Genomic DNA, 57671 nt, shown 5'->3' on the forward strand with positions numbered 1-57671 from the left:
GGGCAAGCGCCAGCAGCCAGTCAGGGTATTGCTCTGCGTCGATACTGATAAAACGAACCTGGCGTTGCGCGTGCCACAGCAGCAGCTCATTCACCCCAGGTGCGCGTTCAGTAAAAGGCCCAACAAGGGTATCTCCACGCAGAAATCGCTTTCGCGGCGCGATGCCGGTAATGGCCCCGGAGGGGCAGACGAACAGGCAGTCACCGCATTCAATACAGCGATTTTCATCAACCGAGACGCCGGTTTCCGTAAAAGAAAAAGCCTGCGCTGGACAAACGTCCGCGCAGGCGCAGCAGGAAGCGTGGCGAAAACGGCGACGGACGCACGCATGCGTCACGTCCATCGCCGGGGCAAACGTCAATCTGCCCATCAGCCAATACTGAAGAAAACGAAGCGCAGCATCAGCTCACCCACAATCAGCAAGGCGCTGCCCAGCAGCAGCGTGCCGCGCGCCGCTTTCAGGCCGCCCGCAGCAAAGCAGAGCATACCTGCAACGGACACGCACCAGCTCAGCAGATGTACCGCGCGCAGCTGTTCGAGCATCCGTAGCGGTGCGTGAGGGAACGTCACCACGGTATTGTCCATGGCAGTGATGTCTGCCAGCCAGACGGGCTGCATCACCAGACGCACAAGCACCACCAGCGTGATAATGACAACCGCCGCACGCAGGGTAGTCTGGGAACGCATCCCAATTGCCATGCAGGCTGAACCGATGATACCCACCGAGCCGATAAACAGTACCAGCGTGTTAATGTGCTGCCAGGTCACCACGGACGCGTGCATGTAGATCTGTGCCATGCAGAACACGTCCACCAGCCCGACAAGACCCGCCACGGCCAAAAGCAGCTTCCAGCCTGGCTTATTGGAAAACATCAGCAGCACGGCGAGGCCAAGCGCCGCCAGGTAAAGGCTGGCGAAGATAATCTCGCGGCTCAGCCACGAACTGGAAACGTGGCGTAGCGCGTTCAGGGCGTTGAGCGGATAGCCCATATGCAGCGCTGAGGCGAGCAGCCCCAGGCTCGCCAGCACAAACGCCCCAGCGGCAGGCAGCAGCGCGCTACGCGGTGTAGTATGCGCTCCCCCGAACGCCAGCCAGAGCGTCACGCCAACCGATCCCTGCAGGAACAGCGTAAAAATCAGCAGCGGTAACTCATGCATGACGTTTCCCCTCTTTTTCTGCGCCCTGATGCGCTTTGATCACCAGGTTCGGTTTTGTAATCGAGGAATCAGGCAAGCCCTTCACATCGCATACCGCACCGTATTTCGCCCGAAGTTCATCAATAGGCCCAAATTTGATCGCCTCAAGCGGACAGGTTGCCACGCAGACGGGCTGCTCGCCCTTCGCCTGCAGATCCACGCAAAAATCGCATTTGGACATCTGCCCGGTCTGCTCGTTGAGCTGTGGCGCGCCGTAAGGGCAAGACCACGCGCAGTAGCCACAGCCAACGCACTTGTCCGTATCGACGCGCACGATGCCGTCGCCCGGACGCTTGTGCATTGCGGTGGTCGGGCAGTTTTTGGTGCAGATTGGGTCCGCACAGTGGTTACAGGAAATAGAGAGCGTGTAGGCAAAAACGTTGTTGCTAACGCCGCCCTGCCCGGTTGGGATGAAATTCCCGCCGTTGACTTCGTATACGCGACGGAAACGACGTCCGACCTCAAGGTTGTTTTTGTCTTTGCACGCCACCTGGCATGCCTTGCAGCCCGAGCAGCGGGAAGAGTCAATATAGAAACCCAGCTGTTTATCGCTCACCGGCGCGTAGTGTTTAAACTGACTCATGCTTTAGCTACCTCCACCAGCATGGTTTGATGGGAATTCCCTTTCGCAAGCGCGGTAATACGGGCAGAGCTGAGCACGTTCGCGCAGCCGCCTTTATCTACACCCTGTTCGTCCGGCTGCCACCAGGCGCCTGCCTGCATGGCAACCACGCCCGGAATGATGCGCGGCGTGACCTCAGCCGGAATTTCACAAATGCCGCGCGCGTTATGAATGCGCACGGTATCCCCCTGGGAAATGCCGCGCTTTTGCGCGTCCTGCGGGTTGATCCACAGCTTTTGCTGCTGCGCCTCAATCAGCCACGGGTTAGCGTACTGGGTTGAGTTAGCACGGTTTTTCCCTTTCCAGGTGATCAGCTGCAGCGGGAAGGTTTTCGCCAGTTCGTCCTCCGGCCCTTCGTGGGCGGGCACGTAGTGCGACAGCGCCGGAATCTCCGGATGGTGCATGTCGTACAGACGCTTCGAGAAGATCTCAATTTTCCCGGACGGCGTCGGGAACGGATGATTTTGCGGATCGCGAATATTGTCTTCAAAAGCGACGAACGGCGCGCTTTTGAAAAGATGCTGGCGCGTCTTTTGTAGCGTCGCGAAGTCCGGCAGGTTTTCATCTGGCATGGAGAGCCGCGTCTGCTCCCAGATGTGCTCAATCCACGCCTTTTCGTCACGGCCCTGGCTGAATGCAGGTTCGACGCCAAGCTTAGCAGCAACTTCCCGCAGCCAGTCGTAGTCTGAACGGCGTTCGAATTCAGGTTCAATCAGCTTTTCCGACAGGATCAGATAGCTTGCCGTGCCCCAGGTTTCGCCAATATTCCAGCGTTCCATAAAGCTGGTTTCCGGCAGGAGAAGATCGGCGTATCGGGCGCTCGGCGTCATAAACAGATCGCTTGCGACGATAAACTCGATTTTCGACTCGTCTTCCAGCACGCGCGTCGCCTGATGCAGATCCGGGTTCTGGTTAGCCAGATAATTTCCCGCCAGCGAGAAGAGGATGCGGATATTGCTATCCAGCTTCTCTGCATCCTTCAGGCCGTCTTTCGCCGTTACCTTAGAAGCATCATCGGCGGCCTGCACCCAGTTCATCACCGATATTTTGGCTTTTACCGGGTTATCCGGCATCTCCGGCCCAGTAGCAAATTTACGATTAGCGCAGCCACCATAGCCTGCCGCCCAGCCGCCCTTGACCCCAACGTTACCCGTCAGCGTTGCCAGTAACGTCGAGCCGCGCGCGGTGCGCTCGCCGCAGTTATGGCGCTGCGGTCCCCAGCCCTGGATCAGCGCGGCGGGTTTGGTGGTTGCGTAGTCGCGCGCCAGCTGACGAATGGTCTGCGCAGGCACGTGGGTGATTTTCTCTGCCCACTCGGGCGTTTTCGCCACGCCATCTTTTGCGCCGCTCAGGTAAGCCATCAGGGATTCATTGGCCGGAACGCCTTCCGGCATGGATGCTTCGTCAAAGCCCAGGGTATAGCGCTGAATGAAGTCGCGATCGTGCAGGTTCTCCGTGACGATCGTGTACATCATAGCGTCCATCAGGGCGTTGTCTGTTGTGGGAAGCAGCGGGATCCACTGGTCAGCCAGGGAGGAAACCGTATCGGAATAGCGCGGATCGACAACGATAAAGCGCGTGCCGTTTTGCTTCATCTTCTGATAGAAGTAGTTGCTGTGACCAAAGATCGTTTCCGTCGGGTTATGTCCCCAGAGAATGACCAGTTTGGTATCCAGCAGCGTGTCCAGAGAGCTGCCGCTGGCGGCGGTGCCGTAGGTATACGGCGTGGCTGCCGCCGTGTTGCCCATACTGACCGAGTGATAGCTTTCAAGATAGCCGCCGGTTAAGTTGAGCAGACGACGAACCATTTTATCGCCGGAAAACGTTCCGCCGGATACCGCAGTGCCCACATGCACATAGCGTGAGGCAGCGCCGTATTTTTGTGTAATCTTTTTTAATTGATTCGCAATAAGCGTGGTGGCTTCATCCCAGGTAATACGCTCGAATTTTCCTTCGCCACGTTTACCCACGCGTTTCATTGGATATTTAAGCCGATCGGGATGATAAACAAATTTCCGATAAGCGCGGCCACGAACGCAGGCGCGCATTATCGGCATCTCCGGATCTAACGCATTGTCCGGGCGGGTAGAAATTCGGGTTACAACGCCCTCACTAACGTGAGCACGAATATCACACTTCCCGCCACAGTCAAACGTGCTACAGGTCTGCACGACTTTTTCTTCAGGCGTCACGTCTGCTGCCACCGTGCTCTGTGCCCGTGCTTTGCTGGTTGTCACCACAAACGGGAGTGCGGCCAGAGCCGATCCTGCCTGAATAAAATGCCGCCGGGACAGGGCAGGAATAAGACCCTCTTCCTGATTTTTATTCTCTTTCATTGCTCGTTCCTACAAATAAAAACGCATTCTCGTTTTTTTTCAGGAACGCATATTGATAATTATCAAGCTAACTCTTCAGAGGTAATACTTAACGGTCTAATTCAAAATTGACCGTCGCCGTTTGGCCTGATTTATCCATTACCAGTAATTGATATTCACCCGGTAAATATAATTTTAATGAATAATTATAATTCCGCCCCGCTAAAGGCTCTCCATTTAAAAACCACCAGCGCTCCCCTTCCCCTCCTGTTGAAATAACAGAAAGCGTGACATTACCTTCACCGGGAAGTCGCTTAATAACAGCCCCCTCTCTGATACCCGAAATCATAAGCGGCGCTACATTGTTATTGTCCAGAGGCGGACAGTCAGTTGATCGGGCAGGGAGACGCGCAGCCCTTTTTTCAGCAGCGGGCAACCAAGGCTCCAGCGGCAGCGGCCAGACGTCCAGGACTTTCTCTGTAGCATCGGGGCAATCTGCGGCCACACGTTTGCCCTTTTTATCCACCCAGACCGGGAAACGAATGCCGCGAATACCTTCCTGCTCCGGCAGCAGCAGCGTGGGTGGTTCACTCCCTTCCAGCAGCCAGGTCGAAAGACGACGCCGACAGTTTTCACTGCCTTCCGGCAGCGACTGGCCGCCCGGCCAGCAGATCACGCCCCGCCCGACGCTCTCCGGACGCGGATCGCGCGGCAGACGGGCTTCGTCTACCGTTGAGCGCGACTGAAGCAGGTTATTGACCTGGTTTAATAGCGGCACTGCACTGGCGAAACCAAACTGCCCCGCCACTGGCGTGCCGTCCGGTCGTCCGGTCCAGATGCCTATCACGTAGCGGGCATTCAGACCGATGGCCCAGGCATCACGGTAGCCGTAGCTGGTGCCGGTTTTCCATGCCAGCGGGGCGATTTGCGGTAGCGCACTGTCCGGCAGCGGCTGCGCTTCATTCGCCAGAATACGGCGAATAATCCACGCCGAGCCTGGCGATAACAGCGGGCGTTCAGTTAGCGGGTCGCCCGGCTGTAAGCGCAGCCGGCCCGCCTTGCCATGCCTTGCAAAGGCGCTGTACGCGGCGGCGATATCTGCCAGCCTCGCGCCTGCGCCACCCAGGATCAGCGACAGATTCGGCTGCGCTCCGGCAGGCAGGATCAGCGGCAGGCCTGCGTTACTCAGCATCCCGGCAAACCGTTTGGGACCGTAGGCTTCCAGCACCTGGACGGCTGGCAGGTTGAGCGAGCGCACCAGCGCTTCACTCATGCTGACCGGCCCGTGGAACCCGCTGTCAAAATTTCCCGGGCGATAATCACCGGTTTTTCTGGGCACGTCCTGAAGCAGCGAGGCGGGATGGATCAGGCCATCATCCAGCGCCATACCGTAGATAAACGGTTTCAATACCGATCCCGGGGATCGGATCGCGTTAACCATATCCACATGGCTGAAACGCGTGTCATCGTTGATATCCACCGAGCCGACCCAGCCGCGCACCTTCATGTCGGTATGATCGACCACGATCATCGCCAGCGAACTGCGTGCCGGCAGGCGGGATTTCCAGTTCATCGCCAGCTCTTCCAGCTGCCGTTGCAGTCCGGCATCCAGCGTAGTGACAATCTTTGTGTCGCGGCTTTTGCCGAGCATCATGCGTGCAAAGAGCGGCGCCAGCTGCGGCATCTGCCGGGGAGCCAGCCATACCGGCTCTTCACGGGACTCCTTCACCTGCTTTGCTGACCAGACGCCCTGAAACATCATGCGATCGAGCACTTTGTTGCGTGCCGCTTCGGCCCGCTCGGGCCAGCGATCCGGGCGCAGACGGCTGGGTGCCTGCGGCAGTACCGCCAGCAACGCCGCGTCGGAGTAGCTCAGCTGCGACGGGGGTTTCCCAAGGTAGGTCCAGCTTGCTGCTCCCACGCCCTGCAGCGTGCCGCCAAACGGAGCACGATTGAGATAGAGCGTAAGAATGTCACGCTTAGAGAGGTGCCATTCCAGCTGCATCGCCCGCCAGAGCTGGCGAATTTTGCCGCCAAAGGTGCGCGGATGCGGATCCAGCAGGCGTGCCACCTGCATGGTAAGCGTGCTTCCTCCCGAAACCACTCTTCCGGAACTGAGATCCTGCCAGGCGGCGCGCAGGACAGAGAGCGGGTTTACGCCCGGATGCTCCCAGAACCAGCGATCTTCGTACTGGATCAGAGCCTCAAGATAACGGGGAGAAACCTCTTCAATGGTCACCGGGTAGCGCCAGATGCCTTCGCTGTCGGCAAAACGCCAGAGCGGCGCGCCCTTCTCGTCCACCACAACTCGTGCGGGGTTAACCTCTTTCAGAGGCAGCGGCCACAGGCGGTCGGCGGCGACAATCAGCCCCCCTAAAACGAGAAGCGCTCCCGCCAGCCAAAGCCAGCGGGAGCGTGTCAGACGCGCTATCAACATATTACGGAACAACAATCAGCGGGCCGCTGGCCGCACCCGTTGCCCGCCACTGCGGAACGTACATAGACTCCACCATCGGAACCGGCACCTGGTAGGTGCCCGGCGTTACGGCACGGGCCAGATAAACCAGCGTAACCGGCTGACCTTCGTTTACCGGCACGGCGGCCACAAAGCGGTCGTCGCGGAACTCCATGTGCTGAATGTCCGCCTGCTGCATCTGGCTGAGCAGGTTCTGCACTTCGCTGCCGCTGTCCTGCAGGCTTGCGCTGCTGCTCGCCAGGTTCTGGTTTTCCAGCTCCAGACCAGCAGGGAGGAGATCCACAACCAGCGCATCCGGAACGTTCTGGCTGGCTTTCACTTCAAGCCAGACCAGCACCAGTTCACCGCTCTTCAGCGAAGAGAGCGATTTGCTGCTGCCATCGGTTGCCAGGATATGACGTTCAACCTGCAGCACGTTGGAACTCGGCTGAGGCGCATATTCCGGATAGCCGGTGCTGTCCAGACGTACCCACAGCGGTGCCGTGCCGGTATTGGTTACCTGAAGCGCACCAAGCTTGTCGCCGCTTACGTTTTGTACCTGCGCCTTATCGCCGCCTGATGCGGTATCAGACAGGGAGGTTTTCGCCTGCCATGCGCCTGACAGGGTTTGCAGCGAACGTCCGGCCAGGAACAGCGCATTGCTCTCCTGGGTGGATAGCCAGCGCTGGCTGAATGCCTGTTCAGAAAGAGCAATCAGCAGCGTATTTTGCGCATCCGGCAGCAATTTATACTCCTCCAGAAGGGAGAGCATCAGCGCGTTATCGCGAAGCGGGCTGCCGTAATCGGCCATCCATGTTTTGCTGTCGTTGCGCGGCGTTTTGAGCGCCAGATCCAGCGCCTGCTGGCTGCGCGGCGCGTCGCCCATCAGTTTAAGCGCCATACCCAGCTGCATCAGCGGCAGCCCGGAGGCGGCCTGCGCGTGGCGATCCCAGATTTCACGCAGCGCGCCCAGCGGGGCTTTTTGCTGACGCGCCAGCACCAGCGAGGCATACGCCTGCACGGCAAATTTGCTGGCCTGGGTGTCGTCGCTGTAGCGGATAGACATCATGCCCGGATCCTGCAGATAGCGCAGCAGTCGGTTGTTGGCGTTGTTCACCGCATCGGCAGGTACGCTATAACCCTGCTCGCCCGCGCGCACCAGGAAGTCAGTCACATAGGCGGTCAGCCAGTACTCTTCTGGCCCGTTTTTATCCCACAAGGCAAAACCGCCATCATCACGCTGCATCTGCAGCAGACGGGAGATCCCGATATCAATGGCAGCACGGCGCTTGTCATCGGTATCTCCTTTTATACCAAGCGCGGTAAGCTGCGCGGCGTTGGTATAGAGTGACGGGAACAGGCCGCTGGTGGTCTGCTCCAGGCAGCCATACGGATACGCCTGCAGTTCACGAATATAGCGCGCCAGGTTGAGCGGTGGCTTGCCGCTCAGTAGCAGTTGCCCCTGCAGAGTGGCAGGAGAGAAACCGTTGCTGTGCTGCGCCGGTGCGGTCCAGGACTCGCCGGGGTTCAGCATGGCACCGGTATTGACCGTCTGCGCCGGGAATGCCGGACGTACGCCAATTTTCCAGCTTTTCTGCTGCGGTGCGAAGGTTTCGCCCGGAAGCTGCAGGCCGGTCACCTGCGCGGTCACTTCACCGTCGCCATAACCCTCCAGTGCGCGCACCGGAATAAACAGGGTACTGCGCGCGCCCGGCGGCAACTGAACCGGCTGCGGCTGTGCACCTTCCAGAGACAGTTTGCCTGTCGCGCTCAGGGCGACGTTCAGCGATTGCGGTTTGTCGGTCAGGTTAGTGAGATCCAGCGTCAGCCGTGAGGTATCTCCACTTGCCAGGAAGCGCGGAGTATTAAGCTCGGTAATAACCGGCGCGGCCACCACAACCTTGCTTTCGCTGCTGCCGAAATCATCTTCCGTCCACGCCTGCGCCATCAGACGCAGTTCGCCGTTGAAATCACCAATCGGCAGCGTAACGGTGCCTTCTCCGTTGGCATCCAGCGTAACCGGCTGAGCCTGCTGGGCAATAATGGTGACGTGGTTCACCGGCGGTTTACCGCCGCGCTTGAGTTCATCGCCGTCACCACCGAAACGCAGCGCGGCCATGCGGCCCTGCCCTTCAATGACCTGGCCGTAGATATCATAGATATCGGCGCCGTAACGCTTCTGGCCGAAGAAGGCCTGCCACGGATCCGGCGTAACGTAATCGGTAATGTTCAGCACGCCGCTGTCCACCGCCGACACCAGCACGTTCACTTTCTGCGGAACCGCCCCCTCTTTCACGCTGGCATTCACCTTCACGGAGAGCGTCTGGTTTGGACGCATTTTCTGCGGGTTATCCAGCGCGATGTTCAGGCGGCGATTTTCGTCGCCCATCGGCAGATGCAGCAGACCGACCGCGCGCTTCGGCGTGGCGGATTTGGATTTATCGCCAGGACGCACCACCAGCGTACTGAGATAGAGATCGTGACGTTTCCAGGCTTTATCCACCGGAATGGAAAGATCGAGCCCGTTTGCCGGTACGTCGATCTCTTTCCACCACAGCGGTCCTTCGCTGGATTCGATCATGGCATAGCCCTTACCTGCGGCTGGCGCTGCAATGTGCAGCTGGATGGTATCGCCTGGCTGATAGGCCGGTTTATCCAGTTTCAGGGTCACGCGGTCAGGGCGCGCCGCACCCGTGCCGTCGCTGTTATCCTGCCAGCTGTAACCTGCCCAGAAGCGCACGCTGCTGACCACATCATCAGGCGCTTTCACTTCCAGTCGGTATGAGCCCCACTCCACCGGGAAGGTGACTTTGCCGGTTTCATCGGCCTTAAGGCTAAGCTCCTGCTCGCCCTCAACGAGATCTTTTTGATCGAATTGAGACTGCCAGCCTTCGCTCTCGGACCAGTTCCAGAAGTAGTCGCGACGCTCGCGGATCAAACGAACCTGCAAACCGGATACCGCTTTTTTCGCCCCGCTGGCATCGGCATAGACGATGTCAAAGCTGGCGTTGCCGTTCTCGTCGACGATCGGTTGGTTGACGGTGGTATCGGTACGGTAGTCGTAGACCGCCTTACTGGCGAACTGCGGACGGATACCCGGCAGTTGCGCCGCCGGCCAGATAGCCTGCTCCGCGCGGCGCGTCACCGGACGACCGCCTGATTCCAGCAGGCTGGCCTGCAGGATCAGCTGCAGCGGCGAGTGTACCTCTTTCCACTGGCTTTCGGTGGTCACCTGCCCGCGCCCCTGCTCATCCAGCGTAAGCTGCACTTCATCCAGACTGCGGCTCAGGTTTTCTTCCGCAATATCACCAAACTGGAAGCCAGGCAGCGCAGGGACGGCGTCGCGCAGCGGACGCAGGAAAAGCTGGCCCTGAAGAGAATTGCCGTTGGCCGGAGCGCCATACAGGTAATAGCCCACAATGTTGAAGTCCACCTCATCCTGTGGGGAAACCGGTGCTTTTTGTCCCGTCAGATTGAGCGCCATACGCTCGGGCATAAAATCTTCGACGTGGAAATCCCACAGGCGCTGCTGGTTATCACCGGTATTCGCGCGAATATGCCACATGCCGGTCTGCGCGCCGCTATCCAGCGGGTAATTGAAGCGGTAGAGGCCGTTCTCAGGCTGAACAACGATCGTGCGTGCCACCTGGCCGTCCGGGCGCAGCACGTCAAGCTTCACGGGCTGATCGGGAAGCGGTTTTCCGTCGCTGTCGCGCAGCAGGCCGTTAAGGATCACAGTTTCACCCGGACGATAAAGATCGCGCGGGCCAAACATAAAGAATTGCTTGCTGAAGCCGGGGCTACCGGCGATGTCGAACTCTGCCAGGTCGAGCGCTGGCAGCTTGAGATCGAGCAGCGTAGTCTGGCCGTCTTTGCTGGCGAGGATCAGCGCGGCTTCTTTGTCTGTTTCAAGCTTCGCATGGCCGTCGGCGTCGCTGCTGGCTTCGGCGAGCGTCTGACCTTTGTCATTCAGCAGCGTGACGGTGACGCCGGACTGCGCCGCACCGTTTTCCAGGCTCTGGGTGAAAATGTCCAGCCGGTTATGATAGCGGTGAGCAGACAAACCGATATCGCTCAGGGTAAAGAGCGTTGCGGCATTGCTGTAGTTGTAGTGCCCTGCCTGGTTCATGACGGCGATATAAACGCCGGACTGCTGAAGCGGCTTGATATCTTTAAGCGGCAGGAGCAGTTTTTCACGCGTGTTGCGCGCCGGGTTGAGGTCAAAACGACCGGTATAGACCAGTTCCGCCATCTTCAGCAGATTGTCAGATTCCCAGTTGGTCAGCGAGTTGCGGTACTCCCACTGACTGACAAACGAGGCCAGCGATTCCGGCTTCACGCGGTAGAAATTGACGTCCACATTGTTGACGTTAAGCGCCATCACCGGCAGCCCTTCCACCACCTTGCCCGGCAGCAGCGAGCCGCGGCTGGCGAAACCGACCGACGGCTCTATATCTCGCGTGGTCAGGGCTTTTTCATAATCAATGCCAAAGGTCGCTTTGTTCAGCGCCACCAGGCCACGATCCACGGTGATAACCAGATTACGGTTTGGCTCCAGATGGCGCAGGCGAAGCTCTTTCAGGTTAGGCGCAAGTTCCCACGCCCCGTCAACTTTGCCGCTTTTCTTATCCACAACATGCACTGTTTTCGCGAAATCCTGTTCCGGATCCATCGGGACAGAGAAGGTCAGCACCAGCGTAGCGGCGCCGTCCAGTTGCACTTCAGACGCATCAAGCAGAGTCAGCGCTTTTCCCTGACTCTGGGCGGCCATTTTAGCCAGCTTTTCAGCGTCGGGCTTTTCCGCGGCTTTCGGTGTTGATGCGGTGGATGCTGCGGCAGCCGCAGCCTGAGGTTTATCGTCGCTGTTATCACAGGCGACAAGCGTAAAGGTGGTGAGCAGCGCGAGAGAGATCGCGGCTAAGCGAAACGGTTTCATCCTGTGTCCCTGGCCTGAGGGGGCCTGTTGGTCGTCGTCCGGATAAGTATTATCCGCAAGTTTCGTTAATACAAAAAGTCCAATTTAAGAATCTGGAAAGCGCCTCGCATAATGGCATCACGCCGCTACACCGTGATGGAACCGCGATCACAGCGCATAACGTCACATGTTACCTTTTACGTCATTTGTTTTTAAAACAAGAAGATAGCTGGATATGTTCGCTCAGGGCCTGCTAGTTTTATGACCATGACGCACCCCGAGTGCGCGGTTCAAAAAGAGAGAAAGCCATGAAACGAGCCGTGAACGCCCTACAAAATTTCGGAAAATCATTATACGGACCGGTACTTATCTTACCGATTGTCGGTCTGTTTATCGCCTTTGGCAATGTGCTGGGCAACGGTAACCTGGCCGAATACCTGCCGTTCCTTGGCCATCCGCTTATCCAGAGTATCGGCCAGCTGATCGCCAAATCTGCCGTGTCGGTGCTGGTCAACCTGGCGCTGGTGTTTGCCGTCGGGATCCCGATTGGTCTGGCGACGCGCGATAAAGGCTACGCGGCGCTGATTGGTCTGGTGACTTTCGTGGTGTTTATCAACGCCATGAACGTGACGCTGCAGCTGCAGGGCGAGCTGGCCCCTGCTGAGCAGATTAAAGCCGCCGGGCAAAGCATGGTGCTGGGCGTTCAGGTGCTGGAGATGGGCGTTTTCGCCGGGATCCTGACCGGGGCGCTCTCCGGTTACCTGTACAACAAATACTCCGGCGTACAGTTTAACGGCGCGATGGCGATTTACTCCGGCCACTGTTTTGTCGCCATTGTCATGTTGCCCGTCTCTATGCTGCTCGGCGTGGTAATGAGCGAACTCTGGCCGTACGCGCAGCATGGGATTAGCGCCCTGGCGCTGGCAATTAAAGGCTCTGGCCCGTTCGGGGTGGCGATCTACGGTTTCCTTGAGCGCATTCTGGTGCCGACCGGCCTGCACCATCTGGTTTATACGCCGTTCCTGTATACCGAACTGGGGGGCACGCAGGAGGTGTGCGGCACGGCTTACCAGGGGGCGCGCAATATCTACTTCGCCGAGATGGCCTGCCCGGAAGTGAAACAGCTCAGCAGCACGGTAGTGTGGGACGCGCGCGGGATCAGCAAGATGTTCGGCCTGCCTGCCGCCGCGCTGGCCATGTACATGACCGCGAAGCCGGAGCGTAAAGCCGTTGCGAAAGCCATTCTGATCCCGGCGGCGCTGACCTCGCTGCTGGTCGGCGTGACCGAACCGATTGAATTCTCCTTCCTGTTCGTCGCCCCGCTACTGTTCGTGGTGCATGCGGTCCTGACCGGTATTGGCATGATGCTGTTCTCGCTGCTGGGCGTTCATGCCATCGGTGCCAATGGGATTATCGATTTCATTCTTTACAACCTGCCGCTCGGCACCGAGAAATCCAACTGGCCGATGTACATCGTGGTTGGGCTGATCATGTTTGCCCTCTACTTTATGGTGTTCCGCTTCCTGATCCTGCGCTTCAACATGAAAACACCTGGCCGTGAAGATGAGGACCAGGAGACGCGTCTCTACAGCAAGCAGGAGTACCAGGCGAAGGGCAATAACGACGGGCTGGGCGAGTCCATCGTGGTGGGCCTGGGCGGCCGGGAAAATATTGAGGTTGTGGATAACTGCTACACCCGCTTACGCGTCACGGTGAAGGATGTCGCCATCATCGACGAGCCGCGCCTGAAGGCGACCGGCGCGAAAGGGATTATCAAACAAGGTAACAACGTTCAGGTGGTCTACGGGCTGCACGTCAAAAAAATGCGAGAAGCCGTTGAGACGTTTCTCTGAAAGGAGCTAAAGATGTTTACACCCCCATTCATTCTGTCGATTGCCGGCGGCGGCAGTACCTACACGCCGGGTATAGTGAAAAGCCTGATGGTGCGCCTGCAGGATTTCCCGCTGGCTGAAATCCGCCTCTATGACATCGACGAGGCGCGTCAGAACACCATTGCGCCGGTGGTTGAGAAAGTGATTCGCGACCACAGCCAGAGCATCAAATTTACCGTCACCAGTGACCCGGAAGTGGCCTTCAGCGGCGCGCATTTCGTTTTCGCCCAGATGCGCGTCGGCCAGTACAAAATGCGCGAGCAGGATGAGAAGATCCCGCTGCGTCACGGCGTGGTCGGCCAGGAGACCTGCGGCCCCGGCGGGCTGGCCTACGGACTGCGCACGATCCTGCCGATGGTAGAGCTTATCGATCTGGTGGATCGCTACGCGCATGAGAAAGCCTGGATCGTGAACTACTCCAACCCGGCGGCGATCGTCGCGGAGGGCGTGCGACGCCTGCGACCAAATGCTCGCGTGCTGAACATCTGCGATATGCCGGTCGCGGCGATGCGTAATATGGGAGCCATTCTGGGTGTCGATCGTCGCAAACTGGAGGTGGACTACTTTGGCCTGAACCACTTCGGCTGGTTTACCCGCGTGCTGGTGGACGGCGAGGACAAATTACCGGAGCTGCGTAAACATATCGCGAAGTTTGGCCTGCTGACGGAAGATGCGGCCAAAACCGATCCGCAGCACTCGGATCCTTCGTGGATTAAAACCTGGCGCAACATCAAGCCGATTATGGATAACTTCCCGGAGTACCTGCCGAACCCGTACCTGCAGTACTACCTGATGCCGAACCAGATTGTGGAGCATCAGAACCCGGACTATACCCGCGCCAACGAAGTGATGAACGGGCGTGAGAAAAAGCTGTTCGCCGCCGCCGAAGAGTACAAGCACACCGGGATTTTACCGGATGCCTTCCACGTGGGCGTTCACGGCGAGTTTATCGTCGATGTCGCCTGCTCGCTGGCCTTTAACCTGCGCCAACGCCATCTGGTTATGGTGGAGAACCGCGGGGCGATTACCAACCTGCCTTATGATGCGGTGGTGGAAGTACCCGCCTACATCACCTCCGAAGGGCCGGAGCCTGTGCGCGTGGGGCTGGTACCGCTGTTCCACCAGACCCTGCTGCAACAGCAGCTGGCGTCTGAACAGCTGCTGGTAGAGGCGACCATCGAAGGTAGCTATGAGAAAGCGCTTCAGGCGTTCACCCTCAACCGCACCGTGCCCACCATGGAGCACGCAAAAGCGATTTTGGATGAGATGATAGAAGCCAACCGCGACTACTGGCCTGCGCTGCAAAAAGCCTGGCAGGACGGCGAAACGGTGAAAAAATAGGGGCTTGCTCGCGAGTTGAACGTGGTTTGCTTGTCGGTGTCAGAAAAAACACCGACAATCCTTTTTTACGGAAAAGAATGGAGGCAACCCATGTCCACCTCATATTTTGTCGCCGCCGACTGGCTGATTGAGCACGGCGACGATCCGGAAGTCCAGATTATTGACGCGCGTATGGCCCCGCCGGGCCAGGAACATCGTGACGTTCCCGGTGAATACCGCGCAGGGCATCTGCCTGGCGCGGTATTTTTTGATATCGAAGCCCTCTCCGATCATACTTCTCCCCTGCCGCACATGCTGCCGCGCCCGGAAGCGTTTTCCGTGGCGATGCGCGAGCTGGGCGTCAGCAAAGACAAACATCTTGTTGTTTACGATGAAGGCAATCTGTTCTCCGCGCCGCGCGCATGGTGGATGCTGAAACAGTTTGGCGTGGAAAAAGTCTCGATTCTGGCGGGCGGGCTGGCGGGCTGGAAGCGTGACGAGCTGCCGCTCCAGCAAGGCGACGTGACGCTGCCGGAAGGCGAGTTCGACGCGACGTTCGACGCTAACGTGGTGAAGCGCCTGACCGACGTACTGGTCGCGAGCCATGAAAAGACGGCGCAAATCGTCGATGCGCGCCCAGCACCACGCTTTAACGCTGAAGCGGATGAACCACGTCCAGGGCTGAGACGAGGCCATATTCCAGGTGCGCTGAACGTGCCGTGGGGCGACCTGGTGTTTGAGGGCGAGCTGAAAACTACCGACGAGCTGCGTGCCATTTTTGACCGCGCGGGCGTGGATTTACATCGCCCGATTATTGCCAGCTGCGGCTCCGGCGTGACGGCCTGCGTGGTGATCCTGGCGCTCTCCACCCTCGGCGTCAACGACGTTACGCTCTACGACGGCGCCTGGAGCGAATGGGGGGCGCGTGACGATCTGCCAGTTGAACCGGCGAAATAATGGATAACCGCCTGGCCACGCTGTTAACGCGCGGGGCGTCCCTGACCCGCGCGGAGTATCGCGTCCTCGCCCACCTGACGGAGCATCCGCTGCTGGTGGGCAACATCACGGTGCGCGAGCTGGCGCAGGCGACATTTGTTTCTACCGCCACCATTATGCGGCTGTGTCAGAAGCTGGGGTTTAGCGGCTTTAGCGAGTTTATCTGGCACTGCAAGCAGCTGCTCTCCGACACGCCGCATATTGCCGCTCAGGCGCAATCCCTTCCTGAGCTCCCGGCGCTGTTTAATCAGTTTATCGCTAACTATCAGCACACCTTCCAGTGGATCACGCAGGAGAAGCGCCAGCAGTTCGCCGCCTTGCTGCGGCAGAAAGAGAGCTTTTTTCTCTACGGAGCCGGGTTTTCCTATCTCTTTGCCGAATACCTGACCAAGAAGCTGCAGGTGCTGGGCAAAACGGCGTTCATCTCCGGGCCGGGGGACAGCCGAAACATTTTTCTCAGTAACGCCGCGCGTTATCAGGTATTTATCGCCGTTTCGCGAAGCGGCGAAACGGAACAGGTGCTGGATAAGGCGCGAATTGCCAAAAACGTCGGCATGACGGTCGTCGCCTTTACCCGCGCCTCGGCCAATACGCTGGCGGGCATGGCGGACGTGCACTTTGCGCTGTATGACGAGGCGGTGCACTTCGCTGCCGAAGCCGCGGGCGTGACGTCGTTTGAGTCGAATCTGGTGCTGCTGATGGATTTACTGCTGCTGGAGGCAACGGGGTGACATTCACCCCGCCGTAATCAGATGATGCGGTTAGTCTTGAGATCGCGCAGGAAGCCGCCCCAGCGACGCTCATAGAACGGCGTGATGTGCTCGGTGATGAAGTGGCTGATGCCCTTCTCACCGTTTTTCACCTGACAGATATCAATCGGCTCATCGCCCGGCAGCGTGTCGGTGGCCACGCTGCCCGCCGCCTGAACGATCTCGTCGAAATCGCCATCGGCTTCAATACCGATCAACAGCACCGGCTTTTCGTCCGCGCGCTCTTTAATGGAGCAGAGAAACGCGCGCCTGACGGGCTTGAGCGTTTTGAACAGCGTCGTCAGCGAATCGATCATCTGCGCAGGCGGCTCGGCCACCTCAGACAGCAGCAGCGTTTCGCCCCCTTCCAGCACCTCCTGGGTGCTAAGCGGGTTACCCTCTTCACCAATCAGGTGGCTGATCTCGCGCGGGGTAAACTCTTTCCCGGTTGGCAGCTTAGCGTTAAGGAACAGCGTCTGGCCCAGCGTCATTTCGAAAAGCGTGCGCACCGGCATCACCACGAACGCCTGTTCATCTTCTACCGCTTCCTGCAACGCTTCCAATGAAGTGAAGAACGGGATAACCGACGTGCCGTCATCTTTCTCCCAGTGCAGCAGATCCAGCGCGCTGTCTTCCACTACCTGCTCACCTTCCGCCGCGGTGCCCGGCACCCAGACGGTGGATTCCAGCAGCGTGCGGAAAAATGCCGGACGATGGGCTGGCTCGGTCGCCGCCTGTTCCAGCAGGGTTTCTAATTCGTTTTTGGTATCTGACATAGTTTGGCTACTTCAATAAACGCCGGGTGGCGCTTTGCTTACCCGGCCTACAAAACCACAGGCCCGTGCAAGCGCAGCGCCGCCGGGCAAAAAAGATCACTCAGCCGTCAGCAGGTTCGCCACGGTACGCACGCCCAGACCGGTCGCACCCGCGGACCACTGCTCAACTGCCGCCTTACGGTAGGTTGCGGAGCAGTCGATGTGCAGCCAGCCTTCATGATAGTTCTCAACGAAGTGAGACAGGAAGCCCGCAGCGGTGCTTGCCCCCGCCGGGTACGCCGCGCTCGCGGTGTTGTTCAGCTCGGCAAAGTTAGACGGCAGCTGGCTGCGGTGGAACTCGGCCAGCGGCAGACGCCAGAACGGTTCGTTTTCCGCAGCCGCGCTTGCCAGCAGGCGAGCGGCCAGCTTGTCGTCAAAGCTGAACAGTGCGTGGTAGTCGTTGCCCAGGGCGGTTTTCGCCGCGCCGGTCAGGGTCGCCATGTCGATAATCAGCTCTGGCTTCTGGGCAGAGGCGTCGATCAGGCCATCGGCCAGCACCAGACGGCCTTCGGCATCGGTGTTCATCACTTCGACATTTTTACCGTTGCGGTAGCGAATGATGTCGCCCAGCTTGAAGGCGTTGCCGCTCACCATGTTATCCGCGCAGCACAGGTAGAGCTTCACGCGCTTGTTCAGACCGCGGGTGATGGCGAACGCCAGCGCGCCGGTGATGGTTGCCGCGCCGCCCATGTCGGACTTCATGGAATCCATGAACGCGCTCTGCTTCAGGCTGTAGCCGCCGGTGTCGAAGGTAATGCCTTTACCGACCAGGCAGGCAAAGACCGGCGCGTCTTTATCGCCGGTTGGGTTGTAATCCAGCGCCAGCAGGACCGGAGGACGCTCAGAACCACGGCCCACGGTGTGGATGCCCATGTAGTTCTGCTCGCGCAGATCTTCACCCTTGGTGATGCGGTAGGACATGTTATCCCCCGCCACGCCGCACAGCAGGTCAACGGCGCGCTGCGCCAGTTGCTCAGGGCCTAACTCCTCCGCAGGGGCGTTAATGGTATCGCGCACCCAGTCGATAATTTTCAGGCGGCTTTCCAGTTCTTTCTGACCGGCTTCATCGAGGTTCGCCCACTCAATTTTACGGGTGCCTTTCGGGCCTTTGTAGCCCGCCCAGAACGCCCAGCTGCGGTCAGTATCCCAACCTTCGCCTTCCAGCGAGACATGCTTAATGCCCAGGCCGTCAATTTTACGCGCGGCGCGCTGGATCAGACCTAAATCATCTTTGCCCGTCAGGTGCAGGGTGATACCGTCGTTGTTGATGCTGTAGCTGGCTTTCTCGCCCCAGCGCGCGTCGGCGGGCTGCGTAGAGAGCGTAATCTTCATCGCTTCGGTCATTTTATTTATCCTTATTAGCAAACGGGCCGCCTGAAGGCAGCCCGTTAAGTGATTTACTCTGCTTCATCTAACCAGACTAACAGAATCGCCTCCAGAATTTTTTCATTGGATGCGTTTGGATCGTCGTCGAAATCCTCTAAATCGCAGATCCACTGGTGCATGTCGGTGAATCGTACGGTTTTGGGATCGAGATCCGGGTTCGCGTCGTAGAGCGCTTCGCCGATTTCACGGCTGTCTGTCCACTTCAGTCCCATATTAATGCTCGCGTGCGTGGTTGATGGTGTAGCGTGGGAATTCCACGACCAGATCTTCATCGGTCACCGCGGCCTGGCAGCTCAGGCGGCTGTCTGGCTCCAGACCCCATGCTTTATCCAGCATGTCGTCTTCGTCTTCGGTGCTCTCGGCGAGAGAGTCAAAACCTTCACGCACGATGCAGTGGCAGGTGGTGCAGGCACAGGATTTTTCACAGGCGTGTTCCACTTCGATACCTGCACGCAGGGCAACATCGAGAATGGTTTCACCGGTCTTCGCTTCCAGAACAGCGCCATCCGGACAGAGGTCCGCATGAGGCAAAATAACAATCTTTGGCATATTAAACCTCGTCCACGGACTGGCCTTTCAGCGCGACGCGGACAGATTTGTCCATGCGGCGAGCAGCGAAGTCCTGGGTTTGTTTATCAACGTTTTTAATGGCTTCTTCTATTGCGTCAGCGTCATTGCCTTCGGCGACTGCGCGTAAGCGCGCGGCAGCCTCGTCAATCACCTGACGCTCGGCGGCGCTTAACAGCGCGGCATCGGCAGCGAGCGCCCCGTTCAGACTTTCCAGCACGCGTGCGGCTTCAACTTTCTGTTCAGCCAGCATACGCGCCTTCACATCCTGCTCGGCGTAGCTCATTGAATCCTGGATCATGGAGGCGATTTCGCCATCGGTCAGGCCGTAGGACGGCTTCACCTGGATGGACGACTCCACGCCGGTCGATTTTTCCATCGCCGTGACGCTCAGCAGGCCGTCCGCATCTACCTGGAAGGTCACGCGAATATGCGCCCCGCCAGCTGGCAGCGCCGGGATGCCGCGCAGCGCAAAGCGGGCCAGAGAGCGGCAGTCCTGCACCAGTTCGCGCTCGCCCTGCATCACGTGGATGGACATCGCGGTCTGGCCGTCTTTGAAGGTGGTGAACTCCTGCGCACGCGCCACCGGAATGGTGGTGTTACGCGGGATCACTTTCTCCACCAGGCCGCCCATAGTTTCTAAACCGAGAGACAGCGGGATGACGTCCAGCAGCAGCATTTCGCTGTCCGGCTTGTTGCCAACCAGAATATCGGCCTGGATAGCGGCGCCGACGGCAACCACTTTGTCCGGGTCGATGGAGGTCAGCGGCGTGCGGCCAAAGAATTCGCCCACGCGCTCGCGCACCAGCGGCACGCGCGTTGAGCCGCCCACCATGACCACTTCCAGCACCTCGTCAGCCTCCACGCCCGCATCCTTCAATGCGCGACGGCAGGCCAGCAGGGTGCGTTTAACCAGAGGCGCAATCAGCTCGCTGAACTGGTCGCGGGTGATTTCACCCTGCCAGCCTGCGACATTAACGCTGACCGACTGCGCATCGCTCAGCGCAATTTTGGCGTCGATGGCCGCATCCAGCAGTTCGCGCTGAACGCGCGCATCGCTGCGGTCGCTGATGCCAGCCTGATCGCGGATGTAGTCCGCCAGCAGATGGTCGAAATCATCGCCGCCGAGCGCGGAATCCCCGCCGGTCGCCAGCACTTCAAACACGCCGCGGCTCAGGCGCAGGATAGAAATATCAAAGGTACCGCCGCCGAGGTCGTAAACCGCAATCACCCCTTCCTGACCGGAGTCGAGGCCGTAGGCAATCGCCGCCGCCGTCGGTTCGTTCAGCAGGCGCAGCACGTGCAGGCCCGCCAGACGCGCGGCGTCTTTGGTGCCCTGACGCTGTGCGTCGTCAAAATAGGCCGGAACGGTGATCACTACGCCGTCCAGATCGCCGCCGAGCGTCGCCGTCGCGCGCGCCGCCAGCGCTTTGAGGATGTCAGCAGACACGCGAATTGGGTTCAGCAAACCGGCCGCCGTGGCAATCATCGGCAGACCGTTTTCACTGGCCTGCAGCTGATACGGCAGGTGCGGGTAGCGGGTCTGGATATCAGCCAGCGAGCGGCCCATCATGCGCTTTACGGAGCTGATGGTGTTGGCCGGATCGCGCGCGGCGTTGGCGCGGGCGTCATAGCCGACCGCGTGACCCTGCTGCTGGTAGTGGACCACGGAAGGCAGCAGATGGCGGCCCTGCTCGTCGGCCAGCGTTTCCGCCTGGCCGCTGCGCACGGTCGCCACGAGGGAATTGGTGGTGCCCAGGTCAATACCGACCGCCAGACGACGCTGGTGCGGTGCGACGCTTAAGCCAGGCTCACTAATTTGTAATAAGGCCATAATTGCTTCCGAAATTAAAAATCGAGCAGCTTTTCTTCGAGTTGTTCAGCGCTGCTTCGCAGTTTATCGAGAAAACGGAGTTTGCGCACAGTGTCTGCCGCCACGTCCCAGGTCTCGTTGTTCAGTTGCTCCACCATCTGCTGATGGCGGGTATCGAACATGCCCTTCACGCGCGTAATAAAACGTTCCAGACGCGCTTCGTCTTTGGCCTGTTCAATCTCATCCAGCTCTTCGCGCAGCTCCAGCTGTTCCATCAGAAACGCGGTGTCGCGCACGGTGTGCTGTTCGCTCGCCAGATCAAAGCCGTGGAGCGAGAGCAGATATTCTGCACGCGCCAGCGGATGGCGCAGCGTCTGCCAGGCCTGGTTGATGGTCGCGGAGTGCGATACCGCAGCCAGCTGCTCTGCCTGCGTCCCGCTGGCGAATTTATCCGGATGATACTGACGCTGCAGATCCTGAAAACGGACCGTCAGCGCCTGAAGATCGATCGGGTATTGAGCGGGTAGTCCGAAGAGAGTGAAGTAATCCATAACAATCTCAGGGGTAGCCTGTTAGAACAAACCCCACGCGCAGCAAAGCCACGGTGGGGTTTCGGATGACGCGCGGTTAAACGTGGAAGCTTTCGCCGCAACCACACTCGTCTTTGACGTTCGGGTTCGTGAATTTGAACCCTTCGTTCAGGCCTTCTTTTACGAAGTCCAGCTGAGTGCCGTTGAGAAATTGCAGGCTTTTGCCATCGACCACCACCTTCACGCCCTTGTCTTCAAACACGGTGTCATCAGACGCCGGCTCGTCAACAAACTCCAGTACGTAAGCCATACCAGAACAGCCGGAGGTACGTACGCCCAGTCGCAGGCCAAAGCCTTTACCACGGTTCGCCAGAAAAGAGCTTACTCGCGCGGCAGCGCTGTCGCTAAGGGTAATCGACATACTCAAACCTCAATTATTTTGCTTCACGTTTGCTTTTGTAATCCGCAATGGCGGCTTTGATCGCGTCTTCTGCCAGAATTGAACAGTGAATTTTCACCGGCGGCAGTTCGAGTTCTTCAGCAATATCCGTGTTCTTGATTGCCTGTGCTTCGTCCAGAGACTTGCCCTTCACCCACTCGGTGACCAGGGAGCTGGACGCAATTGCAGAACCGCAGCCGTAGGTCTTGAAGCGCGCGTCTTCAATGATACCTTCATTGTTGACTTTAATCTGCAACTTCATTACGTCGCCACACGCCGGCGCGCCAACCATGCCGCTACCGACAGATTCATCGCTGTTGTCAAAAGAGCCAACGTTGCGCGGGTTCTCGTAATGATCGATAACTTTTTCGCTGTATGCCATGATTGAATTCTCCTTATATACCGATTAGTGATGTGACCATTCAATGCTGTTCAGATCCACGCCCTGCTTGAACATTTCCCACAGTGGAGAAAGGTCGCGCAGACGGCCAATGGAGTTACGAACCAGCTTGATGGTGTAGTCAATCTCTTCTTCGGTAGTGAAACGACCTAAAGAGAAACGGATAGAGCTGTGTGCCAGCTCGTCAGTCATACCCAGCGCGCGCAGCACGTAGGATGGCTCCAGGCTTGCAGACGTACAGGCAGAACCGGAAGAAACGGCCAGGTCTTTCAGCGCCATGATCAGCGATTCGCCTTCAACATAGTTGAAGCTGACGTTGAGGATGTTCGGCGCGCCCTGCTCGAGATCGCCGTTCAGATACACTTCTTCCATATCTTTCACGCCGTCCCACAGACGGTTACGCAGCGTGCGCAGGCGCGCCATCTCGGTTTCCATCTCTTCTTTCGCAATGCGGTACGCTTCGCCCATGCCCACGATCTGGTGAACAGGCAGCGTACCGGAACGCATGCCGCGCTCGTGACCGCCGCCGTGCATCTGTGCTTCGATGCGGATACGTGGCTTACGACGAACGTACAGCGCGCCGATCCCTTTCGGGCCATAGATTTTGTGGCCGGAGAAGGACATCAGGTCTACTTTCAGCTGGCTCAGGTCGATAGGCAGTTTGCCCACGCTCTGGGTCGCATCCACGTGGTAGATGATACCGCGCGCGCGGCACATTTCGCCGATGGTGGCGATGTCCTGAACGACGCCGATTTCGTTGTTAACGTGCATGATGGAGACCAGGATGGTGTCGTCACGCATCGCCGCTTCGAGCTCTTTCAGGTCAATAATACCGTTGCTCTGCGGCGCCAGATAGGTCACTTCGAACCCTTCACGCTCCAGCTGGCGGCAGGTGTCCAGCACGGCTTTGTGTTCGGTTTTGCTGGTGATGATGTGCTTGCCTTTTTTCTGATAAAAGTTGGCTGCACCTTTGATCGCCAGGTTGTCGGATTCGGTCGCACCGGAGGTGAAAACAATCTCACGCGGGTCGGCACCCACCAGGTCAGCAATCTGATTACGGGCGATATCCACCGCCTCTTCAGCATGCCAGCCAAAACGGTGTGAACGGGAAGCTGGGTTACCAAAGTTTCCGTCCAGGGTCAGACACTGCATCATTTTCTCGGCAACACGCGGGTCCACCGGCGTGGTTGCGGAGTAGTCGAGATAAATCGGTAATTTCATTGCTCTATAAACTCCGTACATCGCTTCAATGCAAGGAATCAGGCAACCGGCTGGATGTACGACCGAGTACGCGGGGTGTGACCACCCCGGCCTGATTCTGAAATACTTATCGTTTTATTACGCGCGTAATTTGACGTCGATAGCGTCCTGCGCGCGGGTGCTGCGTTGTGAATCATGGCTGTGCTGACGGCCTGATACGTCCAGAACTTCCTGGTTATTGACCAGTTCACCGAGGGTGATGTTGTTCAGGAAGCCGGTCAGACGGTCGCTCAGATCGCGCCACAGCGCGTGGGTCAGGCACTTATCGCCGCCCTGGCAGCCGCCTTTACCCTGGCAACGGGTTGCGTCAACGGATTCATCCACCGCGCTAATCACTTCACCAACCGCAATACTGCCCGCGTCTTTACCCAGCAGATAACCGCCGCCCGGGCCACGAACGCTGGACACCAGTCCATTTTTACGCAGTCTGGAGAACAGCTGTTCCAGGTAAGAGAGGGAGATCCCTTGTCGTTCAGAAATATCAGCCAACGGAACCGGGCCCGCTTCGGAGTTGAGCGCAACGTCCAGCATCGCGGTCACGGCATAACGCCCTTTAGATGTCAGTCTCATGTCTTACTTAACCTCAAACTCGCCCCTGCCCGGGGTTTTTTATTGTAAAATGGGGGTATTGCATAGCAGGGCCAAGTCTGACATTCCTGACTAAAATGGTCAACTATTTACTTGACTGTTTTAGTCAGGTATTTAACCTTCTGTGCCTTCATAATATAGGTGCGGCCTGATGCCCTCACCCCAACCCTCTCCCACGGGGAGAGGGGGAAATCGGCACTACTCTTTATTCTTCTGCTCAATCGACGCCAGAATTCCGCGCAGGATGTTCAGCTCCTGGCTTTCCGGACGCGCTCGGGTAAACATGCGGCGCAGCTTATTCATCACCTGGCCAGGGTGGCCTTCACGGATGAAGCCGGTAGCGAGCAGCGTCTGCTCCAGGTGACCGTAGAAACGCTCAAGGTCGTCCACCAGCGGGTAGGCCGTCTCTTCTTTCGGTTCTGCCTGCTTCTCCTGCGTCGCCAGCCACGCCATGCGCACTTCGTAGGCGATTACCTGCACCGCCATTGCCAGGTTCAGCGAGCTGTATTCCGGGTTGGCGGCAATTGCCACGTGGTAGTGGCACTTCTGCAGTTCGTCGTTGGTCAGGCCAACGCGCTCGCGGCCAAACACCAGCGCAACCGGTGCCTGCTCTGCTTCTGAGACGCTTTTCAGGCCGCATTCGCGCGGATCCAGCATCGGCCACGGCAGCGTGCGTGAACGCGCGCTGGTGCCGACAACGAGGCTGCAGCCGGCCAGCGCTTCGTCGAGGGTATCAACGATCTGCGCGTTGCCGATCACGTCGCTGGCCCCGGCCGCCAGGGCGATGGCCTGGGAGTCGGGTTTCACCAGCGGATTAACCAGCCACAGGTTCGTTAAGCCCATGGTTTTCATAGCGCGGGCCACAGAGCCCATGTTGCCGGTGTGCGATGTTTCGACCAGCACGATTCGAATGTTTTGCAGCATAATTTTTAGATGTCTGGGTTCAGTGTCTGAAGAATATTCGGGCATATTATCATAAACGGGAGACATAATCCGATCCCGCTGCTATACTCTGCGCCGATTTTCCTGTTCTTTAACATCCAGTGAGAGAGACCGATGCATCCGATGCTGACCATCGCCGTGCGCGCAGCGCGCAAGGCGGGTAATGTAATTGCCAAACACTACGAAACGCCAGACTCCGTAGAAACCAGCCAGAAAGGCAGCAATGATTTCGTGACTAACGTCGATAAAGCCGCAGAAGCGATTATTATCGAAACGATCCGCAAATCTTACCCGCAGCACACCATCATCACCGAAGAAAGCGGTGAACATGAAGGTACCGATCAGGATGTTCAATGGGTTATCGATCCACTGGATGGCACCACCAACTTCGTTAAACGCCTGCCACACTTCTCTGTGTCAATCGCAGTACGCATTAAAGGCCGTACTGAAGTCGCCGTTGTTTACGATCCAATGCGTAACGAACTGTTCACCGCGACCCGCGGTCAGGGCGCGCAGCTGAACGGCTACCGTCTGCGCTGCAGCAACGCACGCGACCTGGACGGCACCATCCTGGCGACCGGCTTCCCGTTCAAGGCGAAGCAGCACGCAACTACCTATATGAATATCCTGGGCAAGCTGTTCACCGAATGCGCTGACTTCCGTCGCACCGGCTCTGCTGCACTGGATCTGGCCTACGTGGCAACCGGCCGCGTTGACGGTTACTTCGAACTGTCACTGAAGCCGTGGGACTTCGCTGCGGGCGAGCTGATCGCACGTGAAGCAGGCGCGATTGTTTGCGACTTCACCGGCGGCCACAACTACATGACCACCGGCAACATCGTTGCGGGTAACCCACGCGTTGTTAAAGCCATGCTGGCCAACATGCGTGACGAGCTGAGCGATGCGCTGAAGCGTTAATCTCCTCATCTCAGCCCTCTCCCCAAAGGGGAGAGGGTGTTAAACGGCGCCGCGCTCATCCACATCGTTACCGCCGCCACCAGCAGAATCACTCCCCCCGCCAGCGCGAGCGTTGTCCATCCTACCTGCCGCCACAGTACCGGCGTTTTATTGCCGCTGAGTTTTACCGCAAGCTGACGGAAGCTGTGAACCAGCAACGCCAAAGACGAAATGGTGAGAGAGGTTCCTGCCGCCATCGCCAGCGCCGAGAGCATGCCCCAGCCGAACACGCCAATCACTTTACTGAACAGCAGCACCATGATTGCCCCCGAGCACGGGCGCATCCCCATAGAGAGAACTATCATCAGCCGCGCGCGCCAGTCGTCACCGCTCTGTAATTGTTCCTGCGTCGGCAGATGCTGATGCCCGCAGCCGCAGTGCTCATCATGCACGTGGTGCGGCGTAAAAGTTTTGAATTTGGGCTTTTGCAGCAGCGCGCGCAGCTTTTTCAGTGCCCGCCAGCAGAGGATCAGCCCCAGCACGCCGACCAGCGCATAGCTGCCCTTCTCCAGCCAGAAGCTGCTCAGGTGCAGCTGGCGCGCGGGAAGCTGTAATAGCGAAAGCACAACCACCACCAGCGCAATCGCCACGCCCCCCTGAAGCAGCGAAGAGGCCAGCGTCAGGCCAATGCTTGATTTCAGCTTCGACGGATGGGTGGCAAGCCAGGTGGTGATGACGATTTTGCCGTGCCCCGGCCCCAGCGCGTGCAGCACGCCATAGATAAAGCTGAACGCCAGCAGAGAACCGCCCGCTTTGGTCGGGTTCTCCGCCACCGCCTTCAGCAGCCCGCTCATCTGCTGGTTGACCTCACGCTGCCAGATGATGCTTTTCATCATCACCTGCGGCCAGGCCTGCCACAGCCAGAGCGAACCGCAAACGGCGAGCAGTAAAAAAAGCGCCAGCGGCCAGAGGTGCAGCCAGCGGCGCGGCTTTCGTACCGGAGAGGAGATCACTGACATTGTAACGTTACCTTCTGCGCAAACTGTTTACCCAGTTCCATGTCCTCCGGTGGGGCATCCTCTTTATCAAGAGAGACAGCAAAATTCAGCGTCTCTTCGCTGGGCTTCGGGGTGTGAACCGTAATGTTGCAGGTTTTTTGCAACGACGCAGGAAGCTGCACGTCGCTGTCCTCGGCGTAGCTCATATCGACGTAGTACGTTGGGTCAAAGGTAGAAAACGTATAGGTTTGTCCTGCCAGCGGCTGCGGATGCGCCAGTGGAAGCACGAACGTCAGCACCGCCTGATGTCCGTCGCGGGACATGCCGTATTCTGTCGGGCGATTGAGGAACTTCACCTTTTGTCCGTTATGCCAGAACTCGGTGAAGTAGTGCTGCCCGAGCACGTTGGCCATCACTTCTGCCGCCAGCTTTTTCCAGATTTCGTCTCCGGGCTTCGCGTTACCCGCATCATAAAGCAGATCCGCCGAGGTGATTTCATCCATCGTCCAGCGCATTTTCAGGCCGCTCAGCTGCGTGCCGTCGGTGACCAGCTCGGTTTTCAGGCTGATAAAACTGTGAGGATGTGCGCTGGCGGTAAAGGTGATAACCGCCAAAAATAACGCCATCGCATTTTGTTTAACTGTCTGCATCAATTCCTCACGTCAAAAATTCTGTGATGTTCCCCAGCAATCCTGAGTGAAAGGCCTGCCGGCGCGCTTTTCAGCGCCCATCCTTTAGCTATTCTTATCAAACATTCACACTGGATACCCGACAGATGATGACGACGCTTGAAATTCCATCTGTGCTTTCCAGTTCGCAGCGCCGCTGCCAGGTGCTTTTGATGCTTTACCTGCCCGATGCTGCCGTCACCGCACAGAGCATAATCGCTGCCAACGGCGTGGACGAGGTCATGGCACGGCAAGATATAGCCGAGACGCGCGATGAAATCCAGCGCTATCACCGGCTGGATATCGTCACGCACCATGACGGTAGCTACCGAATTGAAGGCACTGCCCTGAATCAGCGTTTATGTCTGCTGCACTGGCTGCGCAGGGCGCTCCGCCTTTGTCCGCAGTTTGTCTCGCACCAGTTTACCCCAGCCTTAAAAACCGCGCTTAAACAGCACGGCATCGCGCGGCCGCTTTACGACGATGCTAATCTGCGGGCGCTGATCGGCTTCTGCTCACGCAAGCTGCAGCGTCAGTTTGAATGCCGGGACGTCCAGTTCTTACAGCTCTACTTGCAATACTGCCTCATCCAGCACCACTTAGGGAATACGCCGCAGTTTTCCCACGCGCAGCGCAGCTGGACCCAGTCGCGGGGAGAGTATTTTACGGCGCAGGAAATTGTCCGTCACTGGAAGCGGCGCGTGCCGCAGGGCGCGCACGTGGACGAGCAGCTGTTTCTGGCGCTGCTGTTTATGATGCTCCGCACGCCCGATCCGGTGCTTGATAAACACCAGCAGGATCAGCGCCTGCGCCGCGCCATTGTGCGCATGGTGGCCCGTTTCCGCTCCCAGACCGGGATGAACTTCAGCGATGAGCAGGGGCTGACCGATCAGTTGTATATCCATCTGGCTCAGGCGCTGGACCGCTCGCTGTTTGAGATCGGCATCGACAATAGCCTGCCCGAGGAAATTCACCGTCTCTATCCCCGGCTGTTACGCACCACGAAAGAGGCACTCTTTGAGCTGGAAGCCGAATTTGGGCTGCGGTTCTCCGATGAAGAGATGGCGCTGGTAGCGGTTATTTTCGGCGCCTGGCTGATGCAGGAGACCGATCTGCATGAAAAACAGGTAGTGCTGCTGACCGGGGAGGATAAATCCTGTGAGGAGGTGATTGAACAGCAGCTGCGCGAATTAACCCTGCTGCCGCTCAACATTCGCTATCTGACGCTGCAGGCGTTCCAGAAAGAGGGGGCACCGCGCGAAGCCGCGCTGGTTATCACCCCCTATCCTACCGTGCTGCCGCTGTTCTCGCCGCCGCTGATCCACGCGGTTGAATCACTTAACGCGCAGCAGCAGGAACATATTCGCGCCATGCTGGAATCGTAGCTACGCCCGTGCGGCCACTTTCGGTCGAACAAACAACGCCGGGAGCGCCACCAGCGCCATGACCCAGAACACGCCGTGTCCCAGATGCTGATACAGAAAGCCCGCAAAGACCGTCATCACCGCAATGCTGCCGCCCATCGCCACCGCAGAGTAGACCGCCTGCAGACGGATCACGTCCCCGCCCTCGCGCGCCGCGATATAGCGCATCGCCGCCAGGTGGCACACGGTGAAGGTGCCGCAGTGAAGGATCTGCGCCACAATCAGCCACGGCAGTTCGGTCGTCCAGCCCATAATCCCCCAGCGCGCCACGCCGCAGACCGCGGAAAGCAGCAGCAGATCGCGAGCGCCGAAGCGGCGGAACAGCTTTTTGCTCAGGGCGAAAATAATGACTTCTGCCACCACCCCCAGCGACCACAGGTAACCGACCGCAGAGGCCGAGTAGCCCGCCCCCTGCCAGTAGATGGCGCTGAAGCCATAGTACGCCGCATGCGCCCCCTGAAGCAGACAGACGCACGCCAGAAAACGCCAGCTCTGGGCCACCAGGCTCCGCCAGGCGGGCCAGCCGGCGCTCTCCTGATGGCGACTCTCCCCTTGCGGCATCACCGACGGGCGCAGCAGCATTCCCAGCAGCATCGAGGCAATACCGATACTCAGCAGCGCCAGAATCGCGCGGTAGTCGTAAAGGCTGACCAGTTTCCCCACCAGCGCAGAGCCGATCACGAAGGCAATCGATCCCCAGAGGCGCACGCGGCCATAGTCCATGGTGATCTGCTTTTGCCAGGTGTTCGCCAGCGCATCTGTCAGGGGTACCAGCGGGGAGAAGAACAGATTAAAGCCAACCATCACCACCATCAGCCAGGCAAACTGATGGCTGACCCAGAAGCAGGCCGCGAAGACCAGCGTCAGCAGGGCCAGAATGCGCACCGCTTTAATCAGTAAGGAGGGATCGCTGACGCGGGGGGCAATCAGCAGGCTTCCGAGGAAACGCGCCACCAGCCCCGCGCCCAGCAGGATGCCAATGGTTTCTGGCGTCAAACCAATTCCCTTGAGCCAGACGCTCCAGAAAGGCAGAAAAATACCGTAGCTAAAGAAGTAGGTGAAGTAGCTGAGCGCCAGCCAGCGCGTGGAATGCAAGACCATGAATCCCTCCCGAAATGGAGGCGATAGTCTGGCGTTTATCCTGCACTTTAGCAAGTCGTTAGCGCGCTATAAATTAACGATAAATTAACGTCCTGGACAGCCGGTCGGCGTATGGCGTGAGCGGCAAAATTGTATTACGTTTAAAAGACATCGCCTGAAGAGGTCGTTTGCCATGAACAGCTTACGTTATTTCGATTTCGGCTCCTCACGCTCCTTCCTGCTATTGATTGCCCGTATTGCCCTCGTTGTCCTGTTTATTATTTTTGGCTATCCCAAGCTGACGGGGTTTAGCGGCACCGTTCAGTATATGACGTCGCTCGGCGCCCCCATGCCGATGCTGGCGGCCATTATCGCCGTAGTAATGGAGGTTCCCGCCGCTATCCTGATCGTGCTCGGCTTTTTCACCCGCCCCCTCGCGGTGCTCTTTGTCTTCTATACGCTGGGCACGGCGATTATCGGTCACCACTACTGGGATATGACCGGAGATGCGGTTGTGCCGAATATGATTAATTTCTACAAGAACGTCAGTATTGCTGGCGCGTTTATTTTGCTGGCGATTGTGGGACCGGGGGCCATTTCCCTGGACCGGCGTTAAGCCATAAAAAAAGGCCGCAAGCGCGGCCTTTTTTATTTCTGCAAAGCAGAGGAATTATGCGTATACCGGGAAGCGTGCGCAGATATCCAGAACTTTACCTTTGACGCGCTCGATAACCGCTTCGTCATTGATGTTGTCCAGAACGTCACACATCCAGCCAGCCAGCTCTTTCACTTCCGCTTCTTTGAAGCCACGACGCGTCACGGCCGGAGAACCGATACGGATACCGGAGGTCACGAACGGGCTCTTCGGATCGTTTGGCACGCTGTTTTTGTTCACGGTGATGTTGGCGCGGCCCAGGGCAGCGTCAGCTTCTTTACCGGTCAGGTTCTTATCAACCAGGTCCAGCAGGAACAGGTGGTTTTCAGTCCCGCCGGATACCACTTTGTAGCCACGGTTCAGGAACACTTCCACCATCGCTTTGGCGTTCTTAGCAACCTGCTGCTGATACACCTTGAACTCTGGCTCCATCGCTTCTTTCAGCGCGACCGCTTTTGCGGCGATAACGTGCATCAGCGGGCCGCCCTGCGCGCTTGGGAACACGGCAGAGTTCAGTTTTTTGTACAGCTCTTCGTCACCGCCTTTCGCCAGGATCAGGCCACCGCGTGGACCCGCCAGGGTTTTGTGAGTAGTGGTGGTCACAACGTGAGCGTGAGGAACCGGGTTCGGGTAAACGCCTGCGGCAATAAGGCCCGCAACGTGCGCCATGTCAACGAACAGGTACGCGCCGATGCTGTCTGCGATTTCACGCATTTTTGCCCAGTCAACGATACCGGAGTAAGCAGAGAAGCCACCGATGATCATCTTCGGCTTGTGCTCTTTGGCCTGCTTAGCCATGTCTTCGTAGTCAATTTTACCGGACTCATCAATACCGTAAGGAATGATGTTGTACAGTTTGCCGGAGAAGTTAACCGGGGAGCCGTGAGTCAGGTGGCCGCCCTGCGCCAGGTTCATACCCAGAACGGTATCGCCCGGCTGCAGCAGCGCGGTGTAAACAGCGAAGTTAGCCTGAGAGCCGGAGTGCGGCTGAACGTTCGCGTAGTCAGCGCCGAAGAGTGCTTTCGCACGGTCGATAGCCAGCTGCTCAACGATATCAACGTACTCGCAACCGCCGTAGTAGCGCTTGCCCGGGTAACCTTCAGCGTATTTGTTGGTCAGCTGAGAGCCCTGCGCCTGCATCACGCGCGGACTGGTGTAGTTTTCGGAGGCGATCAGTTCGATGTGCTCTTCCTGACGTACTTTTTCCTGCTCCATAGCCTGCCACAGTTCGGCATCATAATCGGCAATGTTCATTTCACGCTTTAACATCCGCATCTCCTGACTCAGCTAACAAGTAAATTTTGGCCTGAAAAGGCAGTCCTGTTGGACGACGGGCAACAGTATAACTGAATAGTTCTGTGATAACAGGTCTTGACAAACGATTTTACGCAAACGTTTTCCTTCACGCCACGCAAGGGTTTGAGGAATAAAGATCTCACTATTTCCAGCGGATTTCTTTTCAGGTTTGTGATGCGTATTTTTCATCTTGCAAAGAACCATTTACAAAGCATGGGTATTTTTTATAAGATGCATTTAAAATACATCATTAGGTAATATCAGAAGGAAGCTGCCATGCTCGACGCTCAAACCATCGCTACCGTTAAAGCCACCATTCCCCTGCTGGTGGAAACCGGCCCTAAACTTACCGCCCATTTCTACGATCGCATGTTCACGCACAATCCGGAGCTCAAAGAGATTTTCAATATGAGCAACCAGCGTAACGGCGATCAGCGTGAAGCGCTTTTCAACGCCATCGCGGCCTACGCCAGCAATATCGAAAACCTGGCGGCGTTGCTGCCTGCGGTGGAAAAAATCGCGCAGAAGCACACCAGCTTCCAGATCCAACCCGAGCAGTACAACATCGTCGGCACTCACCTGCTGGCAACGCTGGACGAAATGTTCAGCCCGGGCCAGGAGGTGCTGGACGCCTGGGGTAAAGCCTACGGCGTGCTGGCAAACGTGTTTATCAACCGTGAAGCGCAGATCTACAGCGAAAACGCCAGCAAGAACGGCGGCTGGGAAGGAACGCGCGCCTTCCGTATCGTCGAGAAAACGCCGCGCAGCGCGCTTATCACCAGTTTTGAATTTGAGCCGGTTGACGGCCAGCCGGTGGCCGATTACCAGCCGGGCCAGTATCTGGGCGTATGGCTGAAGCCTGAAGGCTTTCCGCACCAGGAGATCCGCCAGTACTCTCTGACCCGCAAACCAAACGGCAAAGGCTACCGCATTGCGGTGAAGCGCGAGGACGGCGGTCAGGTATCCAACTGGCTGCATAACGAAGCGAGCGTAGGCGACGTGGTTCATCTGGCCGCGCCGGCGGGCGACTTCTTTATGGCCATTGAAACCAATATCCCGGTCACGCTGATCTCCGCGGGCGTGGGCCAAACGCCAATGCTGGCGATGCTGGATACGCTGGCGAAAGCCAACCACAGCGCGCAGGTTAACTGGTTCCACGCAGCGGAGAACGGCGACGTCCACGCCTTTGCGGATGACGTGAAAGCGCTGGGAGCGACCCTGCCGCGTTTCACCGCGCATACCTGGTATCGCCTGCCGACGGAGGCAGACCGCACTGCCGCACGCTTTGACAGCGAAGGACTGATGAATTTAAGCCAGATGGAAGGGGCGTTTAGCGCGCCGGAAATGCAGTTCTACGTCTGTGGACCCGTGGCGTTTATGCAGTATGCCGCGAAGCAGCTGGTTGAGCTGGGCGTGAATAAAGACAACATTCATTACGAATGTTTCGGGCCGCATAAGGTGCTGTAACGCAAAAAGCCCCTCGTTCGAGGGGCTTTTTTTTCGCCGGGTGGCGAATGGTTAAATCGCGGCGTCGTCTTCTTCGCCGGTACGGATACGGATCACGCGCGCCACGTCAAAGACGAAGATTTTCCCGTCGCCAATTTTGCCCGTCTGCGCCGTGCGGATAATGGTATCCACGCAGGTATCGACGATATCGTCGCTGACCACGATTTCAATTTTCACTTTCGGCAGAAAGTCGACCATGTACTCTGCGCCACGATAAAGCTCGGTGTGGCCCTTCTGACGACCAAAACCTTTCACTTCCGTCACGGTCATCCCGGTGATGCCTACTTCCGCCAGCGCTTCACGTACATCATCCAGTTTGAAAGGTTTAATAATCGCATCAATCTTTTTCATGGTGGGTCCTTAAACTCTTGCCTGTAAGCTGCCTCGTAATCGATTGCTCACAGTACCATACGGCATTACTCTTTAAAATCGTTTGCTTCCAGCTCGTGGCGTGAGAGCAGCTTATAGAACTCGGTGCGGTTGCGTCCGGCCATCCGCGCCGCGTGGGTCACGTTGCCTTTGGTGATCTGCAGCAGCTTGCGCAGATAGTTCAGCTCGAACTGGTTACGCGCTTCCGCAAACGTCGGCAAGGCCGTGTTCTCCCCTTCCAGCGCCTGTTCCACCAGCGCATCGCTGATAACGGGCGAGGACGTCAGCGCCACGCACTGCTCAATCACGTTCACCAGCTGGCGCACGTTACCCGGCCAGCTGGCGGCCATCAGCCGTTTCATCGCATCAGTCGAAAAGGCGCGCACGAACGGTTTATGCCGATCTGCCGCCTGGCGCAGGAGGTGATTCGCCAGCAGCGGAATATCTTCCGCACGCTCCGCCAGCGCCGGGATCTTCAGGTTCACCACGTTCAGACGGTAGTAGAGATCTTCACGGAACTCGTTGCGGGCCATCACTTTGGGCAAGTCGCGGTGGGTAGCGGAAATGATTCGCACGTTAATATCAATATCGCGGTTGCTGCCCAACGGGCGCACTTTGCGCTCCTGAAGTACGCGCAACAGTTTGACCTGCAGCGGCGCAGGCATGTCGCCAATCTCGTCGAGGAACAGCGTGCCGCCTTCCGCGGCCTGGAACAGCCCTTCCCGGCTGCTTACCGCGCCGGTAAATGCGCCGCGGGCATGGCCAAAAAGTTCAGACTCAAGAAGCTGCTCTGGGAGGGCACCGCAGTTAATGGCGATAAAAGCATTTTTACTGCGCGGGCTGGCGTTGTGGATCGCCTGCGCCAGGATCTCTTTCCCGGTTCCGCTCTGGCCGTTAATCAACACGCTGACGTCTGACTGTGCGACCATTCGCGCCTGCTCAAGCAGACGCAGCATTATCGGGCTGCGGGTGACGATAGATTCACGCCATGCGTCGTCTCCGGAGGGCGCGGCGTGCTCCAGCGCGCTGTCGATAGCTTTGTAGAGCGCGTCTTTATCTACCGGCTTGGTGAGGAAGCTGAACACGCCCTGCTGGGTTGCGGCGACGGCATCCGGGATTGACCCGTGCGCCGTCAGGATAATGACCGGCATGCCAGGCTGCTGCTTCTGGATTTCGGCGAACAGCTGCATGCCATCCATTTCGTCCATCCGCAGGTCGCTGATCACCAGGTCAATCTTTTCGCGGCTGAGGACTTTAAGCCCCTCCTGCCCGCTTTCCGCGGTCACCACGGTGTAGCCTTCACTGACCAGACGCATCCCCAGCAGCTTTAACAGGCCGGGATCGTCATCCACCAGTAAGAGATGGGCTGGTTTACGGCTCGTCATGCTTCACATCCTCTTGTTTCGGCATATCGCTGTCCGGTGCAGCAGATGAACTACCCGGCTGATATTTACGCGACGAGAGCTGTCTTTCGATATCGGTCAGGTTTTCCAGCTTTCGCGTCGTGGTATCCAGCTGAGTACGTAAATGCTGTTGCTGTTGGCGCAGCGTATCCAGCTCGCTGTCAGTTGACTGCTGTAGCTTGCTGTAGCGGGAGCGCTCTTCAGACAACTGCAGCTGTAACGTCTGCCCATCCCGCCAGAGCTGGTATACCGGGCGCACCTGTGCGGGAAGATTGATCACAAACGTGTCCAGACGGGTCACGTTGGCCCGACGTTCAACGGGTGTAATTTTCGCATCGGCCAGTAAAATCCCACGCTTGAAAGCGTCCTGCCAGGTGTCTTCATCCAGCATCGCCGCCTTCATGCGGGCGTCTACCGGCGCAAGCCGCTGGGCGCAATCTATTCCGCGCAGCCAGAACAGCGGATTATTTTCGACATCATGCCCTGACAGATTCCAGATATCCTCACAGCGGGTAGAGAGGAAATCCGCCAGCTGGTTATCGGGCCATTTGTCTTCCTGTTTACCGCTTATCGCACTTTGCGGCGCATGGGAAACGCACCCCGCCAGAACTAAACAGGGCAGACTCAGGCGACCCGCTTTGCTGGAAAACACCGCGCGTATGGCGCGGAAAAAGACGTGTGACATACTCACCAGATATAGATTCATTTTATTAATTTTTCCGGCTCAGGGGCAGTTCAATACGGAAGCAAACATCTGAACGTTCGTCCGTGGCAATGTTTAGCTCACCCTGCATGCGTCGTATGCAGTCCCGAGCAATGCTTAATCCCAGACCGCTTCCTTTTACCGCGCCTTTCCGCTGATGACTCCCCTGGAAAAAGGGTTCGAAGATCATGGTTTTTTCGTCATCGGGGATCGGGGTGCCGGTGTTTGCGACGTCAATAAACACCCGGGAGCCCTTCGTATAACTTCGGATATAAATGTTACCGGATTCAGTACCATAGTGCACCGCATTGGAGTAAAGATTATCCAGAACGCTCATTAATAGCATGGGTTCAGCCAGGCATGTCGGCGCATTCAGCTCCACCCCGGTATGCATCATTTTAGCTCTTGCCGGCAAGCTATGGGCGGAGATCACCATATCCACCAGTGGCTCAATCTCCACCTCTTCCAGTACCACCGTCCCGTCAGCCAGCTTGCGGTTGTAATCCAGAAGCTGCTCGATCAGCTTTTGCAGGTTGCGGCTGCTGGCGTCCAGAATTTCGACAATCTCTTTCTGCTCCGGAGTAAGCGACCCTGCCACCTCGTCCGCCAGCAGCTCCGTTCCTTCACGCATGCTGGCCAGCGGGGTTTTCAGCTCATGGGAAATATGGCGCAGGAACTGATGACGCTGGGATTCCAGCCACGCCAGGCGCTCGGATAGCCAGATAATGCGCTGCCCGACGGATCGCAGCTCGCGCGGGCCTTTAAAGGCAACCGTATCCCCGAGCGATTTCCCCTCCCCCAGGCGGTTGATCATACGCTGAATACCCTTCACCGGGCCGATGATCATGCGGGTAAAGAGCAGCACCAGCCCGAGGCTCACCAGGAACAGCACCAGCGCCTGCCAGCCGAAGAACTGGCCGCGCTCGGCAATCTCCTGCTGCAGTTGCTGGCCGCGAGAGAAAATGACCGTGCGCGTTGACTGCACCATTTCGGTATTGGCGGCGGCGAATGCCTCAAGGCGCGCGGCGGCAGCCGCATCCGGGCCGCTGTTCTGGCACTGCAGCTGCGCGAGATCGTTCAGATCCTGACGTAACGCCTGATACAGTCTGTCGTCCGGCAGCACGCCCGCGTGGGCATCCAGCATTTCGCTGTAGCGCTTGCGCTGGCTCTGGTAGACCTTCTCCAGCGTCCGATCGTCGAGCACGCAGTACTGACGATAGCTACGCTCCATCTCCAGCGCGGCGTTGGTCATCGCTTCACTGCGTCTGGCATCGATAAGCGTGGTGCGGTTCGTCAGTGCCGCCTGGGCACTCAGCGCGTTGAGGCTCTGCCATGCCTGCCAGGCGAGGATCAGCAGCGGCAGCAGGATCAGCAGAAAGGCCATCATCACGAGCTGTCGCAGGGAGCGGGGAAAAACGGGCCAGCGTTTCAACGCATTACTCTCTTCATGGGGGTTTACGGAGAGCGTAACTGAGTCTGCCCTTCAGATACAACAAAGCCGGGTAAAAACCCGGCTTTGTTATGGAATAAGGCGGTGCCTAACTCGACGTTTCGCCCTGGCCTGATAAAGCATCGCTATGATCAGTAGTTGGACGGCAGGCACCTTTTTGTGCGTCATTCGAAGTTTATGTAGCACGTCCCGAAGGGGCTGACATAAGAAGGTGAATGAGCCACTGGTTGATATTATGCAACACCCATGCCAGAATGCAAAACAAAATATTAACACTTTGAAATATATATCTTTTATTCGTTTAATCTATTTATTGTGCGCTGAATGATTTCCAGGCTAAGTGTCGCTATTAAGCAACACCTTAACGGGAACCTGTCCGGCCATATATAAATCAATGGGTTAAGTGTCTCCAATTGGAGACAGCCCTATACCATCTTTGTCGCAATTTTGCGACACGCATAAAAAAACCCGGTGGCGCTACGCTCACCGGGCCTACAAAGTACCTGCTTTACATCTTAACCCAGCTGTTTACGCGCGTTGCGGAAGATACGCATCCACGGGCTGTCCTCGCCCCAGTTTTCCGGGTGCCAGGAGTTGCTCACGGTACGGAACACGCGTTCAGGGTGCGGCATCATGATGGTCGCGCGACCGCTTTCGCTGGTCACCGCCGTAATACCATTGACGGAGCCGTTCGGGTTCGCCGGATAGGTTTCCGTGACCTTGCCGAAGTTATCGACAAAGCGCAGCGCCACCAGGCCTTTGCTCTCGAGCTGCGCCAGATGGGCCGCATCGCGCACTTCTACCTGACCTTCGCCGTGGGAAACGGCGATTGGCATCTGAGAGCCAACCATCCCCTGCAGCAGCAGAGACGGGCTCTGAGTCACTTCAACCAGACTGAAGCGCGCTTCGAAGCGGTCGGACTGGTTGCGCACAAAGCGTGGCCAGGATTCGCTGCCCGGGATCAGCTCGCGCAGGTTAGACATCATCTGGCAGCCGTTGCACACGCCCAGCGCCAGGGTTTGCGGACGATGGAAGAAGGTCTCGAACTCGTCGCGCACGCGGCTGTTAAACAGAATGGACTTCGCCCAGCCTTCGCCTGCGCCCAGCACGTCGCCGTAGGAGAAACCGCCGCACGCCACCAGCGCATGGAAATCTTCCAGACCGATACGCCCGGCCAGCAGGTCGCTCATGTGGACGTCGATAGCGTCAAAGCCCGCGCGGTGGAAGGCTGCCGCCATCTCAACGTGGGAGTTAACGCCCTGCTCGCGCAGCACGGCCACTTTCGGACGCGCGCCGGTCGCAATGTACGGCGCAGCGATGTCTTCGTTGATGTCGAAGGAGAGCTTCACGTTCAGGCCAGGATCCTGGTCATTCGCTTTCGCGTTATGCTCCTGATCGGCGCATTCCGGGTTATCGCGCAGGCGCTGCATCTGCCATGTAGTTTCTGCCCACCACATGCGCAGCGTGGTGCGGCTTTCGCTGAACACGGCGTGACCGTCGGCCTCAATGACGAAGCGGTCGCCCTGAACGGCTTTCCCCAGATAGTGGACGCAGTCTGCCAGACCGTGCTTCGCCAGAATCGCTTCCACCGCCTCGCGGTCTGCGGCGCGAACCTGAATCACCGCACCCAGCTCTTCGTTAAACAGCGCCGCCAGGCGGTCTTCGCCAAGCGTTGCAATGTTCGCTTCCACGCCGCAGTGGCCGGTGAAGGCCATCTCTGCCAGGGTCACCAGCAGGCCGCCGTCGGAACGGTCATGGTAGGCCAGCAGCTTGCGCTGTGCCACCAGCGCCTGAATTGCGTCGTAGAAACCTTTTAGCTGCGCCACGTCGCGCACGTCGGCTGGCTTGTCGCCAAGTTGACGGTAAACCTGCGCCAGTGCGGTGGCGCCCAGCGCGTTGTGGCCCTTACCCAGGTCAATCAACAGCAGGGCGTTATCTTCGGTCGCCAGCTGCGGCGTAACGGTATGGCGCACGTCTTCCACGCGGGCAAACGCGGTGATCACCAGCGACAGCGGAGACGTCATCTCGCGCTGCTCGTTACCCTCCTGCCAGCGGGTTTTCATCGACATGGAGTCTTTACCCACCGGAATGGTCAGGCCGAGGGCTGGGCACAGTTCCTCACCCACCGCTTTCACGGCTTCATACAGGCCAGCGTCTTCACCAGGGTGACCGGCTGCCGCCATCCAGTTCGCGGAAAGTTTGATACGTTTGATGTCGCCAATCTGCGTCGCCGCGATGTTGGTCAGCGCTTCACCAACCGCCAGTCGTGCAGAGGCGGCGAAGTCCAGCAGCGCGACCGGGGTGCGTTCACCCAGCGCCATCGCTTCGCCGTAGTAGCTGTCGAGGCTCGCGGTGGTCACGGCGCAGTTCGCCACCGGGATCTGCCACGGGCCAACCATCTGATCGCGCGACACCATACCGGTCACGGTACGATCGCCGATGGTCACCAGGAAGGTTTTCTCAGCGACAGCCGGCAGGTGCAGCACGCGATTAACGGCTTCTGCCACGGTGATGCCCTGGCGATCCAGCGCTTTGCCCGCCGCTTTACGGGTCTGCACATCGCGGGTCATCTTCGGCGTTTTGCCGAGCAGCACGTCCAGCGGCAGATCGATAGGCTGGTTGTCGAAATGGGTGTCGCTCAGAGTCAGGTGCTGCTCTTCGGTCGCTTCACCGATGACGGCATACGGCGCGCGCTCGCGGCGGCACAGCTCGTCAAACAGCGGCAGCTGGTCGGCCGCAACCGCCAGCACATAGCGCTCCTGGGATTCGTTACACCAGATTTCGAGCGGGCTCATGCCCGGCTCATCGCTCAGGATATCGCGCAGGTTGAAACGGCCACCGCGACCGCCGTCGCTCACCAGCTCCGGCATAGCGTTGGACAGACCGCCCGCGCCCACGTCGTGGATGAACAGAATCGGGTTAGCATCGCCCAGCTGCCAGCAGCGGTCGATCACTTCCTGGCAGCGACGCTCCATCTCAGGGTTGTCACGCTGCACGGACGCGAAGTCGAGATCCGCATCAGACTGGCCGGAGGCCATAGAGGAGGCCGCACCGCCGCCCAGACCGATGTTCATCGCCGGGCCGCCCAGCACGATCAGCTTCGCGCCGACGACGATCTCGCCTTTTTGCACGTGATCGGCACGGATGTTGCCGATCCCGCCCGCCAGCATGATCGGTTTGTGGTAGCCACGCAGCTCTTCGCCGTTGTGGCTGTCCACCTTCTCTTCGTAGGTACGGAAGTAACCGTTCAGCGCCGGACGGCCAAATTCGTTGTTAAACGCCGCGCCGCCCAGCGGACCTTCGGTCATGATATCCAGCGCGGTCACGATGCGCTCTGGCTTGCCGAAATCTTCTTCCCACGGCTGTTCAAAGCCAGGGATGCGCAGGTTAGAAACGGAAAAGCCGACCAGACCCGCTTTTGGTTTCGCCCCACGACCGGTCGCCCCTTCGTCACGGATTTCGCCGCCGGAGCCGGTCGCCGCACCCGGCCACGGAGAAATGGCCGTCGGGTGGTTGTGGGTTTCCACTTTCATCAGAATATGCGCAGGCTCCTGATGGAAGTCATAGCGCCCTGCTTCGCGATCGGCGAAGAAGCGGCCCACCTCGGAACCTTCCATCACCGCGGCGTTGTCTTTATAGGCAGACAGCACGTGGTCAGGGGTTTGTTCCATGGTGTTTTTGATCATTTTGAACAGCGACTTCGGCTGCTGTTCGCCGTCGATAATCCAGTCGGCATTGAAAATCTTATGGCGGCAGTGCTCAGAGTTGGCCTGCGCGAACATGTAGAGTTCGATGTCGTTCGGGTTGCGGTTGAGCTTAACGAACGCGTCCTGCAGGTAGTCAATTTCGTCTTCTGCCAGCGCCAGGCCGAGACGCAGGTTGGCGTCAATCAGCGCCTGGCGGCCCTGCCCCAGCAGGTCCACGCTCTGTACCGGCGCAGGCTGATGATGGGAGAAAAGCTTCTGTGCGTCATCAAGAGAGGCAAACACGCTCTCCATCATGCGGTCGTGCAATTCAGCCGCAACCGCCTGCCACTGCGCGTCGCTCAGGGTAGAGGCTTCGACGTAGTACGCTACGCCGCGCTCCAGACGGTTAATCTGGCTCAGGCCGCAGTTGTGGGCAATGTCGGTGGCTTTGGAAGACCAGGGGGAGATGGTGCCCGGACGCGGCGTCGCAAGGATCAGTTTGCCGGTTGGCGTATGGCTGCTCAGATTTGGGCCATACTTGAGCAGGCGTTCCAGCTGTACGCGCTCCTCTGCATTCAGGGGGGCATTCAGGTCAGCAAAATGGACATACTCAGCGTAAATATTGCTTACCGGAAGGTCGGCCGCCTGAAAACGTGCCAGCAGTTTGGTAATACGGAAGGCAGACAGTGCAGGCGAACCACGCAGAATTTCCATCATAAGTCTCTCGTCTTCGAAGCGCCGGGGCGCTTACAGTGTGCGCAAGGGGGGAAAACGGGCGTCATTATAGAGAATCCTGAGCGCCGACGAAACCGTTTGCGTCGAAATAAAATCGACTTCAGCGTTTAACAATAGATGTGACCTGTCTCTCTAATTGGTTGCCAAGTGGCGCAAGTTTACGCAAAATGCCGCTCATTCAATGACAAACCTTATGATTAACATGGCTACAGCAGACTGAGGCAACCGGCGTCGCAGAGAATTAACTAATTGAAAAAATTAAAGATTAATTATCTGCTCATCGGCATTGTAACGTTGCTGCTGGCAGTGGCCCTCTGGCCTTCCATCCCCTGGTTCGGCAAAGCCGAAAATCGTATCGCCGCCATTCAGGAGCGGGGGGAACTGCGCGTCAGTACCCTCAACTCTCCGCTGATTTACAGCGACATCAACGGCAAAATTATTGGTCTGGATTATGAGCTGGCGCAGCAGTTTGCCGATTATCTGGGCGTGAAGCTTAAAATTACCGTCCGCCAGAACATCAACCAGCTGTTTGACGACCTGGACAACAACAACGCCGATATCCTCGCTGCCGGGCTGGTCTATAACAGCGAGCGCAGCAAGAACTACCAGCCGGGCCCGACCTACTACTCCGTTTCCCAGCAGCTGGTTTATCGCGTCGGGAGCCTGCGCCCGCGTACGCTTGCCTCGATCAACGCGCAACAGCTGACGATTGCTCCCGGCCACGTAGTGATTGACGACCTGCGTGAGTTAAAGGAGAAAAAATACCCGGATCTGAGCTGGACGGTTGACCCTAAACTCGGCACGACGGAGCTGCTGGAGCAGGTCAAAGATCAGAAACTGCCCTACACCATCGCCGATTCGGTGGCGATCAGCCTGTTCCAGCGGGTGCATCCTGAAATCGCCGTGGCGCTGGACGTGACGGACGAACAGCCGGTGACCTGGTTTACCCATCTGGATGATGACCAGACCCTCTCGGCGGCCATGCTGGATTTTTATAACACCATCAATGAAGACGGCACGCTGGCGCGACTTGAGGAGAAGTACCTCGGCCACGGGGATGACTTTGACTACGTTGACACCCGCAGCTTCCTGCGCGCGGTTGACAGCGTCCTGCCTGACCTGCAGCCGCTTTTCGAAAAATATGCCCAGGAGATTGACTGGAAACTGCTGGCGGCTATCTCGTACCAGGAGTCCCACTGGGACACCCAGGCCACGTCGCCAACGGGCGTACGCGGACTGATGATGTTAACCAAAAATACCGCGCTGAGCCTGGGCGTTAACGACCGCACCGATGCGGAACAGAGCATCAGCGGCGGGACGCGCTACCTGCAGGATATGATGGCTAAAGTCCCGGAAACCGTGCCGGAAGAAGAACGGATCTGGTTTGCGCTGGCGGCCTACAACATGGGCTACGCGCACATGCTTGACGCGCGGGCTCTGACGGCGAAAACGAAGGGAAACCCGGACAGCTGGTCAGACGTAAAACAGCGCCTGCCGCTGCTGAGCCAGAAGCCATGGTACAACAAGCTGACGTATGGCTACGCGCGCGGACATGAAGCCTACGCCTACGTGGAAAATATACGTAAGTATCAGATTAGCCTGGTCGGCTATCTGCTGGAGAAAGAGAAAGAGGCAACAGAGGCAAAACAGCTGGCGGAAAGTTATCCGGTTGTGGCGCCGGACGAGCTTAATCATCCGACAACTTCAATTCTGCCTTTTGTTGCTTTTTCTGCTGACGGCGCATTCGAAAGAAATCGCTTAATAGCCCCGAACACTCTGGTGCAAGTACCCCACCGATAGTCTGCACCTGATGATTCATTCCGGGATGACCCAGCACGTCCATCAGTGAACCGGCCGCACCGGTTTTTTCATCCCGCGCTCCAAACACCAGGGTACCGATTCGGCTGTGCACCATCGCCCCGGAGCACATCACGCAGGGTTCAAGGGTGACGTACAGGGTGGTATCGAGCAGACGATAGTTTTGCAGCACCAGCCCGCCCTGACGAAGCGCCATAATTTCGGCGTGCGCGGTAGGATCGTGGCGGCCAATAGGACGGTTCCACCCTTCCCCAATCACCCGGTTGTTATGAACCAGCACCGCGCCCACGGGCACTTCGCCCTCGTCCCAGGCCCGTTGAGCCAGCGCCAGCGCGTGGCGCATCCAGTATTCATGATTGTGTTCTGAGGTGGACAAGGATTGATACTCCAGTCGAAAAGCGGGCGGCATTATACACAGCCCTTACAGATAACACTATTCGAGTTGCTGAAGTTCACCGAGGGGAGTAACGCGCCAGCGGTGCTGGCAAAAATAGAGCAGCGGGTTGTCCTGCTTGCTGTCGCTGTAGCCGCTGTAAAGACGCAGCGGCGTGCCGATGCGTTTTTCCAGCTGGACAACTTTTTCATGCCCCAGACAGCGCATCGTCAGGACCCAGCCGCCGTAGCCGCGGGAGATTTGCGTGGCGATAAGATTTACGCGCGGCAGCCAGGGGGTATCAAAGTAGACCTGCTCCACCAGCGTCTGCGGGGAGCCGGTAATCAGCCAGATATCGGCATCGTTGGCGTCAAGATAGCTGGTCAGGCGCGCCTGCACCACGGGAAACGCGGCAACGTGGCCGCGGAACCAGAGAGCGAACTCCTTTTCGAGCTGTTTGAGCCGCGCTTCGCTGTGGCCAAACGTACATCCCCACAGCAGCAGGCTCATCGGCCAGCGCGCCGCCCGGCCTTTTACCAGCAGCGCGATGCCAATGAGGGGTAAGAGCGGTAAGACGAGCAGCGCGTTCAGAGGCTGACGCCGCAGCAGGTAGCGCATAAACGTACCAAACATATCCTGCTGATGCAGCGTTCCATCCAGATCGAAAAAGACAACGCGACGCTCGTGATTGGCCAAACCTTACTCCTCTGGGTCGTTGAATCCTAACAGCCAGGTAAACAGGAACCCGGCGATCACCGCTACTAAATAGCCTAACAGATAGAGCATGACTTTTCCGGTCACGATGGTTAATGCCAGCGGTAAACCGGAGAGACCAAAGGTGATAACGGTGGCGACTTTCCAGTAGCTAATGAGTGCCCCGCCTACAGCGCCCCCCAGACAGGCCGCAAGGAACGGTTTACCCAGCGGCAGCGTGACGCCGAATATCAGCGGCTCGCCAATGCCGAGCAGCCCGACCGGCAGCGCCCCTTTAATCACTTTTTTCAGGCGCGCGTTGCGGGTTTTCATCAGGACGGCAATCGCTGCCCCCACCTGCCCGACGCCCGCCATCGAGAGAATAGGCAGCAGCGCGTTATAGCCGTGCGCCTGCACCAGCTCGACGTGGATCGGCACCAGCCCCTGATGCAGGCCGGTCAGCACCAGCGGCAGGAAGGTACCTGACAGCACCGCCCCCACCAGCAGGCCGCCGCGGTCGATAGCCAGAGACGCGCCGTGGGCGATGGCGTCAGAGATCCACCCGCCTAGTGGCTGAAGGACCACAATCGCGACGCTACCGGTAATTAACGTGGTCAGCAGCGGGTTGAGGATCAGCTCAATCGAGCCAGGCAGAACCGCGCGTAGCTTTTTCTCGATCCAGCACATAAGAATAACCACCAGCAGCACGGCAATCACCCCGCCGCGACCAGGCTGGAGCGCCTCGCCAAACAGCGTGATTTGCGCCAGCTGCGGGCTGGACAAGATCCCTGCCATCACGCCGCCCATTGCCAGCGAGCCGCCAAACACCTTCGCAGTATTGACCCCGACCAGGATGTTCATAATGGCAAACACCGCGCTGCCGAAGATCCCGAGAATGCCCAGCAGGTTCGGATACTGCGTGGCAAAATCCCCGACAATATCTGGCCGCTTGAGGATGTTGATGATCCCGGTGATCAAGCCGGAAGCTATAAACGCCGGGATCAGCGGGATAAAGACGTTTGCCAGCTGTCGCAGCGCATCGCTCATGGGAGCTTTGTATTTGGCCTTCGCCTGCGCTTTGGTGCGTTCAGCGTCGTCAACCGTCACGCTTGTACCGCCGACCATCAGCGCGCGCATGGCGTCGACAACCTGCGCCGCCTTGCCCGGCCCGACGATCAACTGGTGTTGCTGCCCCTGTTTCACGTAGCCACTGACGCCGGACAGCTTCTTCAGGCCCGGCACGTCAAGCTGATCGTCGTTATGCACCTCGACGCGCACGCGCGTCATGCAGTTTTCCAGACGCTGAATATTTTTCTCCCCGCCTATCCCCTGCAGGATATCGCTGGCGAGCGCTGCTGTTTTGTCCATAAACGCCTCTGCTAGTTTTCTAAAGCCGCCCGTAAGAAGCCGTTGTGCGCGTCGAGTTTGGCTCGCGCAGCCGCCGCGTCCAGCCCGCTTAAGATCATCAAAATGGCTGGTTTTACGTCGTGATCGGTCTGCCTGAGCACCGCTTCTGCCTCTTCACGGCCCGCGCCTGTCGCCTCCATCACCATGCGGCAGGCTCTGTCCACCAGCTTGACGTTGGTGGCCTGCATATCGACCATCAGGTTCTGGTAGACCTTGCCGAACTTCACCATCGCACCGGTGGAGATCATATTGAGCACCAGCTTTTGCGCGGTCCCGGATTTCAGGCGCGTGGAGCCGGTGAGCGCTTCCGGCCCAACGACCGGAGAGATGGCGATAGCGGCCACCTGCGCAATCGGCGAGCCGGGGTTGCAGGAGATGGCGACCGTCGTGCAGCCGGTCCGGTTGGCGTATTCCAGGCCGCCAATGACGTACGGCGTGCGCCCGGATGCCGCCAGGCCGACCACCAGATCGTTCGCCGTCAGGTTCAGATCCTTCAGGTCATCCTCACCCAGCTGTTTGTTGTCCTCCGCCCCTTCAACGGCCTTCAGCAGCGCGCCGGGACCACCTGCAATCAGGCCAACCACCAGGCCGTGCGGAACGCCAAAGGTGGGCGGACATTCCGAGGCATCCAGCACCCCGAGACGCCCGCTGGTACCGGCCCCCATATAGATAATGCGACCACCGACCTTAAGAGCTTCCGCCGCCGCATCGACCGCTTTCGCCACCTCTGGCAATGTCTCTTTCACTGCCTGCGCTACCAGCGTATCCTGTTGATTAAAGCGGTTAACCAGCTCCAGGGTGGAGAGCGCATCCAGATCCATGGTTTGCGGGTTACGCCTTTCAGAAACAAGTGAGCCAAGATTCATTTTTTGTACCTCAAGAATTTTTAATTCATAATAATCACACTATAATGGAATATAAAATTCATTCAGGCGAGCAGAATTCGTTTTTGCGCAGACAATCACATTTCCGCCGGGAGTACTCATGAACTGTTTAATTCGCATTCGCCAGCGCTACGCCGGCTTTGCTCAAAGCGACAAAAAGCTGGCGGATTTTCTGCTTTCTCAGCCCGATCGCGCCCGCCACCTCAGCTCACAGCAGCTGGCAAGCGAAGCTGGAGTGAGCCAGTCAAGCGTGGTGAAATTTGCCCAGAAGATCGGGTTTAAGGGTTTTCCCGCTCTTAAGCTGGCAATCAGCGAAGCGCTGGTGAGTAACCCGAATCCGCAGTCCATGCCGGTGCATAACCAGATCCGCGGCGATGACCCGATGCGTCTGGTTGGGGAAAAGCTGATCAAGGAGAACGTGGCGGCCATGCACGCCACGCTGGACGTGAATACCGAAGAGAAATTACTGGAAAGCGTGGCGATGCTGCGGGCGGCGCGGCGTATTATTTTGACCGGTATTGGCGCGTCCGGTCTGGTGGCGCGTAATTTTGGCTGGAAGCTGACTAAAATCGGTTTTAACGCCATCGTCGAGCAGGATATGCACGCCCTGCTGGCGACCGTGCAGGCGATGGATCCTGACGATCTGCTGCTGGCCATCTCCTACTCCGGCGAGCGCCGCGAGATCAACATGGCGACCGACGAAGCCCTGCGCGTCGGCGGCAAAATTCTGGCGATCACCGGCTTTACGCCAAATGCGCTGCAGCAGCGGGCAACGCGCTGTTTGTATACCATTGCCGAAGAGCAGGCCACGCGCAGCGCGGCAATTTCGTCCACCAGCGCACAAATGATGCTGACGGACCTGCTGTTTATGGCGCTGGTACAGCAGGATCTGGAGCGCGCGCCCGAGCGCATTCGTCACAGCGAAGAACTGGTAAAGAAACTGGTTTGACGCGTATAATGCCCGCCCAGTTTGTGTTGTTTCTGAGAATTTCCTGATGGCGCTGTTAATTACCAAAAAATGCATCAATTGCGATATGTGCGAACCCGAATGCCCGAACCAGGCGATTTCGATGGGCGACAGCATTTACGAGATTAACAGCGACCGCTGCACGGAATGCGTCGGCCACTATGAGACGCCGACCTGCCAGAAGGTGTGCCCGATCCCCAACACTATTCTGAAGGATCCGACACACGTCGAGAGCGAAGAGCAGCTGTGGGATAAATTTGTCCTGATGCACCACGCGGACAAAATTTAGCTTTCGATAATCACCGTCGCGCTGGCATAGTGGCGTTCATCTGCGATCGTCACGTGCATATGATTCACCCCCAGCCTCTCCGCCAGCTTTTGCGCTTCACCCCACAGACGCAGGCGCGGTTTGCCCAGATCATCATTAAAAACTTCGAACTGGTTAAATGCCAGGCCGTTACGAATGCCGGTCCCGAACGCTTTGGCTGCCGCCTCTTTTACCGCAAAGCGCTTTGCCAGAAAACGCACCGGCTGCTGGTGCGCTTCCCAGATGGCCCATTCGTTATCGCTCAGCACGCGCCTTGCCAGGCGATCGCCGCTCCGGGCGATCACCGCTTCAATGCGAGCTATTTCGACGATATCGGTGCCTAAGCCCAGAATGGCCATTACTGACGCGCTTCCAGCATCAGGCGTTTCATCTCTGAAACCGCCTCTTTCAGGCCGCTCATCACCGCGCGGCCAATAATGGCGTGGCCGATGTTCAGCTCATGCATTTCCGGCAGAGCAGCAATGGCCTTCACGTTGTGGTAGGTCAGGCCGTGACCGGCATTAACCTTCAGTCCCAGGCTCGCGGCGTAGGTGGCCGCTTTGGCGATACGCTCCAGCTCTTTGGCCTGCTCGGCATCGTTTTTAGCATCGGCATAGCAGCCGGTGTGAATTTCGATATACGGCGCGCCCACGTCGGCTGCCGCTTTAATCTGCGCGAAATCGGCGTCGATAAACAGAGAAACCAGGATACCGGCATCCGCCAGGCGCTTGCAGGCATCGCGCATTTTGTCCTGCTGCCCCGCCACGTCCAGTCCACCTTCGGTGGTCACTTCCTGGCGTTTTTCCGGCACCAGGCAGCAGAAGTGCGGTTTGGTCTCGCAGGCAATGGTCAGCATCTCTTCGGTGACCGCCATCTCCAGATTCATACGGGTGTCCAGCGTCTGACGAAGAATGCGCACGTCGCGGTCGGTAATGTGGCGGCGGTCTTCACGCAGGTGAACGGTAATGCCGTCGGCACCAGCCTGTTCAGCGATAAACGCCGCCTGAACCGGATCGGGATACGCCGTGCCGCGCGCGTTACGCAGGGTGGCGATGTGGTCGATGTTGACGCCTAACAGTAATTCAGCCATGACAATCCTCGGTTTTCTTTCTGATGCTGTGGTCTAACGTTTGGGCATAAACTGCCTGAATAATTCGCGGCTCTTTAAGGGCTTGCCGCCAAGATACGGCTTGAGGGCAATCCGGGTAAAGCGTTTTGCTGCGCGCAGGGTATCGGCGTCCGGAAACTCGCGTTCATAAAGCGCTTTGAGCTGGCGTCCGGTAAAAGTACTGTTATCAACGACGACGCTGGCAATAAAGCCTTTTTCTTCGCGGTAGCGGTAGGTCATGGTGTCTTCCACCTCATCACCGCTGCCTGCGCAGTGCAGAAAATCCACGCCGTACCCGAGGTGGCCCAGCAGCGCCAGTTCGAAACGACGCAGGGCGGGTTCGGGCGTGCCGGTCGCACCCGCCAGTGCCTGGATACAGTGCAGATAATCGAAGAAAAGTTCCGAGAAGCGAGTCTCATGTTCAAGGACGCGGGAGATGAGCTCGTTGACATACAGACCGCTGTAGAGCGTGATGCCAGAAAGGGGAAGCGCCAGAGAGACGGCTTCAGCGCTGCGCAAGGTTTTGACTTCCCCTCGCCCGCCAAAGCGAACCAGCAGCGGCGTAAAAGGCTGTAGGGCACCCTTCAGATTAGAACGTTTGGATCGTGCGCCTTTCGCAACAAGGCGCACGCGGCCCGACTCTTCCGTGAAGACGTCCAGCATCAGGCTGGTTTCGCTCCAGGGACGACTATGGAGAACGAAGGCGCGCTGCCAACCTTCCATTATACTCGTCGTCTTGAGTTACTGATCTTCGCCGTAACCGAGGCTGCGCAGAGCACGCTCATCATCGGCCCAGCCAGATTTCACCTTCACCCACAGTTCCAGATGAACTGGCGCTTCGAACATCTCCTGCATGTCCTTACGGGCTTCGATACCGATGGTTTTGATCTTGGCGCCTTTGTTGCCGATCACCATCTTCTTCTGCCCTTCACGCTCGACGAGGATCAGGCCGTTAATGTCGTAGCCACCGCGCTCGTTGCTCTGGAAACGCTCGATCTCCACCGTCACAGAGTACGGCAGCTCGGCGCCCAGGAAACGCATCAGCTTTTCACGGATGATTTCAGACGCCATAAAGCGCTGAGAGCGATCGGTGATGTAATCTTCCGGGAAGTGGTGAATCGCTTCCGGCAAGTGCTTACGTACGATGCCCGCGATGGTATCGACGTTCAGGCCGGTCTCAGCAGACAGCGGAACGATATCGAGGAAGTTCATCTGGCTGCCCAGCCACTGCAGGTGCGGCAGCAGGTCAGCTTTTTCCTGCACGTTGTCAACTTTGTTGACCGCGAGGATCACCGGCGTTTTGCCGTCACGCAGCTTGTTCAGTACCATTTCGTCGTCCGGCGTCCAGCGGGTGCCCTCCACAACGAAAATCACCAGTTCTACGTCGCCGATGGAGCTGCTCGCCGCCTTGTTCATCAGACGGTTAATGGCGCGCTTCTCTTCCATGTGCAGGCCAGGGGTATCGACGTAGATTGCCTGATATGCGCCTTCAGTATGGATGCCGACGATGCGGTGACGCGTGGTCTGCGCCTTACGCGAGGTGATGGAAATCTTCTGCCCAAGCAGATTATTCAGCAGGGTGGATTTGCCGACGTTCGGACGTCCGACGATGGCAATAAATCCGCAATAGGTTTTTTCTTCGCTCATTCCAGCTCCAGCATTTTTAACGCCTGTTCGGCGGCAGCCTGTTCAGCCTTACGGCGGCTCGAACCTGTGCCCACCACCGGTTCACTCAGGCCACTGACCTGGCAATGGATGGTAAATTCCTGATCGTGCGCTTCGCCACGAACCTGCACCACCAGATAGGATGGCAGCGGCAGATGACGGCCCTGCAAATATTCCTGCAGGCGCGTTTTCGGATCTTTTTGTTTATCGCCCGGGCTAATTTCGTCCAGACGGGTCTGATACCAGTTAAGGATCAGCTTTTCTACGGTCTGGATATCGCTGTCCAGGAACACGCCACCAATTAATGCTTCGACCGTATCGGCAAGAATAGATTCACGACGGAAGCCGCCGCTTTTCAGTTCACCCGGCCCAAGACGCAGACATTCGCCCAGTTCAAATTCGCGCGCGATTTCAGCGAGGGTGTTGCCGCGCACCAGCGTGGCGCGCATGCGGCTCATATCACCTTCGTCCACGCGCGGGAAACGATGATAAAGCGCATTCGCAATCACGAAACTTAAAATAGAGTCACCCAGAAACTCGAGACGCTCATTATGTTTGCTGCTGGCACTGCGATGGGTTAATGCCTGTTGCAACAACTCCTGATGATGAAAAGTGTAGCCCAGCTTCCGTTGAAGCCGATTAATTACGATGGGGTTCATGCGATACCAATAAATGAATGCGTCAAAAATGCAGCACACGAAACCGACCTGAGAAAACCAACGCGGTTTCGTGTGCCGTGGCACCCTTGCAGGGCCAACCATAAACTTCGGGGGAATATTCTATACACAACGACAGGGGATGTCGTTAGTTCAAAGAGATTTATCGAGGAAATAATTCACGTAGCCGCGAAATAACGCGGCTACGTGTTCTTTTCCTGAGAATTAATGGATTCCGCCAATACGATTCAGGCGCACCCCGGTCGGCCACTCGCCTTCCTGCTTCTCAAAACTCATCCAGATCGCGGTTGCTTTACCCACCAGATTCGCTTCCGGCACAAAGCCCCAGTAACGGCTGTCCGCGGAGTTATCGCGGTTATCGCCCATCATGAAGTAGTGTCCCGGCGGTACGATCCAGCTGGCCAGCTGCTGACCCGGCTGTTTGTAATACATCCCCACTTGGTCCTGCGCGATTGGCACGGTCAGAATGCGGTGAGTGACATCGCCCAGCGTCTCTTTGCGCTCAACCAGACGAATGCCGTTCTCTTTGGTTTCACCTTTTGGCACCTGGAAGAATCCGCTGGTCGCTTCACCGCCGTTACGACGGGCGAAAGTCTGCACGAAATCACTTGGCTCAACGTTTGAGTAGGTGATTGGCAGCGCGTTTTCACACGCGGTACCGGAGCTGCAGCCCGGCTGAACGGTGACTTCCTTCGCAACCGGATCGTAGGTCACTTTATCACCCGGCAGCCCCACCGCGCGCTTAATGTAATCCAGACGCGGATCGTCCGGATATTTAAACACCACGATGTCGCCACGTTTCGGATGCCCCGTTTCGATCAGCGTTTTCTGGTAAATCGGATCTTTAATGCCGTAGGCAAACTTCTCAACCAGAATAAAATCACCGATCAGCAGCGTTGGCATCATTGATCCCGATGGGATCTGGAACGGCTCATAAATAAACGAACGTACCACCAGCACAATCGCCAGCACCGGGAACACCGACGCGCCCGTTTCCAGCCAGCCCGGTTTCGGGCCAACTTTCTTCAGGGTTTTCGCGTCAAGCGCATCGCCAGTCGCTGCCTGCGCGGCAGCCTGACGTTCACGGCGTTTTGGGGCGAAGATAAACTTATCCAGGCACCACAGCAGGCCTGTCACCAGCGTAGCGATGACCAGGATCAGGGCAAACATGTTCGCCATGCCAACTCCTTAAAAGTTATTTGCCGTCTTTACCGACATGAAGAATGGCAAGGAATGCTTCCTGCGGCAGCTCAACGTTACCGACCTGCTTCATACGCTTCTTACCTTCTTTCTGCTTCTGCAGCAGCTTTTTCTTACGGCTGACGTCACCGCCATAGCACTTCGCCAGAACGTTTTTACGCAGCTGCTTCACGGTTGAGCGGGCAATGATGTGGTTACCGATGGCCGCCTGAATCGCAATGTCAAACTGCTGACGCGGGATCAGATCTTTCATCTTCTCAACCAGCTCGCGGCCACGGTACGGCGCATTGTCATTGTGGGTGATGAGCGCCAGCGCATCCACACGCTCGCCGTTGATCAGCACGTCCACGCGCACCATGTTGGAGGCCTGGAAACGCTTGAAGTTGTAATCCAGTGACGCATAGCCACGGGAGGTAGACTTCAGACGGTCGAAGAAGTCGAGTACCACTTCCGCCATAGGGATTTCATAGGTCAGCGCCACCTGGTTACCGTGGTAAACCATGTTGGTCTGCACGCCACGCTTCTCAATACAGAGCGTAATAACGTTCCCCAGGAACTCCTGCGGCAGCAGCATGTGACATTCTGCAATAGGCTCGCGCAGCTCGTGAATGTTGTTCAGCGGCGGCAGCTTGGACGGGCTGTCGACGTAGATCACTTCTTTCGAGGTGGTTTCTACTTCGTAGACTACCGTTGGTGCGGTGGTGATCAGATCCAGATCGTATTCACGCTCCAGACGCTCCTGAATAATCTCCATGTGCAGCAGGCCGAGGAAGCCGCAGCGGAAGCCGAAGCCCAGCGCCGTTGAACTTTCTGGCTCGTAGAACAGGGAGGCATCGTTCAGGCTCAGCTTGCCGAGCGCATCGCGGAAGTTTTCGTAGTCGTCAGAGCTGACCGGGAACAGACCCGCGTAAACCTGCGGTTTCACCTTTTTGAAGCCAGGCAGCGCTTTGTCTGCCGGGTTACGCGCGCCGGTCAGGGTATCGCCCACTGGCGCGCCGAGGATGTCTTTAATCGCGCAGACCAGCCAGCCAACCTCGCCGCATTTCAGCTCGGTACGGTCAACCTGTTTTGGCGTGAAGATACCCAGACGGTCTGCGTTGTAGACCTGTCCGGTACTCATAACCTTGATTTTGTCGCCTTTACGCATGGTGCCGTTTTTGATACGCACCAGTGAGACCACGCCCAGGTAGTTATCGAACCAGGAGTCGATGATCAGCGCCTGCAATGGACCATCCGGGTCGCCTTCCGGGGCCGGAATATCACGTACCAGGCGTTCCAGCACGTCGGTCACACCTACACCGGTTTTCGCGGAGCAGCGTACGGCGTCGGTCGCGTCAATGCCGACAATGTCTTCAATCTCTTCCGCCACGCGCTCAGGATCGGCGGCTGGCAGGTCGATTTTGTTCAGAACCGGCACAACCTCGAGATCCATTTCCATCGCGGTGTAACAGTTCGCCAGGGTCTGGGCTTCAACGCCCTGCCCGGCATCGACCACCAGCAGCGCACCTTCACAGGCCGCCAGCGAGCGTGATACTTCATAGGAGAAGTCAACGTGGCCTGGGGTGTCGATAAAGTTCAGTTGATAAGTTTCGCCATCAGAAGCTTTATAGTCGAGCGTCACGCTCTGCGCTTTGATGGTGATACCGCGTTCGCGTTCCAGGTCCATGGAGTCCAGTACCTGGGCTGCCATTTCACGATCAGACAGGCCACCGCAAATCTGGATAATACGGTCAGACAGCGTCGACTTACCGTGGTCAATGTGAGCAATGATCGAAAAGTTACGTATGTTCTTCATATAGTTAAATAATTATGCCTTACGAATTCCTGGAGGCCGCTGTTCTTAGCCTGACGTTTTTCAGTGCGAAAACGCAGCATTCTACACTACATACCCGCAACCTGGAAATGCACTTAGAGCCAAGCATAGCGCGAAGAAATGGCGTTTTCTTTTTTGAGATGTAAATAATGATAAAGCCCGGTGGATCACCGGGCCTCAGAAGAGAGCGTCTCGACGCGAAGTTGGTCAGGCGCCAGCGCAACGCTCAGAATAACGGGCTGCCACTCATCGCGCGCGGCGAGCTTCGGTGAGATGCCTTTGGCAAGCCAGAATCCCCCTACGCCACCCAAAGCTGCACCGCACATGGCGGCCACGTCGGTACCAAACAGCATCTGAAAAAGGCCGCCCATGACAAACAGCCCCACCAGCGGGGAGAGATAGACCAGCATCGCGGAACTCAGCAGACTGCCTTCCGTAATGCCCAGTTCCACCTTCTGACCCGCCACCAGCGGCTGTTCGCTCGGCACGGAGATCGTATGCGATGTCTGTGGCCCTAACTTATTCAGCACGCGACTGCCACAACCGGCTCGGGATGCGCAGCTATTGCATGAGGCTTTAACATCACAGCTGACCAGCGCAATACCATTCTGCCACGAGACGACGGTCGCCCACTCTTTAATCATTGTGCGGCCCTGAATTTAATGCTGTCTGAAATGCGCTTCGCCGTCTGCGGAGGTAATTCCCCCACAATCGTGATTTCTGCGTTATCGCGAACCATGGTGCTGACCGTACGACGCCCGGTACGAAGCATTTGTTCAGCGCTGTTTGCCGTTGCGCGGTTGATATTCACCGAGAAGCTGAACAAGCCATCGGAATAGAGGCGTGATTCAACCGGCGTATCAATGGTGGGCAACTGACGACGGCTGCTGGACACTTCGCTAAAGCCTTGCGGTATCCAGGAAGGAACCCAGTTGAAATTAGCGGAGTCCCCTGCAGGAACAGAAAGCAGCGGCGGCAGGCTGGCCTTCGCCAGATTCTGCATGCTGTTACCAACCTGATTGTTCACGCTAAAGGAGATGACGCGGAACTGTTCAAGCGTCTCGCCGTCGCGGTCGAGCAGGTCCACGCGCATCGGCAGCTTGGTTTCCGCATCAATCCAGACGATATAGCTGTAGCGCGTACCATCGCGCGCAACCACGCGGATCACTTCACACAGCCTGTCTGCAATACGGGTGCGCCCTACCGAAATAAAATCATAGTAAGGGGCAAGTCGTTTGAAGTCGGTATAGATAAGCGACGGTAGAGAATCAACGATATAGTCGCCATTCAGCGTGAAAGGCTCCAGACCGGGCTCGAAATAGCTGATTTCGTTGCCACGCTGGACAACTTCCCGACGCGGGCCATCCATCTGTAAAAGCTGGGCGAGCGGCTGGTTATCAAGACGGGCATGGCGATAGCGTAACGACTCGACGCCCTGCTTGTTGATGCTGATAAATGCCAACTCGTAATTGAGTGACTGGCTGGCCAGATTCATTTGCTGCAACAACGCCCCGGATGAAACATCAGCCGAGGCGTTAGCAGAGAAGAACAGGCTACCCGCCATCAGAGACATGGCGAACCAAAGTTGCTTCATTACTGCGATTGCGTTCCTAAAGTTTGGTTTCCGGGCACCTGCACAGCAGCTTGCTGAGTTTGGGCCTGCTCAAACTGAAGCTGTTCAGAGTGCAGACGACGCTGCAACTCATAATCCTGCAACATCGCATTAATGCGACGGCGCTGCTCCTGAACCTGCTGTTGCTGACCGCCACTGGCGGAGGCATCAGCCGGTACGCCCAGACTTACCGGGCTGGCTTTGCCCATCATCGGCAGTGTGTTAAACACTGGCGCTTCTGGCTGCTGATTAGTTTCAGACTGAGTATTATAGTGCTGGACGCCAACGATAACTGCAAGCGATACGCATGCAGCCACCCCCATTTGGGTGAGCTGGCTGGCCCACGGACGCACTTTTTTCCAGAACGGCATTTTCTGCCACTGGTGCGGTGCGGGTTGCGCTTCAGGAATCAGCGGAGTGGTCTGATGAACAGGCTCATTCTCGATGGCCGCCATCACGCGGGCTGAGATATCGAAATGGAGAACCTCTCCGGTATCACCGCGCAGCGTGTCACGGATGAGATGGTAACTCTCCCAGGTCTCTTGCATTTCGGGAGAATGAGACAGCTCGTTGAGCAGCTCACTATCCAGCGTCTCACCATCCATTAAAGCGGAAAGTTTTTCTTTCTGCATGCCTAATACCTTTTCCAGTATCCCGCTATCGTCAACGCCTGATAAGCGGTTGAACTTTATTATCAATAGCTTCTCGCGCACGGAAAATTCGTGAACGAACCGTGCCGACCGGACAATCCATGATAGCGGCTATCTCTTCATAGCTCAGACCATCAAGCTCCCGTAACGTAATTGCCATGCGTAAATCTTCCGGGAGTGACTCGATCGTGCGAAAAACAATTTGTCTCAGTTCTTCTGACAACATTAAGTTCTCAGGGTTCGAAATTTCTTTCAGCGCACCGCCACTTTCGAAGTTTTCGGCGTCGATAGCGTCTACATCACTGGACGGCGGACGACGACCCTGAGCAACCAGGTAATTCTTTGCCGTATTGACAGCAATACGGTACAGCCAGGTATAAAAAGCACTATCTCCCCGGAAAGATTCCAGCGCGCGATAGGCCTTAA

The 57671-nt window shown here is 57.6% G+C and carries 52 protein-coding genes (2 of these 52 cut by a window edge); 11 read left to right on the top strand and 41 right to left on the bottom strand.

Annotated elements, in window-relative coordinates:
- The 6 genes from IM303_RS19415 to IM303_RS19440 form a co-directional block, all read right to left on the bottom strand.
- Positions 1-370: the start of a 4Fe-4S dicluster domain-containing protein gene (locus IM303_RS19415; protein WP_049001496.1), read on the bottom strand. 506 nt of this gene lie to the left of the window's left edge; the window shows 370 of its 876 coding nt (coding positions 1-370); the start codon lies at positions 368-370; its stop codon lies off the left edge, out of view.
- Positions 370-1158, bottom strand: coding sequence for a DmsC/YnfH family molybdoenzyme membrane anchor subunit (locus IM303_RS19420; protein ID WP_049001499.1), 789 nt, complete (start codon positions 1156-1158; stop codon positions 370-372). The genes IM303_RS19415 and IM303_RS19420 overlap by 1 nt, the downstream gene beginning before the upstream one ends.
- On the bottom strand, positions 1151-1780 hold the full coding sequence (locus IM303_RS19425) for a DMSO/selenate family reductase complex B subunit (RefSeq protein WP_003860631.1): 630 nt from the start codon (positions 1778-1780) through the stop codon (positions 1151-1153). Before IM303_RS19425 ends, IM303_RS19420 begins: the two co-directional genes overlap by 8 nt.
- Entirely contained in the window at positions 1777-4155 is a 2379-nt protein-coding gene (locus IM303_RS19430; protein ID WP_049001502.1) for a DMSO/selenate family reductase complex A subunit, read from the bottom strand. The genes IM303_RS19425 and IM303_RS19430 overlap by 4 nt, the downstream gene beginning before the upstream one ends.
- An 88-nt stretch (positions 4156-4243) precedes the next feature.
- Entirely contained in the window at positions 4244-6571 is a 2328-nt protein-coding gene (gene pbpC / locus IM303_RS19435) for a peptidoglycan glycosyltransferase PbpC (protein ID WP_049001504.1), read from the bottom strand.
- A 1-nt stretch (position 6572) separates the two neighbouring features.
- Entirely contained in the window at positions 6573-11525 is a 4953-nt protein-coding gene (locus tag IM303_RS19440; protein ID WP_049001506.1) for an alpha-2-macroglobulin, read from the bottom strand.
- A gap of 287 nt (positions 11526-11812) precedes the next feature.
- Between IM303_RS19440 and IM303_RS19445 the strand changes: the two genes are divergently transcribed.
- The 4 genes from IM303_RS19445 (at position 11813) to IM303_RS19460 (ending at position 16443) form a co-directional block, all read left to right on the top strand.
- Positions 11813-13357 (top strand): PTS transporter subunit EIIC, encoded by a 1545-nt coding sequence (locus tag IM303_RS19445; RefSeq protein WP_192986407.1) that lies wholly within the window; start codon positions 11813-11815, stop codon positions 13355-13357.
- Between the two features lie 12 nt (positions 13358-13369).
- Positions 13370-14737: a 6-phospho-alpha-glucosidase gene (locus tag IM303_RS19450; RefSeq protein ID WP_049001512.1), complete on the top strand. Its 1368-nt coding sequence runs from the start codon at positions 13370-13372 to the stop codon at positions 14735-14737.
- A gap of 90 nt (positions 14738-14827) precedes the next feature.
- Entirely contained in the window at positions 14828-15673 is an 846-nt protein-coding gene (sseA, locus tag IM303_RS19455; RefSeq protein ID WP_049001515.1) for a 3-mercaptopyruvate sulfurtransferase, read from the top strand.
- Complete coding sequence (locus IM303_RS19460) at positions 15673-16443, top strand: MurR/RpiR family transcriptional regulator (protein ID WP_126327205.1); 771 nt, start codon at positions 15673-15675, stop codon at positions 16441-16443. Before sseA ends, IM303_RS19460 begins: the two co-directional genes overlap by 1 nt.
- 17 nt (positions 16444-16460) lie before the next feature.
- On the opposite strand, the gene sseB is transcribed toward IM303_RS19460, so the two are convergent.
- From sseB to trmJ, 11 genes are all read right to left on the bottom strand, one after another.
- Positions 16461-17237, bottom strand: coding sequence for an enhanced serine sensitivity protein SseB (gene sseB, locus IM303_RS19465; RefSeq protein WP_032648693.1), 777 nt, complete (start codon positions 17235-17237; stop codon positions 16461-16463).
- Between the two features lie 96 nt (positions 17238-17333).
- A complete protein-coding gene (gene pepB / locus IM303_RS19470) occupies positions 17334-18620 on the bottom strand; it encodes an aminopeptidase PepB (protein ID WP_048960050.1) in 1287 nt (428 codons plus the stop codon).
- Positions 18621-18673: 53 nt separating this feature from the next.
- A complete protein-coding gene (gene iscX / locus IM303_RS19475) occupies positions 18674-18874 on the bottom strand; it encodes a Fe-S cluster assembly protein IscX (protein ID WP_003860650.1) in 201 nt (66 codons plus the stop codon).
- A gap of 1 nt (position 18875) precedes the next feature.
- On the bottom strand, positions 18876-19211 hold the full coding sequence (fdx, locus tag IM303_RS19480; protein ID WP_003860652.1) for an ISC system 2Fe-2S type ferredoxin: 336 nt from the start codon (positions 19209-19211) through the stop codon (positions 18876-18878).
- A 1-nt stretch (position 19212) separates the two neighbouring features.
- A complete protein-coding gene (hscA, locus tag IM303_RS19485; protein WP_049001524.1) occupies positions 19213-21063 on the bottom strand; it encodes a Fe-S protein assembly chaperone HscA in 1851 nt (616 codons plus the stop codon).
- A gap of 14 nt (positions 21064-21077) precedes the next feature.
- Positions 21078-21593 carry a co-chaperone HscB gene (gene hscB, locus IM303_RS19490; RefSeq protein WP_045260178.1) on the bottom strand — a complete coding sequence of 172 codons (516 nt, stop codon included), beginning with the start codon at positions 21591-21593 and terminating at the stop codon, positions 21078-21080.
- A 76-nt stretch (positions 21594-21669) separates the two neighbouring features.
- Entirely contained in the window at positions 21670-21993 is a 324-nt protein-coding gene (iscA, locus tag IM303_RS19495) for an iron-sulfur cluster assembly protein IscA (protein ID WP_003860659.1), read from the bottom strand.
- 13 nt (positions 21994-22006) lie between these two features.
- Positions 22007-22393, bottom strand: a complete 387-nt coding sequence (iscU, locus tag IM303_RS19500; protein WP_003860661.1) for a Fe-S cluster assembly scaffold IscU — start codon at positions 22391-22393, stop codon at positions 22007-22009.
- Between the two features lie 24 nt (positions 22394-22417).
- Positions 22418-23632 (bottom strand): cysteine desulfurase, encoded by a 1215-nt coding sequence (gene iscS / locus IM303_RS19505; RefSeq protein ID WP_003860663.1) that lies wholly within the window; start codon positions 23630-23632, stop codon positions 22418-22420.
- A gap of 117 nt (positions 23633-23749) precedes the next feature.
- The gene (iscR, locus tag IM303_RS19510; RefSeq protein WP_008502158.1) at positions 23750-24241 is read right to left on the bottom strand and encodes a Fe-S cluster assembly transcriptional regulator IscR; all 492 of its coding nucleotides are present in this window, start codon (positions 24239-24241) and stop codon (positions 23750-23752) included.
- Positions 24242-24457: 216 nt separating this feature from the next.
- The gene (gene trmJ, locus IM303_RS19515) at positions 24458-25183 is read right to left on the bottom strand and encodes a tRNA (cytosine(32)/uridine(32)-2'-O)-methyltransferase TrmJ (protein WP_028014076.1); all 726 of its coding nucleotides are present in this window, start codon (positions 25181-25183) and stop codon (positions 24458-24460) included.
- Positions 25184-25315: 132 nt separating this feature from the next.
- Here trmJ and suhB point away from each other — a divergent pair, with 132 nt between their 5' ends.
- On the top strand, positions 25316-26119 hold the full coding sequence (suhB, locus tag IM303_RS19520) for an inositol-1-monophosphatase (protein WP_028014077.1): 804 nt from the start codon (positions 25316-25318) through the stop codon (positions 26117-26119).
- A 5-nt stretch (positions 26120-26124) separates the two neighbouring features.
- On the opposite strand, the gene IM303_RS19525 is transcribed toward suhB, so the two are convergent.
- Positions 26125-27117, bottom strand: a complete 993-nt coding sequence (locus IM303_RS19525; RefSeq protein WP_193360183.1) for a nickel/cobalt transporter — start codon at positions 27115-27117, stop codon at positions 26125-26127.
- Positions 27108-27746: a DUF1007 family protein gene (locus IM303_RS19530; RefSeq protein ID WP_028014079.1), complete on the bottom strand. Its 639-nt coding sequence runs from the start codon at positions 27744-27746 to the stop codon at positions 27108-27110. The genes IM303_RS19525 and IM303_RS19530 overlap by 10 nt, the downstream gene beginning before the upstream one ends.
- A gap of 125 nt (positions 27747-27871) precedes the next feature.
- Between IM303_RS19530 and csiE the strand changes: the two genes are divergently transcribed.
- Entirely contained in the window at positions 27872-29149 is a 1278-nt protein-coding gene (gene csiE, locus IM303_RS19535; protein WP_049001532.1) for a stationary phase inducible protein CsiE, read from the top strand.
- On the opposite strand, the gene IM303_RS19540 is transcribed toward csiE, so the two are convergent.
- Positions 29150-30289, bottom strand: a complete 1140-nt coding sequence (locus tag IM303_RS19540; RefSeq protein WP_049001534.1) for a 3-phenylpropionate MFS transporter — start codon at positions 30287-30289, stop codon at positions 29150-29152. It abuts the gene before it with no gap.
- A 172-nt stretch (positions 30290-30461) separates the two neighbouring features.
- On the opposite strand from IM303_RS19540, the gene IM303_RS19545 reads away from it, so the two are divergent.
- Positions 30462-30884, top strand: a complete 423-nt coding sequence (locus IM303_RS19545; protein ID WP_049001535.1) for a DoxX family protein — start codon at positions 30462-30464, stop codon at positions 30882-30884.
- Between the two features lie 54 nt (positions 30885-30938).
- Here the strand turns inward: IM303_RS19545 and glyA are convergent, their stop codons facing one another.
- Complete coding sequence (gene glyA / locus IM303_RS19550; protein ID WP_025757663.1) at positions 30939-32192, bottom strand: serine hydroxymethyltransferase; 1254 nt, start codon at positions 32190-32192, stop codon at positions 30939-30941.
- A 303-nt stretch (positions 32193-32495) separates the two neighbouring features.
- On the opposite strand from glyA, the gene hmpA reads away from it, so the two are divergent.
- Entirely contained in the window at positions 32496-33686 is a 1191-nt protein-coding gene (hmpA, locus tag IM303_RS19555; RefSeq protein ID WP_049001537.1) for an NO-inducible flavohemoprotein, read from the top strand.
- Positions 33687-33737: 51 nt separating this feature from the next.
- Here hmpA and glnB read toward each other — a convergent pair whose 3' ends face one another.
- From glnB to purL, 5 genes are all read right to left on the bottom strand, one after another.
- Entirely contained in the window at positions 33738-34076 is a 339-nt protein-coding gene (gene glnB, locus IM303_RS19560) for a nitrogen regulatory protein P-II (RefSeq protein ID WP_003860685.1), read from the bottom strand.
- A 65-nt stretch (positions 34077-34141) separates the two neighbouring features.
- Entirely contained in the window at positions 34142-35479 is a 1338-nt protein-coding gene (gene glrR, locus IM303_RS19565) for a two-component system response regulator GlrR (RefSeq protein WP_028014084.1), read from the bottom strand.
- Positions 35466-36203: a two-component system QseEF-associated lipoprotein QseG gene (gene qseG / locus IM303_RS19570; RefSeq protein ID WP_028014085.1), complete on the bottom strand. Its 738-nt coding sequence runs from the start codon at positions 36201-36203 to the stop codon at positions 35466-35468. The genes glrR and qseG overlap by 14 nt, the downstream gene beginning before the upstream one ends.
- Positions 36204-36207: 4 nt before the next feature.
- Positions 36208-37632, bottom strand: a complete 1425-nt coding sequence (gene qseE / locus IM303_RS19575) for a two component system sensor histidine kinase QseE/GlrK (RefSeq protein ID WP_127334645.1) — start codon at positions 37630-37632, stop codon at positions 36208-36210.
- Between the two features lie 533 nt (positions 37633-38165).
- On the bottom strand, positions 38166-42053 hold the full coding sequence (gene purL, locus IM303_RS19580) for a phosphoribosylformylglycinamidine synthase (protein WP_048999415.1): 3888 nt from the start codon (positions 42051-42053) through the stop codon (positions 38166-38168).
- Between the two features lie 267 nt (positions 42054-42320).
- Here purL and mltF point away from each other — a divergent pair, with 267 nt between their 5' ends.
- Entirely contained in the window at positions 42321-43871 is a 1551-nt protein-coding gene (gene mltF, locus IM303_RS19585) for a membrane-bound lytic murein transglycosylase MltF (RefSeq protein ID WP_048999416.1), read from the top strand.
- Here the strand turns inward: mltF and tadA are convergent.
- From tadA to murQ, 4 genes are read right to left on the bottom strand one after another with little or no spacing between them, the layout of a single operon-like run.
- Positions 43759-44298, bottom strand: a complete 540-nt coding sequence (gene tadA / locus IM303_RS19590) for a tRNA adenosine(34) deaminase TadA (protein WP_032644904.1) — start codon at positions 44296-44298, stop codon at positions 43759-43761. The genes mltF and tadA overlap by 113 nt on opposite strands.
- 24 nt (positions 44299-44322) lie before the next feature.
- Complete coding sequence (gene yfhb / locus IM303_RS19595) at positions 44323-44958, bottom strand: phosphatidylglycerophosphatase C (protein ID WP_028014089.1); 636 nt, start codon at positions 44956-44958, stop codon at positions 44323-44325.
- 3 nt (positions 44959-44961) lie between these two features.
- Complete coding sequence (locus IM303_RS19600; protein ID WP_048999417.1) at positions 44962-46323, bottom strand: PTS transporter subunit EIIC; 1362 nt, start codon at positions 46321-46323, stop codon at positions 44962-44964.
- A gap of 11 nt (positions 46324-46334) precedes the next feature.
- On the bottom strand, positions 46335-47228 hold the full coding sequence (murQ, locus tag IM303_RS19605; protein ID WP_048999418.1) for an N-acetylmuramic acid 6-phosphate etherase: 894 nt from the start codon (positions 47226-47228) through the stop codon (positions 46335-46337).
- A gap of 118 nt (positions 47229-47346) precedes the next feature.
- Here murQ and IM303_RS19610 point away from each other — a divergent pair, with 118 nt between their 5' ends.
- The gene (locus IM303_RS19610; protein ID WP_028014092.1) at positions 47347-48195 is read left to right on the top strand and encodes a MurR/RpiR family transcriptional regulator; all 849 of its coding nucleotides are present in this window, start codon (positions 47347-47349) and stop codon (positions 48193-48195) included.
- A gap of 46 nt (positions 48196-48241) precedes the next feature.
- Positions 48242-48502, top strand: coding sequence for a YfhL family 4Fe-4S dicluster ferredoxin (locus IM303_RS19615; protein WP_028014093.1), 261 nt, complete (start codon positions 48242-48244; stop codon positions 48500-48502).
- Here IM303_RS19615 and acpS read toward each other — a convergent pair.
- The 11 genes from acpS to rpoE form a co-directional block, all read right to left on the bottom strand.
- A complete protein-coding gene (gene acpS / locus IM303_RS19620; RefSeq protein ID WP_048999420.1) occupies positions 48499-48879 on the bottom strand; it encodes a holo-ACP synthase in 381 nt (126 codons plus the stop codon). The genes IM303_RS19615 and acpS overlap by 4 nt on opposite strands.
- Positions 48879-49610: a pyridoxine 5'-phosphate synthase gene (gene pdxJ / locus IM303_RS19625; protein ID WP_041908673.1), complete on the bottom strand. Its 732-nt coding sequence runs from the start codon at positions 49608-49610 to the stop codon at positions 48879-48881. The genes acpS and pdxJ overlap by 1 nt, the downstream gene beginning before the upstream one ends.
- Positions 49611-49643: 33 nt before the next feature.
- Positions 49644-50351, bottom strand: a complete 708-nt coding sequence (recO, locus tag IM303_RS19630) for a DNA repair protein RecO (protein ID WP_048999421.1) — start codon at positions 50349-50351, stop codon at positions 49644-49646.
- A gap of 18 nt (positions 50352-50369) precedes the next feature.
- Positions 50370-51275, bottom strand: coding sequence for a GTPase Era (gene era, locus IM303_RS19635; RefSeq protein ID WP_028014097.1), 906 nt, complete (start codon positions 51273-51275; stop codon positions 50370-50372).
- Positions 51272-51952 (bottom strand): ribonuclease III, encoded by a 681-nt coding sequence (gene rnc, locus IM303_RS19640; protein ID WP_003860711.1) that lies wholly within the window; start codon positions 51950-51952, stop codon positions 51272-51274. Before rnc ends, era begins: the two co-directional genes overlap by 4 nt.
- Positions 51953-52174: 222 nt before the next feature.
- Positions 52175-53149, bottom strand: coding sequence for a signal peptidase I (gene lepB / locus IM303_RS19645; protein ID WP_047364182.1), 975 nt, complete (start codon positions 53147-53149; stop codon positions 52175-52177).
- A 16-nt stretch (positions 53150-53165) separates the two neighbouring features.
- Positions 53166-54965, bottom strand: coding sequence for a translation elongation factor 4 (lepA, locus tag IM303_RS19650; protein ID WP_028014099.1), 1800 nt, complete (start codon positions 54963-54965; stop codon positions 53166-53168).
- A gap of 185 nt (positions 54966-55150) precedes the next feature.
- Positions 55151-55627 (bottom strand): SoxR-reducing system protein RseC, encoded by a 477-nt coding sequence (gene rseC / locus IM303_RS19655; RefSeq protein ID WP_045260167.1) that lies wholly within the window; start codon positions 55625-55627, stop codon positions 55151-55153.
- A complete protein-coding gene (gene rseB, locus IM303_RS19660) occupies positions 55624-56577 on the bottom strand; it encodes a sigma-E factor regulatory protein RseB (RefSeq protein WP_048999422.1) in 954 nt (317 codons plus the stop codon). The genes rseC and rseB overlap by 4 nt, the downstream gene beginning before the upstream one ends.
- Positions 56577-57227, bottom strand: coding sequence for an anti-sigma-E factor RseA (gene rseA / locus IM303_RS19665; RefSeq protein ID WP_048960043.1), 651 nt, complete (start codon positions 57225-57227; stop codon positions 56577-56579). Before rseA ends, rseB begins: the two co-directional genes overlap by 1 nt.
- A 31-nt stretch (positions 57228-57258) precedes the next feature.
- Positions 57259-57671: the 3' portion of an RNA polymerase sigma factor RpoE gene (gene rpoE / locus IM303_RS19670; protein ID WP_028014102.1), read on the bottom strand. 163 nt of this gene lie beyond the right edge of the window; the window shows 413 of its 576 coding nt (coding positions 164-576); its start codon lies off the right edge, out of view; it ends in the stop codon at positions 57259-57261.

It is taken from the genome of Enterobacter cloacae complex sp. P38RS (genome assembly GCF_014930775.1).
Lineage (GTDB): Bacteria > Pseudomonadota > Gammaproteobacteria > Enterobacterales > Enterobacteriaceae > Enterobacter > Enterobacter bugandensis.

What these genes read in the sequence shown, in the direction of transcription:
- glnB (WP_003860685.1), bottom strand. Translation starts at nt 34,076, where the DNA reads ATGAAAAAGATTGATGCGATTATTAAACCTTTCAAACTGGATGATGTA.
- qseG (WP_028014085.1), bottom strand. Translation starts at nt 36,203, where the DNA reads ATGAATCTATATCTGGTGAGTATGTCACACGTCTTTTTCCGCGCCATA.
- iscS (WP_003860663.1), bottom strand. Translation starts at nt 23,632, where the DNA reads ATGAAATTACCGATTTATCTCGACTACTCCGCAACCACGCCGGTGGAC.
- IM303_RS19450 (WP_049001512.1), top strand. Translation starts at nt 13,370, where the DNA reads ATGTTTACACCCCCATTCATTCTGTCGATTGCCGGCGGCGGCAGTACC.
- iscX (WP_003860650.1), bottom strand. Translation starts at nt 18,874, where the DNA reads ATGGGACTGAAGTGGACAGACAGCCGTGAAATCGGCGAAGCGCTCTAC.
- IM303_RS19530 (WP_028014079.1), bottom strand. Translation starts at nt 27,746, where the DNA reads ATGCAGACAGTTAAACAAAATGCGATGGCGTTATTTTTGGCGGTTATC.
- IM303_RS19600 (WP_048999417.1), bottom strand. Translation starts at nt 46,323, where the DNA reads ATGGACAAAACAGCAGCGCTCGCCAGCGATATCCTGCAGGGGATAGGC.
- csiE (WP_049001532.1), top strand. Translation starts at nt 27,872, where the DNA reads ATGATGACGACGCTTGAAATTCCATCTGTGCTTTCCAGTTCGCAGCGC.
- rseB (WP_048999422.1), bottom strand. Translation starts at nt 56,577, where the DNA reads ATGAAGCAACTTTGGTTCGCCATGTCTCTGATGGCGGGTAGCCTGTTC.
- purL (WP_048999415.1), bottom strand. Translation starts at nt 42,053, where the DNA reads ATGATGGAAATTCTGCGTGGTTCGCCTGCACTGTCTGCCTTCCGTATT.
- IM303_RS19425 (WP_003860631.1), bottom strand. Translation starts at nt 1,780, where the DNA reads ATGAGTCAGTTTAAACACTACGCGCCGGTGAGCGATAAACAGCTGGGT.
- IM303_RS19430 (WP_049001502.1), bottom strand. Translation starts at nt 4,155, where the DNA reads ATGAAAGAGAATAAAAATCAGGAAGAGGGTCTTATTCCTGCCCTGTCC.
- IM303_RS19420 (WP_049001499.1), bottom strand. Translation starts at nt 1,158, where the DNA reads ATGCATGAGTTACCGCTGCTGATTTTTACGCTGTTCCTGCAGGGATCG.
- recO (WP_048999421.1), bottom strand. Translation starts at nt 50,351, where the DNA reads ATGGAAGGTTGGCAGCGCGCCTTCGTTCTCCATAGTCGTCCCTGGAGC.
- hscB (WP_045260178.1), bottom strand. Translation starts at nt 21,593, where the DNA reads ATGGATTACTTCACTCTCTTCGGACTACCCGCTCAATACCCGATCGAT.
- lepB (WP_047364182.1), bottom strand. Translation starts at nt 53,149, where the DNA reads ATGGCGAACATGTTTGCCCTGATCCTGGTCATCGCTACGCTGGTGACA.
- sseB (WP_032648693.1), bottom strand. Translation starts at nt 17,237, where the DNA reads ATGTCAGATACCAAAAACGAATTAGAAACCCTGCTGGAACAGGCGGCG.
- iscU (WP_003860661.1), bottom strand. Translation starts at nt 22,393, where the DNA reads ATGGCATACAGCGAAAAAGTTATCGATCATTACGAGAACCCGCGCAAC.
- glrR (WP_028014084.1), bottom strand. Translation starts at nt 35,479, where the DNA reads ATGACGAGCCGTAAACCAGCCCATCTCTTACTGGTGGATGACGATCCC.
- IM303_RS19540 (WP_049001534.1), bottom strand. Translation starts at nt 30,289, where the DNA reads ATGGTCTTGCATTCCACGCGCTGGCTGGCGCTCAGCTACTTCACCTAC.
- IM303_RS19545 (WP_049001535.1), top strand. Translation starts at nt 30,462, where the DNA reads ATGAACAGCTTACGTTATTTCGATTTCGGCTCCTCACGCTCCTTCCTG.
- fdx (WP_003860652.1), bottom strand. Translation starts at nt 19,211, where the DNA reads ATGCCAAAGATTGTTATTTTGCCTCATGCGGACCTCTGTCCGGATGGC.
- IM303_RS19440 (WP_049001506.1), bottom strand. Translation starts at nt 11,525, where the DNA reads ATGAAACCGTTTCGCTTAGCCGCGATCTCTCTCGCGCTGCTCACCACC.
- trmJ (WP_028014076.1), bottom strand. Translation starts at nt 25,183, where the DNA reads ATGCTGCAAAACATTCGAATCGTGCTGGTCGAAACATCGCACACCGGC.
- rnc (WP_003860711.1), bottom strand. Translation starts at nt 51,952, where the DNA reads ATGAACCCCATCGTAATTAATCGGCTTCAACGGAAGCTGGGCTACACT.
- rseA (WP_048960043.1), bottom strand. Translation starts at nt 57,227, where the DNA reads ATGCAGAAAGAAAAACTTTCCGCTTTAATGGATGGTGAGACGCTGGAT.
- murQ (WP_048999418.1), bottom strand. Translation starts at nt 47,228, where the DNA reads ATGAATCTTGGCTCACTTGTTTCTGAAAGGCGTAACCCGCAAACCATG.
- acpS (WP_048999420.1), bottom strand. Translation starts at nt 48,879, where the DNA reads ATGGCCATTCTGGGCTTAGGCACCGATATCGTCGAAATAGCTCGCATT.
- pdxJ (WP_041908673.1), bottom strand. Translation starts at nt 49,610, where the DNA reads ATGGCTGAATTACTGTTAGGCGTCAACATCGACCACATCGCCACCCTG.
- IM303_RS19460 (WP_126327205.1), top strand. Translation starts at nt 15,673, where the DNA reads ATGGATAACCGCCTGGCCACGCTGTTAACGCGCGGGGCGTCCCTGACC.
- era (WP_028014097.1), bottom strand. Translation starts at nt 51,275, where the DNA reads ATGAGCGAAGAAAAAACCTATTGCGGATTTATTGCCATCGTCGGACGT.
- IM303_RS19525 (WP_193360183.1), bottom strand. Translation starts at nt 27,117, where the DNA reads ATGTCAGTGATCTCCTCTCCGGTACGAAAGCCGCGCCGCTGGCTGCAC.
- sseA (WP_049001515.1), top strand. Translation starts at nt 14,828, where the DNA reads ATGTCCACCTCATATTTTGTCGCCGCCGACTGGCTGATTGAGCACGGC.
- suhB (WP_028014077.1), top strand. Translation starts at nt 25,316, where the DNA reads ATGCATCCGATGCTGACCATCGCCGTGCGCGCAGCGCGCAAGGCGGGT.
- tadA (WP_032644904.1), bottom strand. Translation starts at nt 44,298, where the DNA reads ATGCCGCCCGCTTTTCGACTGGAGTATCAATCCTTGTCCACCTCAGAA.
- IM303_RS19445 (WP_192986407.1), top strand. Translation starts at nt 11,813, where the DNA reads ATGAAACGAGCCGTGAACGCCCTACAAAATTTCGGAAAATCATTATAC.
- IM303_RS19615 (WP_028014093.1), top strand. Translation starts at nt 48,242, where the DNA reads ATGGCGCTGTTAATTACCAAAAAATGCATCAATTGCGATATGTGCGAA.
- IM303_RS19610 (WP_028014092.1), top strand. Translation starts at nt 47,347, where the DNA reads ATGAACTGTTTAATTCGCATTCGCCAGCGCTACGCCGGCTTTGCTCAA.
- hmpA (WP_049001537.1), top strand. Translation starts at nt 32,496, where the DNA reads ATGCTCGACGCTCAAACCATCGCTACCGTTAAAGCCACCATTCCCCTG.
- lepA (WP_028014099.1), bottom strand. Translation starts at nt 54,965, where the DNA reads ATGAAGAACATACGTAACTTTTCGATCATTGCTCACATTGACCACGGT.
- glyA (WP_025757663.1), bottom strand. Translation starts at nt 32,192, where the DNA reads ATGTTAAAGCGTGAAATGAACATTGCCGATTATGATGCCGAACTGTGG.
- iscA (WP_003860659.1), bottom strand. Translation starts at nt 21,993, where the DNA reads ATGTCGATTACCCTTAGCGACAGCGCTGCCGCGCGAGTAAGCTCTTTT.
- rseC (WP_045260167.1), bottom strand. Translation starts at nt 55,627, where the DNA reads ATGATTAAAGAGTGGGCGACCGTCGTCTCGTGGCAGAATGGTATTGCG.
- pbpC (WP_049001504.1), bottom strand. Translation starts at nt 6,571, where the DNA reads ATGTTGATAGCGCGTCTGACACGCTCCCGCTGGCTTTGGCTGGCGGGA.
- iscR (WP_008502158.1), bottom strand. Translation starts at nt 24,241, where the DNA reads ATGAGACTGACATCTAAAGGGCGTTATGCCGTGACCGCGATGCTGGAC.
- hscA (WP_049001524.1), bottom strand. Translation starts at nt 21,063, where the DNA reads ATGGCCTTATTACAAATTAGTGAGCCTGGCTTAAGCGTCGCACCGCAC.
- pepB (WP_048960050.1), bottom strand. Translation starts at nt 18,620, where the DNA reads ATGACCGAAGCGATGAAGATTACGCTCTCTACGCAGCCCGCCGACGCG.